Source organism: Flavobacterium psychroterrae (assembly GCF_018380615.1).
In the GTDB taxonomy this organism is placed as follows: Bacteria; Bacteroidota; Bacteroidia; order Flavobacteriales; family Flavobacteriaceae; genus Flavobacterium; species Flavobacterium psychroterrae.
Genome location: NZ_JAGYVZ010000030.1, coordinates 1 through 48794 on the forward strand (window position 1 = coordinate 1; position 48794 = coordinate 48794).

39 protein-coding genes are annotated in these 48794 nt (G+C 32.7%); 11 read left to right on the forward strand and 28 right to left on the reverse strand.

What is annotated here, in order from left to right; all coding sequences use genetic code 11:
* Positions 1-53: 53 nt before the first annotated feature.
* From KHA90_RS21800 to thrA, 5 genes are all read right to left on the reverse strand, one after another.
* Positions 54-839 carry a hypothetical protein gene (locus tag KHA90_RS21800; protein ID WP_213306588.1) on the reverse strand — a complete coding sequence of 262 codons (786 nt, stop codon included), beginning with the start codon at positions 837-839 and terminating at the stop codon, positions 54-56.
* A gap of 5 nt (positions 840-844) precedes the next feature.
* Complete coding sequence (locus KHA90_RS21805) at positions 845-2077, reverse strand: hypothetical protein (protein WP_213306591.1); 1233 nt, start codon at positions 2075-2077, stop codon at positions 845-847.
* A gap of 168 nt (positions 2078-2245) precedes the next feature.
* Positions 2246-3535 (reverse strand): threonine synthase, encoded by a 1290-nt coding sequence (gene thrC / locus KHA90_RS21810; protein WP_213306594.1) that lies wholly within the window; start codon positions 3533-3535, stop codon positions 2246-2248.
* Positions 3536-3895: 360 nt separating this feature from the next.
* Entirely contained in the window at positions 3896-4831 is a 936-nt protein-coding gene (locus KHA90_RS21815) for a homoserine kinase (protein WP_213306597.1), read from the reverse strand.
* 147 nt (positions 4832-4978) lie between these two features.
* Positions 4979-7426 (reverse strand): bifunctional aspartate kinase/homoserine dehydrogenase I, encoded by a 2448-nt coding sequence (gene thrA / locus KHA90_RS21820; protein ID WP_213306600.1) that lies wholly within the window; start codon positions 7424-7426, stop codon positions 4979-4981.
* Positions 7427-8152: 726 nt separating this feature from the next.
* Between thrA and hutH the strand changes: the two genes are divergently transcribed.
* From hutH to KHA90_RS21840, 4 genes are all read left to right on the forward strand, one after another.
* Positions 8153-9667 carry a histidine ammonia-lyase gene (gene hutH / locus KHA90_RS21825; RefSeq protein WP_213306603.1) on the forward strand — a complete coding sequence of 505 codons (1515 nt, stop codon included), beginning with the start codon at positions 8153-8155 and terminating at the stop codon, positions 9665-9667.
* A 48-nt stretch (positions 9668-9715) separates the two neighbouring features.
* Positions 9716-10360, forward strand: coding sequence for a DUF47 domain-containing protein (locus tag KHA90_RS21830; RefSeq protein WP_007810732.1), 645 nt, complete (start codon positions 9716-9718; stop codon positions 10358-10360).
* Between the two features lie 32 nt (positions 10361-10392).
* Complete coding sequence (locus tag KHA90_RS21835; RefSeq protein ID WP_213306606.1) at positions 10393-11730, forward strand: inorganic phosphate transporter; 1338 nt, start codon at positions 10393-10395, stop codon at positions 11728-11730.
* A 164-nt stretch (positions 11731-11894) separates the two neighbouring features.
* Complete coding sequence (locus tag KHA90_RS21840) at positions 11895-13286, forward strand: SMI1/KNR4 family protein (RefSeq protein WP_213306609.1); 1392 nt, start codon at positions 11895-11897, stop codon at positions 13284-13286.
* A gap of 53 nt (positions 13287-13339) precedes the next feature.
* On the opposite strand, the gene KHA90_RS21845 is transcribed toward KHA90_RS21840, so the two are convergent.
* The 6 genes from KHA90_RS21845 to KHA90_RS21870 form a co-directional block, all read right to left on the reverse strand.
* On the reverse strand, positions 13340-14659 hold the full coding sequence (locus KHA90_RS21845) for a serine hydrolase domain-containing protein (RefSeq protein WP_213306612.1): 1320 nt from the start codon (positions 14657-14659) through the stop codon (positions 13340-13342).
* Positions 14656-15273 carry a DUF1700 domain-containing protein gene (locus KHA90_RS21850; protein ID WP_213306614.1) on the reverse strand — a complete coding sequence of 206 codons (618 nt, stop codon included), beginning with the start codon at positions 15271-15273 and terminating at the stop codon, positions 14656-14658. The genes KHA90_RS21845 and KHA90_RS21850 overlap by 4 nt, the downstream gene beginning before the upstream one ends.
* Positions 15270-15605, reverse strand: a complete 336-nt coding sequence (locus tag KHA90_RS21855; protein WP_213306617.1) for a PadR family transcriptional regulator — start codon at positions 15603-15605, stop codon at positions 15270-15272. The genes KHA90_RS21850 and KHA90_RS21855 overlap by 4 nt, the downstream gene beginning before the upstream one ends.
* 106 nt (positions 15606-15711) lie before the next feature.
* On the reverse strand, positions 15712-16227 hold the full coding sequence (locus KHA90_RS21860; RefSeq protein ID WP_213306619.1) for a DUF421 domain-containing protein: 516 nt from the start codon (positions 16225-16227) through the stop codon (positions 15712-15714).
* Between the two features lie 111 nt (positions 16228-16338).
* Entirely contained in the window at positions 16339-17709 is a 1371-nt protein-coding gene (gene rimK, locus KHA90_RS21865; protein WP_213306621.1) for a 30S ribosomal protein S6--L-glutamate ligase, read from the reverse strand.
* Positions 17710-17850: 141 nt separating this feature from the next.
* Entirely contained in the window at positions 17851-20400 is a 2550-nt protein-coding gene (locus tag KHA90_RS21870) for an ATP-dependent Clp protease ATP-binding subunit (protein ID WP_213306623.1), read from the reverse strand.
* A 258-nt stretch (positions 20401-20658) separates the two neighbouring features.
* On the opposite strand from KHA90_RS21870, the gene gyrA reads away from it, so the two are divergent.
* Complete coding sequence (gene gyrA / locus KHA90_RS21875; protein WP_213306625.1) at positions 20659-23301, forward strand: DNA gyrase subunit A; 2643 nt, start codon at positions 20659-20661, stop codon at positions 23299-23301.
* 42 nt (positions 23302-23343) lie between these two features.
* Positions 23344-24612, forward strand: coding sequence for a tetratricopeptide repeat protein (locus KHA90_RS21880; protein WP_213306627.1), 1269 nt, complete (start codon positions 23344-23346; stop codon positions 24610-24612).
* A gap of 72 nt (positions 24613-24684) precedes the next feature.
* Here KHA90_RS21880 and KHA90_RS21885 read toward each other — a convergent pair whose 3' ends face one another.
* The 8 genes from KHA90_RS21885 to KHA90_RS21920 all read right to left on the reverse strand — a co-directional run bounded on the left by KHA90_RS21885 (position 24685) and on the right by KHA90_RS21920 (position 35239).
* On the reverse strand, positions 24685-25104 hold the full coding sequence (locus KHA90_RS21885; protein WP_213306629.1) for an OsmC family protein: 420 nt from the start codon (positions 25102-25104) through the stop codon (positions 24685-24687).
* Between the two features lie 553 nt (positions 25105-25657).
* Positions 25658-27649, reverse strand: coding sequence for a DUF349 domain-containing protein (locus tag KHA90_RS21890; protein WP_213306631.1), 1992 nt, complete (start codon positions 27647-27649; stop codon positions 25658-25660).
* A 246-nt stretch (positions 27650-27895) separates the two neighbouring features.
* Positions 27896-28645: a lipid A phosphoethanolamine transferase gene (locus KHA90_RS21895; protein ID WP_213306634.1), complete on the reverse strand. Its 750-nt coding sequence runs from the start codon at positions 28643-28645 to the stop codon at positions 27896-27898.
* A 161-nt stretch (positions 28646-28806) separates the two neighbouring features.
* A complete protein-coding gene (locus KHA90_RS21900) occupies positions 28807-29556 on the reverse strand; it encodes a lipid A phosphoethanolamine transferase (RefSeq protein WP_213306637.1) in 750 nt (249 codons plus the stop codon).
* 66 nt (positions 29557-29622) lie between these two features.
* Positions 29623-30372 carry a shikimate dehydrogenase family protein gene (locus tag KHA90_RS21905; RefSeq protein ID WP_213306639.1) on the reverse strand — a complete coding sequence of 250 codons (750 nt, stop codon included), beginning with the start codon at positions 30370-30372 and terminating at the stop codon, positions 29623-29625.
* Positions 30372-31769 (reverse strand): tetratricopeptide repeat protein, encoded by a 1398-nt coding sequence (locus KHA90_RS21910; protein WP_213306641.1) that lies wholly within the window; start codon positions 31767-31769, stop codon positions 30372-30374. The genes KHA90_RS21905 and KHA90_RS21910 overlap by 1 nt, the downstream gene beginning before the upstream one ends.
* 326 nt (positions 31770-32095) lie before the next feature.
* Entirely contained in the window at positions 32096-33292 is a 1197-nt protein-coding gene (locus tag KHA90_RS21915; protein ID WP_213306644.1) for an aspartate aminotransferase family protein, read from the reverse strand.
* 270 nt (positions 33293-33562) lie between these two features.
* On the reverse strand, positions 33563-35239 hold the full coding sequence (locus KHA90_RS21920; RefSeq protein WP_379785572.1) for an OstA-like protein: 1677 nt from the start codon (positions 35237-35239) through the stop codon (positions 33563-33565).
* Between the two features lie 444 nt (positions 35240-35683).
* On the opposite strand from KHA90_RS21920, the gene KHA90_RS21925 reads away from it, so the two are divergent.
* Entirely contained in the window at positions 35684-37555 is a 1872-nt protein-coding gene (locus KHA90_RS21925; RefSeq protein ID WP_213306646.1) for an alpha-amylase family protein, read from the forward strand.
* Between the two features lie 125 nt (positions 37556-37680).
* On the opposite strand, the gene KHA90_RS21930 is transcribed toward KHA90_RS21925, so the two are convergent.
* The 7 genes from KHA90_RS21930 to rsfS form a co-directional block, all read right to left on the reverse strand.
* Positions 37681-38463 (reverse strand): superoxide dismutase, encoded by a 783-nt coding sequence (locus tag KHA90_RS21930; protein ID WP_213306649.1) that lies wholly within the window; start codon positions 38461-38463, stop codon positions 37681-37683.
* Between the two features lie 8 nt (positions 38464-38471).
* On the reverse strand, positions 38472-38741 hold the full coding sequence (locus KHA90_RS21935; RefSeq protein WP_213306652.1) for an acyl-CoA-binding protein: 270 nt from the start codon (positions 38739-38741) through the stop codon (positions 38472-38474).
* A complete protein-coding gene (locus tag KHA90_RS21940; protein WP_213306655.1) occupies positions 38741-39394 on the reverse strand; it encodes a phosphatidylserine decarboxylase family protein in 654 nt (217 codons plus the stop codon). The genes KHA90_RS21935 and KHA90_RS21940 overlap by 1 nt, the downstream gene beginning before the upstream one ends.
* Positions 39384-40271, reverse strand: coding sequence for a phosphatidate cytidylyltransferase (locus KHA90_RS21945; protein WP_213306658.1), 888 nt, complete (start codon positions 40269-40271; stop codon positions 39384-39386). The genes KHA90_RS21940 and KHA90_RS21945 overlap by 11 nt, the downstream gene beginning before the upstream one ends.
* Position 40272: 1 nt before the next feature.
* Positions 40273-40878 carry a lactate utilization protein B/C gene (locus KHA90_RS21950; protein WP_213306661.1) on the reverse strand — a complete coding sequence of 202 codons (606 nt, stop codon included), beginning with the start codon at positions 40876-40878 and terminating at the stop codon, positions 40273-40275.
* Between the two features lie 113 nt (positions 40879-40991).
* Positions 40992-42917 carry an ATP-dependent zinc metalloprotease FtsH gene (ftsH, locus tag KHA90_RS21955; RefSeq protein WP_213306664.1) on the reverse strand — a complete coding sequence of 642 codons (1926 nt, stop codon included), beginning with the start codon at positions 42915-42917 and terminating at the stop codon, positions 40992-40994.
* A gap of 15 nt (positions 42918-42932) precedes the next feature.
* Positions 42933-43304, reverse strand: coding sequence for a ribosome silencing factor (gene rsfS / locus KHA90_RS21960; protein ID WP_213306667.1), 372 nt, complete (start codon positions 43302-43304; stop codon positions 42933-42935).
* Between the two features lie 93 nt (positions 43305-43397).
* Between rsfS and KHA90_RS21965 the strand changes: the two genes are divergently transcribed.
* Positions 43398-44126: a biotin--[acetyl-CoA-carboxylase] ligase gene (locus KHA90_RS21965; protein ID WP_213306669.1), complete on the forward strand. Its 729-nt coding sequence runs from the start codon at positions 43398-43400 to the stop codon at positions 44124-44126.
* 230 nt (positions 44127-44356) lie between these two features.
* Here KHA90_RS21965 and KHA90_RS21970 read toward each other — a convergent pair whose 3' ends face one another.
* Complete coding sequence (locus KHA90_RS21970) at positions 44357-44749, reverse strand: SRPBCC family protein (protein ID WP_213306672.1); 393 nt, start codon at positions 44747-44749, stop codon at positions 44357-44359.
* A 64-nt stretch (positions 44750-44813) separates the two neighbouring features.
* Complete coding sequence (pyrE, locus tag KHA90_RS21975) at positions 44814-45464, reverse strand: orotate phosphoribosyltransferase (protein WP_213306676.1); 651 nt, start codon at positions 45462-45464, stop codon at positions 44814-44816.
* Positions 45465-45471: 7 nt separating this feature from the next.
* On the opposite strand from pyrE, the gene KHA90_RS21980 reads away from it, so the two are divergent.
* The 3 genes from KHA90_RS21980 (at position 45472) to KHA90_RS21990 (ending at position 48164) form a co-directional block, all read left to right on the forward strand.
* Positions 45472-46074, forward strand: a complete 603-nt coding sequence (locus KHA90_RS21980) for an NUDIX hydrolase (protein ID WP_213306678.1) — start codon at positions 45472-45474, stop codon at positions 46072-46074.
* Positions 46075-46331: 257 nt separating this feature from the next.
* A complete protein-coding gene (locus tag KHA90_RS21985) occupies positions 46332-46967 on the forward strand; it encodes a methyltransferase domain-containing protein (protein ID WP_244860518.1) in 636 nt (211 codons plus the stop codon).
* Between the two features lie 777 nt (positions 46968-47744).
* The gene (locus KHA90_RS21990; protein WP_213306681.1) at positions 47745-48164 is read left to right on the forward strand and encodes a helix-turn-helix domain-containing protein; all 420 of its coding nucleotides are present in this window, start codon (positions 47745-47747) and stop codon (positions 48162-48164) included.
* Positions 48165-48794 lie beyond the last annotated feature (630 nt).

A 48794-nucleotide genomic window follows, 5' to 3' on the forward strand; every position in this document is an offset into this window, starting at 1 on the left:
AAAATGTTCTACTAAAAAATCAGGAAGCATAAATTTTAAAAGATCTATAGGAGTCATATCAAATTCTTAGATTGCAAATTTCTGATTTTATTTTGACATTCCTCCCCAGGTTTTGTTCTTGATCCAATTAAAATATCTAATTGTAAAAGAGTTGAGAGAATAGAAACAATATAAGAACTGTTCATACTTTGACAAACTAAAATTGGGTCTTCTTGTAATTCATCAAACCATTCAGATTTAATTTTCAAAGCAAGTTTATAAATTGCAAAAAGTGAAAAATCCTTGTGATAGGAAATGAATTTTTTTAAATCGACATATGAATTTATGTAAACATAGGAAGAGGTGTGTGGCTTTGCGTATTCTGTAATATGAACTTTTAATAAATTTTTAAATTTGATTTTGAAAATTTCTGAAACACTTATTTTTAAATCGGTTAATTTATTTGTTTCTTCAAATAAATAATATTTTTCAAAAAAATCATAATCAGTGTTTTTTAAATTAAGTTTATTTTGAATAGCATCAAATCCTAATTCATTTACTATCTGAGAGAGAATATTTATACAACAAATAACAAATCCGGATGACCTTAAGTCCACAAATTTTGATTTTAAATTTGGTTGACAAAAACGAATATTATTAAAATCAAGTATGATATTTTTAATAATATTTTTTTCAATATTATCATCTAGATTATCTTTTATTTTAAGGATAGTTGAAAGACTAAGTTTGTCCTCATAGATTCCAGAGAAATTATTCTCTAAATAATTAGAATTTACAATTTGTTCAGCATGTAAATTAAAATAAATATAATCGTCTGTAATGATTTTTGATATTACCATATATTCTATTTATTTGGAATTTCTACTTCAATATGGACTCCTTTAAATTTTACAGGATAGAATCTTACTGATGAAAACTTAATATCTTTATTGTATTTATTAATAGTATCTAAATAAAATTCTTTAAATAGTTCTAATGATTTGAATGAATATTTTATGATCAATTCTTCGTGCTCAGATTTATTAATCTTTCCATAAATAAATCTATTATGAACTTCGGAAATTAATTCACGTAGAGAATTTAAATTGATCAAATTCTCCAACATTCTATTAGAAATTATTATTTGAGAATTTTCCGTATGTAGTCTAAAATAGCCTTTACATGTTAAAACAACAGTACACATTAAATCAAATAGCCCGGCTCGATCTTTTAGCATTGAATAATATAATGCTTCAAATATAGAATGGAAATTATTGATAATTTCAATTGGAAATTTTAATAAAGAATTATGTTTGGATAATTCTACTGATAATTTCATTGTACTATAATAAGATGTTGGAGTTTTAGTCTTTAATGATTTTTCTAATCCAATCCCATTATCTGATATGGAAAATTTAGTTTTATATCTGTCAACAAACATTAAAGCATATGTGTCTGATTGAGAATGTAAAACACCATTTGTTATTAATTCTGAAAGTATATCAATAAATAAATTATGCTGATTAAATGTAAGTTCGTTGTCGACTAAAAGTTCTGAAAAGTGGTCTTTAACTTTATAGATATAATATTCAACCAAAAAATCTCTTTTATCTTCTTCATTAGAAAATCCGTTTAATTCATTAATTAAATTATCATCCTGTAATGAATATGATCTTACTTTATGATCTTCACGTTGATTGTTTCCCCTAAAATTACCGAGATAGGCTTCATTAAAATTAAAAATATTTTTTCCAATCGGAAAAGTTGGATTTGTGTTTTTACCACTTATTTTGAAGAAGTTACACTTATCAAGGAATTCTAGTAAATTGATTGTACCAGAGTTGTTTGTAAGGTTAAGTTTAAGTGGTTTTTTGTGGAATTTTTTTAATTGTTCTGCAATACTTAGTAATAATGGTATGGTAATAGGATCAATATGATATTTACCAAATAAAGAGTCAAAGTCATTATCATTAATTAAATCAAATTCTATAGGATCTACTTGACCACTTTTATAATAGCTAGCAAGATCGACTAGGAAATCATTATAGAAATTATGAGGTGTTAAGGAGATATTATTCTTAATAATTGGGATTCCCATATAATTTATTTAATTTATGCTTTTATAATTATGTCTAAGAATAATTAATCAAACATAATAATTTTACTTACAAAAAACTAATTCAAAATAAAATTTTAAAACCACAAATTACATCAAAATAAATTCATGTAATCTGTGGTTGAATTTTTTTTACTAAATAGATAATTATTATCCCAAAAAATTCTTCAATTCCTCATAAGTTTTAATCTTCACACTAACTTTCTCCTCATTAATAACACTTTCAATTTGTTCCGGAATAGGAAGTGTAATTGCCAAAGCAGGTTCTACAACATCCAGAAACTTAATAGGATGTGCCGTTTCTAAGAAAACACCAATCGCATTTTCATGTTTTTGAAGTTCTTTTTTCAGACCTAAATATCCAACAGCACCGTGAGGTTCTGCGATATAACCATTTTTGCTATAAATATTTTTTAGAGCTTCAAGAGTTTCTTCGTCAGTATAACTATAAGAAGAGAAATCTTTTTCGAAAGATTTTAAGTCGTTGTTGTACAATTCCTGAATCCTGATAAAGTTACTTGGGTTTCCAACGTCCATTGCGTTAGAGATTGTTGCTTTTGAAGGTTTTGGGTCGTATTTTCCGTTTTCTAGAAATCTTGGTACCGTATCGTTTACGTTTGTAGACGCTACAAAATGCTCAATTGGCAAACCTAATTTCTTAGCCATAATTCCCGCACAGATATTCCCGAAATTTCCACTTGGACAAGAAAAAATCAACGGTTTGTTTTGGCTTTTCAACGCTTTGTAGGCAAAGAAAAAATAGAACATTTGCGGCAACCAACGCGCAATATTAATAGAATTTGCCGAAGTCAGGTTTTTATGCGCTAAACTTTCATCTAAAAACGCTTTTTTTACCATATCCTGGCAATCATCAAAAACGCCATCAACTTCCAGAGCTTTAATGTTTTTTCCTAAAGTTGTCAATTGTTTTTCCTGAATGTCGCTCACTTTTCCTGACGGATATAAAATCACGACATCAACACCGTCAACGCCAAGAAATCCGCTTGCAACAGCTCCGCCCGTATCTCCCGAAGTCGCTACTAAAACAGTATTTTTACTGTCTTTTTTGTCTTTGTTAAAATACGCCAGACAACGTGACATAAATCGCGCTCCAACATCTTTAAAAGCCATTGTTGGTCCGTGGAATAATTCTAACGAATAAATGCCGTTTTCAACTTCCACAACCGGAAAATCAAAAGATAAAGTTTCGGCTATGATTTCTCTTAAATAATCCTCCGGAATATCATCGCCTACAAATTGCTGAATCACATCAAAAGCAATATTGTGATGCGTTAGATTTTCGATTACATTAAAAAATGCAGGATTTAAAGGCGTAATATTTTGCGGAAAATACAATCCTTTATCACTCGCTAATCCTTGAATTACGGCTTCTTTAAAAGAAACTTCGGGTGCATTATGGTTTAAGCTATAGTATTTCATTTCTAATTTTAGATTTTAGATTTTAGATTTTAGAAAAAAGAGAATAGAGTATAGAAAATAGACTTTCTGTATTATCAAATTCCAATTTTTCAAATTCCAAATTCCAATAATTATTTGGTTTTCAAGTCTCGTTTTGTCATTTCGACGGAGGAGAAATCGCATCCAGAGAGCAACGTTCTGTGTGGTTACGTTATGTGATTTCTCGTTCCTCGAAATGACAAACTGTGTGTTTATGCTTTGCGTGCCATACTTTGCGGGACTTCGACTTCGCTCAGTCTGACAATTTGCGACGTATAAATTCGTTTAATTAATTTTTTATCTATTCCACAAACCAATTTGTGTAAATTCGTGAAATTAGTGTTATATAATTCTTACGCCATCCGGATTAATTTTCGAAACGTGAATTTCATATGGCAAATTCATGTTTTCGTAAACATGGCTCATGGCTTTGGCAATTTTATCAGCGGTTTCTTTTCCTCTGCTTAAAGCAAAAATCGACGGACCAGAACCGGAGATTCCAGAACCTAACGCACCGTTTTCAAGAGCGGTTTGTTTGATTAAATCGAAACCCGGAATCAAAACGCTTCTTAATGGTTCTACGATTTCGTCATGAAGTGATCTTCCTATCAAATCGTAATCTTTTGTGTATAATCCGGCAATTAATCCGCCCACATTTCCCCATTGCATGATCGCACTTTTTAGGGAAACGGTTTGTTTTAATACCGAACGCGCATCCGAGGTTTTCAACTCAATTTGAGGATGAACTACCGTTGCGAATAATTCTTCCGGACTATCAATTCTGATAATATCAAGCGGAGCATAACTTCTTACCAAAGTAAAACCGCCTAAAAGGGCAGGAGCAACGTTGTCAGCATGAGCGTTTCCGCTGGCTAATTTCTCGCCTTGCATTGCAAATTGCACCAAATCTTTGCGGGAATATGGTTTTCCTAATAATTCATTAATCCCGAAAACTGCCCCGGCAGAACTTGCGGCGCTGCTTCCTATTCCGCTTCCAGCTTTTATGTGTTTGTAGATTTCGATTTCGAAACCAAAATTTATCGGTTCAAAATCTAGTTCGTAAGCTTCAAGCATCGCTAAACCTGCCACGCCCGCAACATTTTTCTCGGTTTCTAAAGGTAAATCAGCACCCACAATTTTAGTAATGCGAATTCCTTTTTGATCTGTTTTTCGAACAATCATTTCATCACCCGCATTGTCTAAGCAAAGTCCAAGTACGTCAAATCCGCACGAAAGATTCGCGATAGTTGCCGGGCAAAAGAGTTTTATTTGTGTCATTTTTTTTAAGGTTCAGAGTGGCAAAGGCTCAAAGGTTCAGAGGTTTTGCTACTCGATATTTTTATTTTAGGTTCAAAGTGGCAAAGGTTCATAGGTTGAAAGGTTTTTAACTTTGTCCCTTTGCACCTTTGAGCCTTTGTACCTTCTTTAATTATTTCCAATCCTAATTACATCCGCAAAAATCCCTGATGCAGTTACCGCAGCTCCGGCACCGGCGCCTTTGATCAATAAAGGCTGATCTACGTAACGATCTGTGTAGAACAATACGATATTATCTTTTCCTTCAAGGTTATAAAAAGGATGATCTTTTGGGATGAATTGTAATCCGACGCTTGCTTTTCCGTCTTCGAATTTTGCTACATATTTCAATCTTGAATCTTTGGCTAAAGCTTCTTCATATATTTTTTCGAAATGAGCAGCATGTTTTGTTAATGATGCAAAAAAGTCTTCGTTGTTTGTTGTTGCTAAACAATCGGCTGGCAGGAACGATTCGTTGGCGATGGCGTCAATATCCATTTCGTAACCGCTTTCACGAATTAGGATTAAGATTTTACGCGCAACGTCAATTCCGCTTAAGTCAATTTTAGGATCCGGTTCTGTAAATCCTTGTACTCCGGCTTCTTTTACAACATCATGAAAAGAATTGTCTTTATCAAAATTATTGAAAATAAAGTTTAAACTTCCTGATAAAACGGCCTGAATTTTATGCACTTTATCGCCCGAAGCAATTAGGTTTTTTACCGTATCAATAATTGGCAATCCCGCGCCAACATTAGTTTCAAATAAAAACGGAGCGTTGTATTGACGTGATAAACTTTTTAGTTTTTTATAATTATCGTAAGCAGATGAACAAGCAATTTTATTACAAGTTACAACCGCAATACTTTCTTTTAAGAATTTTTCATAAGTTTCAGCAACGCTCGAATTTGCTGTAATATCCACAAAAATGCTGTTACGTAAATTCAGTTCTTTGGCACGAGCAATAAATTCTGTCGGAATAGCGTGTTCGCCTTTATCTAAAGTCGCTTTCCAGTCTTTTAGAGAAATTCCGTCCTCGTCAAAAAGCATTTTTCTGGAGTTTGATAAAGCGATAACACGAACATTTATCTTTAAATTATCTTTTAAGAATTTCTTCTGATTGTGGATTTGCTCGATGAATTTTTCACCCACATTTCCAACTCCCATTACGAATAAATTCAGCTGTTTAGTATTTTCTTCAAAGAAGTTTTCGTGCAAAGTATTCAATGCTTTTTTAACGTCTCTTTCGTTAATTACAGTCGAGATATTACGTTCAGATGCACCTTGCGCAATGGCACGGATGTTTACATTGTTTTTTCCTAAAGTGCTAAACATTCTTCCGCTTAAACCCTGGTGATTTTTCATGTTTTCTCCAACAAGAGCGATAATGCAAAGATCTTTTTCTACAATGGCAGGATCGATTTTGTTTTGAAGAATCTCAACTTCAAAAGCTTTGTTGATCGCAGCTTCGGCATTTTCAGCATCCGAATTTAAAATTCCGATGCAAATAGAATGCTCAGAAGAAGCCTGAGTGATAAAAATAACATTGATTTTTTCCTGAGATAATACTTCAAACAAACGTTTTGATGAACCCGAAACTCCAATCATTCCAGGACCTTCAAGAGTTATCAACGAAATATTATCGATATGACTAATACCTTTTACAACCGTATCTTTTGAGGAAACCTGATTAGAAATTAAAGTTCCTACAGCTTCCGGCTCAAAAGTATTTTTGATTAAAATTGGAATATTTTTTCTTAAAACTGGCTGAATTGTTGGCGGATATAACACTTTTGCTCCAAAATGCGACAATTCCATCGCTTCCTGATAAGAGATGTCTGCAATTGGCTGCGCTTGTTTAACAATTTTTGGGTTTGCAGTAAACATTCCGTTTACGTCAGTCCAGATTTCAAGTTGTTCAGCTTCAAGAGCTCCGGCTATAATTGCAGCGGTATAATCAGACCCGCCACGACCTAAAGTAGTAGTGATTCCGTCCAGAGTTTGAGAAATGAATCCCGGTAAAATATTTATTTTCGATTGATCTTCGGCAAAATATTCCTGAATCAATTGATTTGAAACTTCAAAATTTACAACTGCTTTACCAAAATTATTATTGGTTTTTATCAGTTCGCGGCTGTCTTTATACACGACACTTTTATCAATTTGCTGATATGCCTGCGCAATAATATAGGATGAAAGTAATTCGCCAAAACTTAAAATTGTATCAGAAGTTCTTGGAGATAATTCGCCTAATAAAAAACAGCCGTCTAACAAAGTTTCAAGATGATTAATGATTCTTTTTACGTGACTTAATAAGCCGCTTTGTTCGCTTACAGGAATTAATTCTTTAAGTGTATCAAGGTGTTTTTTTTCAATTTCGGCAACGATATCTCTAAAACTTTCGTCGTTTGCTGCTGCTTTTGCTGCTGCTAATTGCAATAAATCGGTCACTTTGCTTAACGCCGAAACAACAACAACTAATTTATCCTGTTGAGATTTTTTGTTTATAATTTCTAGAACGTGTTTTATATTTTGAGCATTGGCAACCGAAGTTCCGCCAAATTTTAATACTTTCATTTTTGTGTTTTTTAATAAGGTGCAAAGATTTTGAGTGACAAAGGTTCAAAGGTTATCAACTGTGAACTGAAACTGAAAACTGCGACTATTTTTTTTTATTTGTAAATGTTTTTTATGTATCCAAAACCTTTCTTCTTTCGGGAAAAAAATATAGATAACCAGGATTATATGTAAAAATGTATACCCCTAAGGGGTAGTAGTTGTTGTAGTAGAAATTGTTGCAGCAGTAATTGCAACTCTGGTTGGAGTTGATATCGAAGATTGATATTTTGCGCTGTTACTTTTCATTTTGGTTTTTCAAAAGTACAGTTTTTTATAAAAGGTAAAAACTCTAATTTTCTTTTTGCGAATATTTTAATAATTCAATTCCCACCAAAGCAATATTGAGTATTTATTAAATTTAAATCGGTAAAGATGACTTATTCATATATTTAGGACTTTTTATCGAGACATTGAAATTGTGTCAATGATGATTTCGGTAAAAAAATGACTCAGAAACATACTGATTTTATCCTATATGATAAATAGGAAATGTTTTTTGAATTATAATCTTTAAAAATTTATAATTCAATTCTTATAAATTTAAAGAGCTGATTTTTTGTCTGATAAGGATTATGAAATAGATAAAAGTCAGGAATCGGAATTGTCTAATTTTTAATTATTATGAACAAATGTTGCTTTTTAATATTGATTTGCTGATTTTTGATGTCTTAAAATACAAACACCATGAGAGAAATCCATTATATAAGTACTGAAACCTTAAGTTTAGAAGCCTTACAAGAAATAATAGTGAATCAAAAAACACTTGAATTATCAGAGGAAGCAAAAGTAAATGTTCAGAAATGCCGAGATTATTTAGATAAAAAAATGGCTTCACATTCTGAACCTATTTATGGTATCAATACAGGATTTGGATCGCTTTGTAATGTGAAAATCTCGAATGAAAATTTATCACAACTTCAGGAAAACTTAGTAAAGTCGCATGCTTGCGGAACAGGTGAAGAAGTTCCGTCTGAAATTGTAAAACTAATGTTGTTGCTTAAAATTCAATCGTTAAGCTACGGACATTCAGGAATTCAATTGCAAACTGTAGATCGTTTAGTTGATTTTTATAACAATGATATTTTACCTGTTATTTATACTCAGGGTTCTTTAGGAGCTTCTGGAGATTTAGCACCATTGGCACATTTATCTTTACCATTATTAGGAGAAGGCGAAGTTTGGTTTGAAGGAAAAAAAGTAGCTTCGCGAGAAGTTTTAAAGCATTTTAACTGGCAACCAATTGTTCTACAGTCAAAAGAAGGTTTGGCTTTATTGAACGGAACTCAATTTATGAGTGCTTACGGAGCGCATATTTTGATAAAAGCGTACAAGTATTCCTATTTGGCTGATTTAATCGGGACAATTTCATTAGAAGGTTTTGACGGCAGAAGTGAGCCTTTTAACGAATTGATACATTATATACGTCCGCATAAAGGACAAATTATTACCGCACAACGCATTAATGAATTTCTGGAAGGAAGCGAAATTATTGCTCAGGAGAAAAAACACGTTCAGGATCCGTATTCTTTCCGTTGTATGCCACAAGTTCATGGAGCGTCAAAAGATGCGATTGATTATGTTCGAAAAGTATTCAAGACCGAAATTAATTCGGTTACCGATAATCCAAATATATTCATTGAAGCTGATCAGATTATTTCAGGAGGAAATTTCCACGGGCAGCCTTTGGCTTTAGCCTTAGATTTTATGGCAATAGCTTTGGCTGAATTAGGTAGTATTTCTGAAAGAAGAACTTATCAGTTGATTTCAGGATTGCGTAATCTTCCGGCATTTTTAGTTGATAATCCCGGATTGAATTCAGGATTAATGATTCCGCAATATACTGCGGCAAGTATTGCAAGTCAAAATAAACAATTGGCAACTCCGGCAAGTGTAGATAGTATTGTATCAAGTAACGGGCAGGAAGATCACGTAAGTATGGGCGCAAACGGAGCTACAAAAGCGTTGCGTGTTTTACATAATTTAGAGCGTATTTTAGCGATCGAATTGTTGAATGCTTCACAGGCAATTGCCTACAGAGAACCTTTAAAATCAAGTGATTTTATTGAGATGTTTTTGAGCAGTTACAGAGAAGTTGTGCCACTTGTTAAGGAAGATAGAATCTTACATTATGACATTGAAAACACGGTTTCATTCCTTGATAGTTTCCAAATTGAAAACGATTTGTTAACAATGGCTTAACATTGCAAAACATTAATGAAGTAATTTTGCACTATCAAAAATATAAAAATGTCAATAAACAGTATTTTCCAATTTTTAGTGCCGAAAGACAAGAAATTCTTTCCACTTTTTGAAGAAGCTTCAAGCAATTTAATTGAATTAGCTTCTAATTTACACGAAGCTGTAAATCTTCCGTTGAAAGAAAGAGAAGTTCTTTTTCAAAAAATTGACGAATTAGAGCAAAAAGGAGAAGACATTACACGTCAAACCAATCTTGAATTGAGTAGAAATTTCATTACTCCGTTTGACAGAGAGGATATTCACACATTGATTACTTCTATTGATAACGTTGCAGATTATTTGCACGGAGCAGCAAGCAGAATGAGATTGTATCAGGTTGATAAGATTACAAAATCTATCAGAAAAATGACCGAAATCAATCTTGAAGCTTGTCAAAACATTGATAGTGCAGTAAAAGAATTGAGAAACTTAAAGAATTTTAAAGTTATTAAAGACGCTTGTGCGAGAATTAATAAATTAGAAAACAAGTCAGATAACGTTTATAACAAAGCAGTTTTTGAAATTTTTGAAAACGAAACAGACGCTAAAAATATTATTAAATATAAAGAGGTGTTATCTGTTTTAGAATCAGCAACAGATAAATGTAAGAGTGTTGCAAACATACTGGAATCTATTTCTGTAAAACATTCTTAAATTCAATTTATTTCATTCTGAAGTTATAATTTATGACGCTACTTATAATTATTATAGTATTAGCCTTAATTTTTGATTACATCAATGGTTTTCATGATGCGGCAAATGCTATTGCAACAGTTGTTGCTACAAAGGTTCTAACGCCTTTTCAGGCGGTTCTTTGGGCAGCATTTTTTAACTTTTTGGCATATTGGGTTTTCGGATTTGGTGTTGCAGATACCGTTGCAAAAACAGCGCACACTATGGAGATTAACCTTGTTGTTATTCTTGCTGGTGTGATTGCAGCTATTTGTTGGAATTTATTAACCTGGTGGTTAGGGATTCCTTCAAGTTCATCACATACTTTAATTGGTGGTTTTGCAGGAGCAGCAGTTGCTCATGCTATAGCTGTACACGGTTTTTCAGGTTATGTTGGAGAAGATGGAACAACACATTATTGGTACGAAATTGTAAGCTGGTACAAATCAGGAAAAGATGGAGGAATGCCTTCAGGAGTTCTTATTATTATTGCTTTTATTGTTTTAGCACCTTTATTAGGAGCTTTAGCTTCATACTTAATTTCGATCTGGTTATTGAACGCATCTCGTAAAGTTATTGGACCAAAAATTTTCACAGTAGCTTTAATGATTGGTACTATTTGGTTAGTTAGCAGTTTAATGGTTCCTTATGCAGAGATTGATAAGCCTAGATTTGATTCCCATTTTTGGAGTGTAGCTTTTGATCCGCATAATATTAAATGGTTTTTAGTAGCTTTTATCATTTTGACAGTAAGTGCTTTTTGTTTGATATTCAGTAGTTTGAATTTACATCAGGCTGATGCTGCTTTGAAAAAAATGCAATTATTATCTTCTGCTGCTTTCAGTTTAGGACATGGTGGAAATGATTCTCAAAAAGTAATGGGTATTATTGCTGCTGCCGTAGCGGTGTTTATTCATACAAGCCCTCCGGGAACGCATCTGACTTCATGGTTAGATGTAGTTTTGCCAAATGATGATTTAGGTATAAAAGGAGTAATGCCGGGATGGATTCCTTTAGCGTGTTATTCTGCTATTGCTGCGGGAACTTTGAGTGGTGGTTGGAAAATTGTGAAAACAATGGGTTCTAAAATCACAAAAGTGACTTCATTTGAAGGTGTTGCTGCTGAAACTGCTGGTGCTTTGACACTTTACTTTACAGAGCATTTAAAAATTCCGGTAAGTACAACACATACAATTACAGGTTCTATCATTGGGGTTGGATTAACAAAACGTGTTTCTGCCGTTCGTTGGGGAGTTACTGTAAGTTTGATTTGGGCTTGGATATTAACGATTCCTATTTCAGCTCTTTTAGCAGGTATTGTTTATTTTCTTTTAAGTGTTTTTATTAAATAGTAAAATGATATTTGTACAATGTGAGAATTAAAATTACATTTTAAAACATAAAAAAAAAGCCGGTTTCTTTATTGAAACTGGCTTTTTTGTTGCATGATATTTATTGTTTTAAAATGATAATGTATTTATATTTACATTGAAATAATGAAGAGATCAAGCTTATAATGGAGGAAATAAATCAAATAGCGAGAATTAAAAAGAAGTTAATCCTTGCAAAAAATAATGATAAAGATTTACAGGTATTTGGCGCAGAAAGTCACCAATATATTTTAGGAGAACCAGTAAATAAAGATCAAATTTTAGAATTTGAAAAAGAATACAATTTAGAACTTCCGGAATGTTATAAAGTATTTTTACTTGATATAGGCAATGGTGGAATTTCATTCGGAAATTCTGCCGCTGGACCTTCTTATGGAATTTATCCTTTGGGTAAAAATGTAGATGAATTTATTGCTGAAAATACAAAAGAATATCTAAAACGAGATTGCAGTTTCCATCCAAAAATGACAAATGAGTTTTGGGCAGCATTAACGAAAAATATTGAAGATAATGACGATATTTCTGATGAGGATTTTGATCTTGAATTAGGAAAAATATTTTCAGGATTATTGCCAATCGGTACTCAGGGTTGTACTTACTTTTATGCACTTGTTTTAAATGGTGAATTTAAGGGAAGAGTCGTAAATGTTGATATTGACAGACAGAAACCATATTTTGCTTTTGAAGCCAACTTTTTAGATTGGTATGAAAGATGGCTGGATGAAATTATTCCAGAAAACGTAATGATGCTTGAGCCTGATTTGTTCCAATATACATTAGGAGGAACGTCAGGTTATATTTTAGAAGTATATTTTTCTACCAATGAAAATAATACTAAAATAGAATGTTTGAATGGAATTTTAAAAAAAGAGCAACTTGATTTAGAAACTCTGGATATTCTGGAGAAACAATATAAATTAAGTGTTGGTGAATTTCAAAAAATACTGCTTCAAACACTGACTAAGTTTGATTATGAAAGAGCTTTTCCTTATTTAATTGATTTTACGCAAAAGAGTTTTTTGACAGTTTTTCAGTTTGTGTTTTGGTATGCAAAAGACAAAAGCTCAGATTGGCTGGATTTTATTAAGTCGAATGTTGAAAGAATAGGTGATATTGAAACTTTTCGATTTTGCACTTATTTGCTAAAAGAAATGAATATTGATTACGGTGATATTATTATCCCTTATACTCTAAAAGATAATGAAGAAATAAGAGTGAATGCTTATTACTCGCTTGGTCAATTAGAGAATAAAAGTAATTATATAGATACATTTATTATCGGGTTGCGAGATAATTCAAACAGAGTTATTCACACCGTATTGCAAGCCTTAGATGGAGTAGCAGATCAAAAACTTTTAGAACATTATAAGTTTATAGCCGAAAAATTTCCAAAAGAACAGGATTACATTCTTGTAAATCTAAATCATAGACTAAAATCTTTTGGGTTGAATAATCAAACCGTTAAAGAAATGAATACTGGTTATAAAAATAGAAAATGGTATCAGTTTTGGAAATAAAAAAAGCCAGTTTCTTTATTGAAACTGGCTTTATGTTTGATTTATTTCTGAATTTATTCTTTAGTAAACGAATAATTTTTTCCGCCTTGTTTTAGAATCATTTCTTTTTTGTCATTATTAAATTCAAGTACAACTCCGGCAGCGTCAAATTTAAAAATATTAACAGCAGTAGCTTCTAAAGGAAAAGATGGTTGTCCTGTTGCTTGTGCGGTCATTATATTATTCTTTTGAGAAATAGTTACTTTTATTGGGATTTCTGTACTTGCATATATTCCGGAATAAGAATCTAAGGTTGCCGGAGCAACAACAAAATCAATAAAAGTTGGCATTGTAAAAGGCTTGTTAAAATAAGAACTTAAAGCACACAATAAAATGTTGTTGTTGTCATAACCCATCGCTCCGTTTGAAGTAATAGCGACTGCTAGTTTTTCTGTAGGGAAATAGTTTACAATAGATCTAAAGCCATCAATTGTGCCACCGTGCCCATAGCTGATTTTTTCGAAATATGGAATCTCAACAATTCCCATTCCGTATTTGTCTTTTATGCTTTTCATTTGATTTAAATGTTCAATCGAAATAATTTTTCCTGCAAAAAGGCTTTCAATAAAAATATTTAAATCTGTTGGGTTAGAAACTATAGCTCCTGCACCAATTGGAATTGACATGTCAGTCTCTTTTTCTTTTTGCCATTTTCCGGTTAAATTATAGGAATAACTTTCGTTTTTATCTAAAGTAGTTTTCCCTCCTAAATAGGTGTTTTTCAAATTTAAAGGTTTGATAATTTGTTGGTTGAGAATGTCTCCGTACGATTTTTTATAGACATCTTCCAGAATGTATGATAATAAAATGTAATTCGAATTGCAGTATTGACCTTTTGTGTCAGGTTCAAAACTTGTAGGTCCGGCAGCAATTCTTTCAATCATTTTGGCTCTTGATTGATATTCAGTGTTCCAATTCAAATAATCAGGATCATTGGTAAAATCATGAACGCCGCTTCTGTGGTTTAATAAGTTGCTAATTGTAATTGTTTTTGCGTTTTTTATTGTTGGAAAATATTTGTCAATAGTTTGGTTTAAGTTGATTTTTTTGTCTTGTACAGCTTTAAAAATCAAAGCAGCAGTAAAGGTTTTAGAAATAGAACCAATCCTATATTTTGTATTTATACTTGATTTTTTTGAAGTTGTAATGTCATCGAAACCAATTGATTTAGTGTAAATAGTTTTTCCGTTTTCAGATATGGCGATGCTTCCCATGAATTTATTGTTCTTTTCTAAAAGAAGAAATAAACTGTCTAATCTTTGTGGATTGAAATTTTGGCTGAACCCGCTCGCGGTGATAAGAGCAAATAAACTGGCAATAATAATTTTTTTCATGATAAGGTTTTTTGGTTGATTGATTTTTTGAGTTTTAGTAATAAGGTTATTAGGAAATAAAATAATACGATTGAAAGTAACATCACAGGAATGAACCAGTTGCCAAGAACTTCTATAGTTTGTTTTTTTAAGTCACTTTCAGGATTCACTATCCCCAATATAAAAACAGAATAAGAATCGGGTTTGATATGCAATCCAACAAGTGACGGATAGAATATTTTGGCAAAAATCAGGAAGACAAAACCAAAAAGGAAAAGATATAAAACAAAGAAAAAGATATATGAAACGCCATTGGTAAAGTTCAATATCAGTGCTTTGAATACATGAACAGGATTAAAGGTTTTTGTTGCCTGTTCCAATTTTTTATCTGCGATAAGTGGTTTTAAAACTTCCTCAGGAATTCCTAACTTTTCGATAATGTCTAAAAGCGAATCTATTTCGTTTGTCTTGTTTTTATGCTGAATAGATTCATAAATATGGCTATTGAATTCCATATAAATATCATCCTGATTGATTTTTGATAACGAAGAAGTTGCTTTTTTAATGCGCTTCATATAATCGTTATAAATTCTCTGTGAAGCTTTTTGTTCAAATTTGATGTCTTCTATTTTCATTGGATGATTTTTTTGATTGATTTTTCCAGATTCTCCCAGTAGATATTCATCTGACTTAAAGTTTCAATTCCGGCTTCGGTTAATGAATAATATTTTCTTGGAATTCCGGTTTCTTGTTCGACCCATTTTGAATCAACTAGTTCTTCAGTTTTCAACCGGTTCATTAAAGGATAAAGAGTTCCTTCGGCGATTTCTATTTCGGTATGTTTCCTTATTTGTTCTATAAGTTCATAACCATAGTACTCACTATTTTTGAGCACGTTCAGGATAATGAAAGTTAGCGTGCCTTTCTTTACCTGTGATTTCCAATTTGTTACAAATGTTTCATTCATTTTGTAAATGTATAACAAAATACATAGTATAACAAAGTATATAGCTATAATTTTTTATTAAAAACAATTTAATTGCAGATTATCAGTGTTTTAGCTGTGGTTTAATTTATTTTCTAAAATTTTTATGATTGTGTTTTCGCGTGTAATGCGTTTGTTTGAGATGTTTTTTATCTTCAGAAATAACACTTATAGTACCGTCAATTTCTAACATACAAAGCTTTACATCTGTAAAATGTTCTAAACCATGTTCACGCATCGCTTCTTTTAATTCGTCGTGCGAAATGTCTAATTTGCTCAGAGCGTCAAAATCCAGTTTTCCGTCGTGAATTAAAATTTCAGGTTTGTCTAACAGTAAGTCGTTAAGGATTTTGTATTTATGCGTTAGCTTTTTGATTATAAAGTTGATTACAAATAAAACCAAAGCAGCAACCAAACCTCCCCAAAGACTTGTGTCAGGTCCAACCATTGCATTTTGTACCGAATTACTAATCAGTAAAATCAGAATAATATCGGCAGTATTTAATTGCGAAAGTTCTTTTTTACCAAAAATTCGCAGTGCAATTGTCATGAAAAAATAAACTGCCGCACTTCTTAAAATAATATCTAAATAAGGAAACACCATATTTTTCAGGGTTTAGATTTAAAAAAGCTTTGTCAAAGTTTTAAAACTTTGACAAAGCTGCTAAATTAATTGTCAGACATTAAGTCTAAATGAATATTATGGAATGAGAAATTAAGACAGCTTAAAATTCTTCTCGATTGCTCTGATCATTTCTCCTGCAATATCTTTATTTGTTGCGCCTTCAATTCCTTCAAGACCTGGCGAAGAGTTTACTTCAAGTAATAAGGGACCTTTTGAAGAACGGATAATATCAACACCGGCTACTTTTAAGTCCATTGCTTTTGCTGCTTTTATTGCGATCTTTTTTTCTTCGGCAGTTACTTTTATCACAGAAGCTGTTCCTCCAAGATGAATGTTTGCTCTGAATTCTCCAGGCATTGCTTCGCGCTGAATTGCCGCAACCACTTTTCCGTCGATTACAAAACAACGAATATCTTTTCCGTTCGCTTCTTTAATAAATTCCTGAACCAGAATGTTTGCATTTAAACTTTTAAACGCATTGATAACACTTTCTGCAGCTTTTTTGGTTTCAGCTAAAACAACACCTTTTCCTTGTGTTCCTTCCAATAATTTTACAATTAAAGGTGAACCTCCAACCATTTTAATTAAATTGTCAGTATCCAGAGGAGAGTTGGCAAAACCGGTTGTTGGAATATCAATTCCGCTATTCAAAAGCAATTGTAATGAATATAATTTATCCCGCGATTGTGTTATGGCAGAAGCCGAATTTAAAACGAAAACTTTCAAAGCCTCAAATTGACGCGTTAGGGCACACCCGTAAAAAGTAATGCTTGGTCTAATTCTAGGGATAATCGCATCAAATTGATTTAGGATTTTTCCACCGCGATAATGAATTTCCGGTGTTTTTGCATCCAGTTTCATGTAGCATTCTTTGATATTCAAAAAGTGCATTTCATGACCGCGCATTTCACCCGCTTCCATGATTCTTTTGTTGCTGTATAATTCAGGATTACTGGCTAAAAGTCCAATTCGCAAACCAGAAGTCGCTTTTTCTGAATTTTGGTACAATTCTTTTAATGCTTCAGGAGAGGGTTGTCCTAACATGTATTTTTCTTCAGGATCAACTAATACACGTCCGCTCATTGCTTCACGTCCTAAAAGCATTCTGAAACCCATTGAATCCCTATTGGTCAATGTCATTTCAATAGGCCATTTTACATCGCCAAGTTTTATGCTGGTTTGAATCACATAACGATGTTCTCTAAAACCGCTCGAACTTTTTACAATTCTTTTATCAACCAACGGAGCTTCGCAATGAATGATGGTTTTAATATTATTCTGAATTGGATTAATATCAAATTTCACCCAATTGGCATCATTTTTTATAAAAGGAGCTATGTTTATAGCGTGCATTGCCGAAGTTTTAGCACCAGAATCAACACGAGCTTTGATTGTTGGAATTCCTAGTTCTGGAAATGCGCACCATTCTTCACTACCTAAAATGACTTTGTTTTGAAGCATACGTTATTATTTTTTTATAGAATTTAATAGCCAAAAATAGCTATTTGCTTTTACTAAAGATAGTAATTTATCTAAAAAAAATACCCGTTATGTTATGAAAACGTAACGGGTAAATTAAATTTGTTATAAACTTTAACTAATTTATTGATTTGTTGGTTCTTCGGCTTTGTGTATTTCTACAGAAAGTTCTTGAGAATCATCGTCTTTTAAATCCATTAAGATTTCATCACCTGAATGTATTTTTGAAGTTATGATTTCTTCTGCCAATAAATCTTCAACATATTTTTGAATTGCTCTTTTTAGAGGTCTTGCTCCAAATTGTCTGTCGAAACCTTTCTCTGCAATAAACGCTTTTGCTTTATCAGTAAGGTTTAATTTGTATCCTAATTCTGAAACGCGGGAATATAGTTTTGCAAGTTCAATTTCGATAATCAAATCAATATCATGTTTCTCTAATGCGTTGAATACGATTACATCATCAATTCTGTTTAAGAATTCAGGAGCAAAAGTTTTTTTCAATGCATTTTCGATAATGCTTTTAGAGTTTTCATCGGCCTGAGCTACTTTCGCAGCAGTTCCAAATCCTACACCTTGACCAAAATCTTTTAACTGACGCGCTCCAACATTTGATGTCATGATAATAATAGTATTTTTAAAGTCGATTTTGCGACCTAAACTATCTGTTAAATATCCATCATCAAGAACCTGAAGCATCATATTAAATACATCCGGATGCGCTTTTTCGATCTCATCTAAAAGTACCACACAATATGGTTTTCTACGAACTTTTTCAGTCAATTGTCCGCCTTCTTCATATCCTACATATCCCGGAGGCGCTCCAACTAAACGAGAGATCGCAAATTTCTCCATGTATTCACTCATGTCAATACGTACTAACGCATCTTCAGAATCGAATAATTCTTTTGCTAAAACTTTCGCTAATTGTGTTTTACCAACTCCTGTCTGACCTAAGAAGATAAACGAACCAATAGGTTTGTTAGGATCTTTAAGTCCGGCTCTGTTACGTTGAATAGAACGTGCAATTTTTAAAACTGCTTCGTTTTGACCAATTACTTTGTTCTGAATTAATTCAGGTAATTTGGCTAATTTATTACTTTCTGTTTGTGCAATTCTGTTAACGGGAATTCCGGTCATCATAGAAACAACATCGGCTACATTATCTTCTGTAACTTCAATTCTGTTATTTTTAGAATCTTCTTCCCATTGTTCTTGCGCAACAGCTAGATCTTTTTCGATACGTTTTTCGTCATCACGAAGTTTGGCAGCCTCTTCATATTTCTGTTTTTTGACTACCATGTTTTTGTTTTCACGCACTTCTTCTAACTGACGTTCTAAATCAAGAATTTGTTTCGGAACATCAATGTTAGTAATGTGTACGCGAGAACCTGCTTCGTCAAGAGCATCAATAGCTTTGTCCGGTAAAAAACGCTCAGACATATATCTGTTTGTTAATTTAACACAAGCTTCAATTGCTTCCTGGGTATAAGTTACATTGTGGTGATCTTCGTATTTGTCTTTAATATTGTTCAAAATTGCAATAGTTTCCTCAACAGATGTTGGTTCAACAATTACTTTTTGGAAACGTCTTTCAAGAGCACCATCTTTCTCAATATATTGTCTGTATTCATCAAGAGTTGTAGCACCAATACATTGGATTTCGCCTCTTGCTAAAGCAGGTTTGAACATATTTGAAGCGTCAAGAGAACCTGTTGCTCCGCCAGCACCTACAATAGTGTGAATTTCATCAATGAAAAGAATGATATCGTCGTTTTTTTCCAGCTCGTTCATAACGGCTTTCATTCTTTCCTCAAACTGACCGCGGTATTTTGTTCCTGCTACTAAACTGGCAAGATCCAGAGTAACCACACGTTTATTGAAAAGAATACGAGAAACTTTTTTCTGGATAATACGCAGTGCAAGTCCTTCTGCAATAGCAGATTTACCAACTCCGGGTTCTCCAATTAAAAGAGGGTTGTTCTTTTTTCTACGGCTTAGGATTTGAGAAACACGTTCAATTTCTTTTTCGCGTCCTACAACCGGATCAAGTTTTCCTTCTTCTGCCATTTCTGTTAAATCTCTCCCAAAATTATCTAAAACCGGAGTCTTGGATTTTTTGTTTGACTTATTGGCTGGATTATTGAAACTACTTTCTTTAAGACTGTCATCTTGTCCTGAATCATCATTATACGATTCGTTTCTTGGCAAGTTTTCTAAGAATTCTTCTTCGTTTGGAGTCATATTTAAATATTGTTCTTTAGCTATGTCATAATCTATTTTTAGCTTATTCAACAGCTTGGTTGTTGGATCGTTTTCGTTTCGTAAGATACATAAAAGCAGGTGTGCCGTGCTAATTGACGAGCTCTGAAATACTTTAGCTTCCAGAAAGGTTGTCTTCAGTGCTCGTTCCGCCTGTCGCGTAAGATGAAGATTTTTCTTTTCGGCATTTACTTCAACGCTTTGATTGGCCGGACTCAGTATTTCTACCTTCCTGCGTAAATGGTCTAAATCGACTGCAAGGTTATTAAGTATATGAATAGCTTTTCCGTTACCATCTCTTAAAATGCCTAGCATTAGATGTTCAGTACCAATAAAGTCGTGTCCTAAACGAAGGGCTTCTTCTTTACTGTATGTAATAACATCTTTTACTCTTGGTGAAAAATTATCATCCATAATATATAATTGGTATTGTAAATTTAGTGAATTAGTGTTTGAAAAACAAAAACCATACCCTTAAGGAACTCCTGACAGCTAAGAGACAAAAAAAATAACAATAAAAGCGTTAAAAAACGCTTAATTTATTAACTAAAAAGCAAAATAAAGTTGTTAATAAATCATTGAAATAAGTGTAAGGAAATAGCTGAAAAAATTCCAAAAAAACGTATCTTGGCACGCTTTTAAACTAATATAATTATTTAAACATAACAACTTATGTCTGAAGGAGAAAAGTTAATTCCTATTAACATTGAAGATGAAATGAAATCAGCTTACATCGATTATTCGATGTCAGTAATTGTATCAAGAGCGCTTCCTGATGTTAGAGATGGCTTGAAACCAGTGCATCGAAGAGTTCTTTACGGAATGTATGACTTAGGAGTTTTTTCAAATAAAGCTCATAAAAAATCTGCGAGAATCGTAGGAGAGGTTTTGGGTAAGTATCACCCACACGGAGATACCTCAGTTTATGACGCAATGGTGCGTATGGCCCAGGAATGGAGCATGCGTTATTTATTAGTGGATGGTCAGGGTAACTTTGGTTCTGTCGATGGTGACAGTCCGGCAGCAATGCGTTATACTGAGGCCAGAATGCGTAAGATTTCTGAAGACATCATGGCAGATATCGAAAAAGAAACAGTTGATTTTCAATTGAACTTTGATGATACTTTATATGAGCCAAAAGTAATGCCTACAAGAGTTCCTACTTTATTAATTAACGGAGCAACAGGAATCGCAGTAGGTATGGCAACAAATATGCCTCCACACAATATAACTGAAGTTATCAACGGAACACTTGCTTACCTTGATAATAACGATATTGAAATTGACGAATTAATGACCTATATCAAAGCTCCTGATTTTCCAACGGGAGGTATAATATATGGTTACGAAGGTGTTCGTGAAGCTTTTAAAACCGGTAGAGGACGTATTGTAATGCGTGCAAAAGTTGGTTTTGAAGAAGTTGACGGAAGAGAATGTATCATTGTGACAGAGATTCCTTATCAGGTAAACAAAGCCGAAATGATCAAACGTACGGCTGATTTGGTTAATGATAAAAAAATTGAAGGTATTGCCAATATTCGTGACGAGTCTGACAGAAACGGTATGCGTATCGTCTATATCCTGAAACGTGACGCTACGCCAAACGTAGTTTTGAATACCTTATATAAATATACATCGCTACAATCTTCTTTTAGTGTAAATAATATTGCACTTGTAAAAGGTCGCCCGCAAATGCTGAATCTAAAAGATATGATTCACTATTTTATCGAGCACCGTCATGATGTGGTAGTTAGAAGAACTCGTTTTGAGTTACGTAAAGCAGAAGAAAGAGCCCATATATTAGAAGGTTTAATTATTGCATCTGATAATATAGATGAAGTAATTGCTTTAATAAGAGGTTCGAAAAATACAGAAGAAGCTCGTGAGAAATTAATCGAAAGATTTAAATTATCAGATATTCAGGCTCGTGCCATTGTTGAGATGCGTTTACGTCAGTTAACAGGTCTTGAACAAGACAAGTTAAGAGCTGAATACGAAGAATTAATGAAGTTAATCGAACATTTGAAAGCTTTATTAGCAGATGTAAATTTAAGAACTAGCTTAATTAAGGAAGAACTTGAAGAAATTCGTGAGAAATACGGAGATGCCCGACGTTCTCAAATTGAATATTCTGGTGGAGATGTAAGTATCGAAGATTTAATTGCCGATGAAAATGTTGTAATTACAATTTCGCACGCAGGTTATATTAAACGTACAAACCTAACCGAATACAAAACTCAAAATAGAGGAGGAGTTGGACAAAAAAGTGCAGGAACAAGAGATCAGGATTTCCTTGAGCATATGTTCGTTGCAACCAATCATCAATATATGATGTTCTTTACGCAAAAAGGAAAATGTTTCTGGATGCGTGTTTACGAAATTCCTGAAGGAAGCAAAACTGCAAAAGGTAGAGCGATTCAGAACTTAGTAAACATTGAAAGCGATGATAAAGTAAAAGCTTTCATTTGTACACAAGACTTAAAAGACAAAGATTATATCAATAGTCACAATCTTGTAATGGTAACTAAAAAAGGTCAGGTTAAGAAAACATCTTTAGAGAAATATTCTAAACCAAGAGTAAATGGTGTTGCTGCAATTACAATTAAAGAAGGTGATGAATTACTTGAGGCTAAATTAACAAACGGAGAAAGTCAAATTATTCTTGCTGTTAAATCTGGTAAATTAGTTCGTTTTGAGGAAACTAAAACACGTCCGATGGGAAGAACAGCTTCCGGAGTTCGCGGAATTACCTTAAAAGATGATACTGATGAAGTAATTGGTATGGTTACTGTTGATAAAGAAAATGTGAACGATTCGCAAATTTTAGTTGTAACTGAAAATGGATACGGTAAACGTACTAAATTAGTTGATGACGATGGTGAAGATGTTTACAGAATCACAAACCGTGGAGGTAAAGGTGTGAAAACCCTTAATATTACAGAGAAAACAGGAAAACTAATTTCTATAAACGCTGTAAGTGATGCTGATGATTTAATGATTATCAACAGATCAGGATTAACGATCAGAATGGCAATTGAAGATTTACGTGTAATGGGCCGTGCAACTCAGGGAGTTCGATTGATTAACTTAAAAGGTAAAGATTCTATCGCTGCTGTAACAAAAGTTATGAAAGATGATGTTGCTGAAGTTATCGTTGACGAAGATGGTAATGTTATCGAATCAGTAATTGAAAGAGTTAAACCTGATTTAGAAGTTCTTGAAGACGAAGGTCCGGTTGAAGACGACGACGACGACGATACTGACGAAGTAGTAGAAGACGAAGATGATACTGAAGAAGAAGAATCTGAAGAATAAAAATTAATAACCACTTATAATTAAATATACAAATTGAATACTATGAAAAGTAAATATGTAATACTTGCGTCAGCATTATTGATTTCAGTAGCTACTTTTGCTCAAAAAGATCAGATAAAAAGTGCTGAAAAAGCGTTAAAAGGAGGAGATGCTCAGGGAGCAATCACGATCCTGAACGATGCTGAAAATATGGTAGCAAATGCCAAAGATGTTGAGCAGGCTCAATTCTATTTTGTAAAAGCAAACGCTTATTTAGATTTAGCAAACAAGAAAACAGACGAAAGCAAAAATCTTTCCCTTGCTGCTGAAAACTATAAAAAGTTAATTGATGTTGAAAAAGCTTCAGGAAAATTAAAATATTCTACTCAGGCTGCGACTTCAATTACTGATATTAAAGGAAAGTTGATTAACTCGGCTATTGCAGATTCTCAGGCTAGTAAACATGCTGATGGAGCTAAAAAATTGTATGACGCTTATTTATTAGATAAAAAAGATACAATCAATTTATATTATGCAGCTTCAACAGCGGTAAACGCACAGGATTTTGATCTTGCATTGCCAATGTACGAAGAGTTGAAAAAATTAAACTATTCTGGAAAAGGAACTAATTATTTAGCAGTAAATAAAATTTCAGGGAACGAAGATAATTTCAGCAATGCAAAAGACAGAGATTTAGCTGTAAAATTAGGAACTCACGAAAAACCTAAAACTGAAGCTATTCCTTCTAAAAGAGGTGAAATTTACAAAAACTTAGCTTTAATTTTAGTTCAGAAAGGACGCAGCGAAGAAGGTAAAAAAGCAATCGCTGATGCAAGAAAAGCAAATCCGGATGATAGTTCTTTAATCTTAACTGAAGCTAACTTATATTTAGATTCTAAAGATTATGAAACATACAAAAAATTAGTTGGTGAAGCTTTGCAAAAAGATCCAAACAATGCTGATTTAGTTTTCAACTTAGGCGTTATTAGTGCAAATGCTAAAAACAATGCCGACGCTGAGAAATATTATCTGAAAGCGATTGAAATCAATCCAAACTATGCAAATGCTTATCTTAACCTTGCAGCTTTAAAATTAGAAGCTGAAAAGCCAATTATTGATGAGATGAATAAATTGGGTACTTCTGCAAAAGATATGAAACGTTACGATGTGTTGAAAGCACAGAGAGAAAACGTTTTTAAAGGAGTTATTCCTTACCTTAAAAAAGCAAATGAATTAGATCCTAAAAACGAAGATGTATCTAAAACATTATTAGGTGTTTACAAAGCGTTAGAAATGACAGCTGAAGCAAAAGCACTAAAAGCTACAATGTAATTAAGTACATTTTAGAAATAAAAAAAAACCATTCACCGAGGTGAATGGTTTTTTTATGCTTAAAAGTTATCCTTAACTAAGTAAAGTAACTGAAAGTGTAATTGTGGTATTTAAGAGTTTAGAAATCGGACAGACTTCTTTTGCTTTTGTAGCTATAGTTTCAAATTCTTCGGCTGAAATATTTGGTACTTTTCCTTTTAAGTCTAAATGAATCAAAGTAATTGTTCCATCTTCAAAAGTTACTGTTGCTTCTGTGGTTAAATCATCTGCCGTAAAATTACCTTCGTTAAGTAAAAAACTTAATTGCATGGTAAAACAGCCAGAATGTGCTGCAGCAATTAATTCTTCAGGATTTGTTCCAACTCCGTCAGCAAATCTTGTTTTAAATGACAATTGAGCATTATCTAATGTAGTACTTTGTGTACTTATGCTTCCTGTTCCTTCCATTCCGGTTCCTTTCCAGTTGGCATGTGCTTTTCTTGTAAATTTCATCTTTCGTTGTTATTAGGATTAATAATTGTATTTGTTCGTTTTATTGATTATCCGTAGAAAATGTGTTTCTCAAATATAATCAATATTTTACAAAAGTTAAATTGTAATTGTTAAGTTTAAGGTTTCATGTTTCAAGTTTAAGGTTGAAAATAGAGCTAGAAAAAAAATTACCGCAAAGACCGCACAGTTTATTTTTAAGAATGTTTAGAAAATACAATGTCCGTAAGTCTTGCTATTTACCAACTCTGCGGTTTTTTTTGTTTGTCATCTTTGTCACAATATCTGCAAAGCTTTGCGAACTCTTGCGTTTTTTTAAAAGCTATATATAAAAAAATTTGTGCACTTTGCAGTAAATTTTACATCACAATCTAGACAAAGCTTTAAGATTTTGCGTTTTTACAAACCAGGCATATAAAAAAAACTCTGTGCACTTTTTTGTAAATTTTTGCATTACAAGATTAAAAACTCTTTGAAGTAAAACTCATTCCAACAAAAAAAAGGAGCAATGAAAAAATCATTACTCCTTAATAAGTATTAGTATAGCAATTGAAGCCTATTCCTGACCTAAATTGCGCAACTGTTTCAGTTTGTCTTTCCAAAGTTCAAGGCTTTCCTTATGTATAGCAATGTTTTTGCGAACTTCAAGAACAATTGAATTCTCTTTTTTAGCATTTCTGGTATTGGCAAAAAACTGAATGTTATTCTCTAATTGGAAAATTTCATTTTGAACTTCTTCAATTTTACGCATTAAGAAAATCTTTTCATTATCTAATTTACGAGTATCGTTATTGTCAGATAAAGAATCAATTCGGTTAGAGAAACGCATCATTTCAGTTTCTTTTTTACTCAAACTAAGTTTTTCAAAAAGAGCATCTAAAATTTTATTGAATTTTCCTTCTATATGACGTCTTGAAAAAGGTACTTTTCCATAACCTTTCCAGATTTCAATATGTGCTTTAATTGCATCAAGATCCGTTTTGTGATCACCTGTTAATTGGTAAGCACGTAAAATATCTAAATAAGCTTTTTTATTGTCAAAAGAAGCAACTTCATCAACGTTTTCTTCTGATTTGTGTTCTTTTAATTTGTCAAAATAGTGGTTACAAGCGTCTTTGAATTCCTTCCAGATTTTATCTGAATATTTTTTAGGTACATGACCAATTTGCTTCCACTCATCCTGAATTTGCTTCATGATGGGCGTAGTAACTCCAAAATCAGTACTTTCTTGTAATTCTTTGGCTTTTGCAACAAGAGCCATTTTTTTATTTAAATTATCGTTTTGATCCTTTTTAATGTCTTTATAAAATGAATTTTTAAAAGAATTAAAGTTTCTAACGGCAGTTTTAAATGCAGCCCATGTTTCTTCGTTTACTTCAGATGGTACTTTTCCAGCAGCAAAAAACTCATTTCTAAGTGCTTCTACTTTCTGAATTTGTAATAACCATTGTGAGTGAGAGTTTACTTTTTCAGTTCCTAAAACTTCAATTTTACCAATGATTTCTTTTTTAACTTCAAGATTGTTTACTTCGTTTGCTCTTTGGCTTTCGAATAAAACTTCTCTTTTATCATGGATTTTTTTAGTCAGTTCACTAAATTTATTCCAGATGGCATCACGATGTTCTTTAGAAACCGGACCAATATCTTCCTTCCATATTCTGTGTAAATCCTGTAATTCGCGAAACGATTTACTAATATCAGTTTCGTTTACCAACTCCTCAACACGTGCAATAATTTTTTGTTTTTGCTCCAGATTATATTTAAAATCCAAGTCTCTTGCTTCACGATCTAAGTGTAAATAATCGTAAAAATTTTCTACGTGAAAGTGATAATTATTCCAAACGTGATTGTATTTGTCTTTTGGAATTGATCCTGCATTTTTCCATCTTTCTCTTAAGTCATTAAAATGCTTAAGTGTGTCTTTGATGTTTTCCTGAGGATTTATAAGTTCTTTTAGTTCTTCAACTATGGCAAGTCTGTTTTCTAAATTCGATTTTAGATTGGTTTGTAAATGCTTGAAATGTGCATTTCTGTTTTCTCTAAAAACATTATAGTATTCGTCAAATTTAGATTTTAATGGAGAATGATATTCGAATTCCTCATTTGGATCTTGTTTAGAAGCATTAAATTCTTCTTTTTTCTCCTCAATAAGGTGATTGTATTGTAATAAAAACGACTTTTTAATTTCTTCAATATGATCTTTTACAGACATTACTTTGTCTGTGCTTATCAATTTTTTAAGTTCATCAACAAGTTCATCTAAAGAAAAGGTATCATAATCCTGCATAGGAATGTCATGACGCTCTTTTAGCGTTTCATCTTCACTTTCTTCAGCGTTCGAATTTGTTATGGCATCTAATGCAGTTTGATGGTCAGTTTCTGTTTCTTCGGCTCTATTTTCTACTTCAGTTTCAGTTTCTAAAGTTGAAGTTTCAGCAGTCGTATCAGGCTCCGTTGTTTCAATTGCATTATCTTGTGTAGAATCGCTATTTTCGATTTCTAATTTTCCGTCTGCCTCTTGCAGGTTATCATTCTTTTCTTCTAACATTTTAAATGTATAAGGTTTTTATTTTAAACAGAGCGAAAGATAGTAAAGGTGTTTCTAAATACAAAATAAATCGTTTGTTTATAGCTATTTTAAGATGAAATTCTTATTTATTGAAGTAATTTGAGATTATGATCTTGGTTTTTTTATTGATTTTTTGAAGTTAATTTAAATTCTAAATTAATAGAATTTTTAGAAAAATGAAATTAAAATAGTATCTCAAAGCTTTTATTATTGTTTTATTTTTAACTAGAACAAGATAAAAATTCCAATTTCAAATCCATAATTATATGATTTTTCACCTCCAAATGCAACGCTTGGATGAATATAAACCATATTCGATGGTGTTAGCTTTCTTCCGTATTCGATAAAAGCAGTATTTTGAAAACCGTCAACAACAGTATTATATCTAAAATTCACATCTCCGGCAATCCAGTTTTTTCCAAAATAACGAAATACAATATTTTCATATGATGTTATGTTAATTTGATTTCGGTTATTAGATCCCGCAAAACTAGTTTGATTTTCAATTATGGATATCCAAAGATAATTTCTTGTTGAACCAATATATTGTCCGTATAACAGAGCAGGTAAAACAACCCATTTTCCTGTTCCAAAATTTGGATCATCAGATGAGTTTGTGATGATGCGTGTTCTTAAGGCAATTCCTTTTTTTGTATCGATATAAGGAATATACGTTGCCCCAAACGAAAAGTCGCCCAAACCTGTCTTATTAATCTGGTCATTATTTTTAGATACTATAGGTATGTCTGCCCTCAAATTCCAGTGTTTACTGCCAATGGGTAAAATCAATCTAATATTAGTTGTATTATAGGAACCATTATTAAGATCGAGATATTCATTTGTCACCAATACCGTATGTTTAAAATAGTTGACCCGTGCCCCGGTAAATGGATTTTTTTTGGTCTCATCAATTTGTGCAGATGCGGTAAAAGAAATGGAAACATTGAATAAAATAAGGGCTAATAAAGTTTTCATAGATTTGAGTTTAAGAACCAAATCTAAATAAAAAAAAGCTGGCAAAATATCATTTTTATAAATAAAGTATTACAAATAGATACATTTGTTAAGATATGTTATAATCATATTAATTTATATTATAATATAGTGTTGTTGAAAATAGAATATATTCTATTTGTTTAAAATAAAATCAGAATACCAACTTCAATACCATAATTATACGATTTATGATTTCCAAAAGCAAAACTTGGATGAATATATCCCATGTTGTTAGAAGTGATTTTACGCCCAAATTCTATAAAAGCATTATTAGGATAACCTTTGTTAGTGGCATTGTATCGAAAAGCAACATCAGCTGCAATCCAGTTTTTCCCGATAATATACATGAAATAATTTTCGAATGATGTTGTATTTATATCATTCCTATTGTTTGAACCGGCAAAACTCATTTGGTTTTCTAATGATGCAATCCAGAGTAATTTTTTTTCTCTTATATAAGCACCATAGAATACTGCAGGTGCAAAGACCCATTTTCCAGTTCCTAAAGCCGGATCTGAAGCTGAATTTGAAATAATTCTGGCTCTAAAAGCAATTCCTTTACTATGATCTAGATACGGAATATAACTTATGCCAACGCCAATATCTCCAATTCCGGTTTTATTGACTGATGAAGTATTGGTTGAGATTAAAGGCAAATCTACCCGTAAATTCCAGGCTTTATTTGCAATAGGATGTAAAAATCTGAGTTGGGTAGTATTAAATGATCCTGATTCAGTATCTAGATATTCATTAAAAAACAAAATTGTTTTTAAGTAATAATGAAAGCGTGCCTCAGTAAAAGGATTTTTTTTAGTCTGTAAAGTATCCTGGGCTTTCGCCGAAATTGTAACTATAAAACTTAGAATGTAAAATAGCTGTAATTTTTTCATAACTACTTATAAATGAGTAGTCTAATTTACAAAAAATACGTTACTATTTTATTTATGATAAATTTTTTATTTATTCCAGATTTTCCATGCCTTTTCTGCCTGAAGTATAAGCATGTCATGACCGTTTTTTATTACTGCACCTTTTTCTTTAGCATTTTTTAAAAACTGAGTTTCTGCAGGATTATAAATTAAATCGTAGGCAATATGTTTCTCAGTAAAAAACTCATAAGGTAAATCTGGACAAGCTTCGATATTAGGACTTGTACCAACTGGTGTACAATTAATTATAATTTGAAAGTTATCAAATGTAGTAGCATTAATCAAGTTATAATCGATAATGTTTTCTTTAGCCTCTCTGGAAACAAAAGTATAGGGAATACCAAGTTCGTCAAGTGCAAAAGCAACTCCTTTTGATGCGCCGCCGGTTCCTAAAATAAGGGCTTTTTTGTGATGTGGCTCTAATAATGGTTGTAGTGATTTTTTAAAACCATAGTAATCAGTGTTGTAACCTTTTAATTTTCCGTTTTTGGTAAATTTAATTGTGTTTACAGCACCAATTAAGGCGGCTTTTCTTGAAAGTTTATCTAAGAATGGAATGACTTGTTCTTTGTAAGGAATTGTAACATTTAAACCTTTTAAATCAGGATTGTTTTTTACTAATTCAGTGAAATAATTAATTTCAGAGATATCAAAATTTTCGTAGCTGTTACCGGCAAAAACTTCATCACTAAATTTTTCTGTAAAATATCCTTTTGAAAATGAGTAACTAATATTACGGCCTAACAAGCCAAAACGTCTTCTTAAAGTATCAATCATTATTCTTTTCTATGTTTTTCAATATAATTTTTAACCATTTTTTTTGACCAGACTACCGGAAATAAATCTTCGATTAAAATGTAATTATCAAAGTTTAAACGTAAACCATTGCTCAAATGAAATTTTGCTTTGGTGTTTTCCTGTACCATAAAATACAATCCTGCTAAACGATATTCAACTTCGTTTTCTTCAGGAAAATATTCTGACGCTTGTAATAAAGTTTGAATAGCGCTTTCAAATTCACCTAAAAACTGAAGAATATCAACCCAGAATAACCACGTATCTAAAGCGTAATCTCCAAATTCTACTGCTTTTCTATAACCAAATTCCGCTTCTTCAAAAAAGTTCATTTGTTTGTTGATCGTTGCATAACGTTTCCAATACAAGCGATTTTGATTGTCGATTGCTAATGCTTTATTGACAAAAAATAGTGCTTTTTGAAAGTTTTTTTGACGAACATGAAAATCAGTAATCGCGATCCAGCCTTTGTCTAAAAGAGGATCTTCGTGTACAGTTTGATTGTAATATTGTAGGGCTTTCGCCGAATTTCCTAATTTTTCGTAGCATTTCCCTATACGCAATAGCGCATAAGAAGTGGCATCGTCTAATTCGATAGTTCGGTTATAGCTTTCAATAGCTTCGCTGTATTTTTTAAGACGCTCATATGCTTTTGCTTTTTCCATGAAAGCACCTAAAAACTCATCGTCAATAAGGGTTGCATAATCAAAAGCACGAATCGCATTTTCGTATTCTTTTACGCCATAATGCAAGCGACCAAGCTGATGCCAGGCGATTTCGCTATAGGGGTTTTTATTGATGTATTCGTTGAGATATACAATGGCTTCCTGATTTTGATCTAAAAATTCAAAACAATACACCACGTTATACAACGCAGACTGATCTTCTAAATCTTCTTCAAGACATTTGATAAAACTTTCTTTTGCCAACTCAAGATTATCCATAAAAAGATATTCCATTCCAATCAAGTTGTACACATCAGCGTAATCATCTGTAAATTGCAGGGCAATTTTAAGCAATTCTACCGCTTTTTCGTGTTGATCTCTTTTAGAACAAATATTTGCTTTCTGGATGTAAATTTCCTCGTTGTTAGGTTCGATTGCATATAACTCATTTAAGAGTTTCTCGGCGATTTCTAATTTGTCGTCGTAAACCAACATTTCTACTTGTACTAATTTTAAGCCCGTAGATTTTGGGTGCTGGTCTAATGCAAGTTTCAAGGCCTTTTTTGCTAAATTAGCCTTGCCTATATCTAAATAATGAAGAATAATTTCTTCAAATTCTTCAGAGTCAAAAAAGAGTACTTTGTTAGTTTTTAACATTGACTCAAATTTGGATAAGGATAGGTTATAATCTTCTTCTTCGTTGCTTAATTGCATACTGTCTTTATTTGAAATTAGCCTGTTATAAATTTAGGCAACCATATTATTGTTGTAAGGAATAGGAATTAATTGTTGTGAACAATTTAATTAACAATATGGACAGAATTTCTTTTCTGTTTTGATTTATAATCTTTTGATATTTAAAAGATTAAATTTACTTATTATTTTTGAACTTTATTTTTAACCAAGAATTCCAGCCCAGATAGAAGTTAAAATCCTTTTATACAGCTTCTTTAGCGGGATAAAGATTACTTCACTTGATACTTATTTTCAGCAGAGTTCAGTGAACTTCGTTGTAACTAATAGCTGGAAATAGCTTCTGATTAAACTTCTTGTTGTTTTTTCAGTATTTCATCCATAACGTTTAATATTATGGAACAACCTTCTTTAATTTCTTGTTCAGAAATGGTTAATGGGGGTGTTATTCGTATTGCGCATCCTTCAAACAGCAACCAAAATAAAATGAGCCCTTTGTCCTGACAATTTAAAATAACTTCGTTTGTTATTTCGGCAGTTTCGGTCATTGCGGCTAGCATTAATCCTTTTCCTCTAACTTCCTTTATCAAAGGATGTACCAAAAGCGATCTGAAGAGTTTTTCCTTATCAAGAGCTTCTTGCATTAAATTAGTTTCAGTTAATTCCTGCAAAGTAGCCAAACAAGCTGACGCAATGACAGGGTGACCTCCAAATGTGGTAATATGCCCAAGTTTAGGGTTTTCGGTCAGCAGATCCATTTTTTCTGCCGATGCCGTAAAAGCACCTACAGGCATTCCGCCGCCCATTCCTTTTCCCATAACGACAATATCTGGAACTACGTCATAGTTCTGGAAACCAAATAGTTTACCTGTTCGTCCAAAACCAGGCTGAATTTCATCGACGATCATCATAGCGCCAACTTCGTCGCAACGCTTGCGGACTTTTTGCAGATAATCATTCTCTGGCTGAATAAATCCTGCGCCTCCCTGAATGGTCTCTAAAAGTATTGCAGCTGTTCGGGTTGTTATTTTTTGTAAATCTTCTTCGTTATTAAAGGTAATAAAATCTACATCAGGAAGCAAGGGGCGAAAAGCTCGTTTGCGCTCTTCAAATCCCATGACGCTCATTGATCCCATTGTATTGCCGTGATAGGCGTTGTGACAAGAAATTAGCTGACTGCGACCTGTAGTTCGTTTGGCTAATTTTAGTGCGCCTTCGATAGCTTCTGTACCTGAATTGACTAAATAGGTTTTATTTAGTGATTCCGGTAGGAGTGAAGCCAATAGTTTGCAATATTGAACAGCTGGACTTTGTGAATATTCGCCATAAACCATAACATGCGAATATTTATCTAGCTGATCTTTAATAGCTTGATTGACTCTCGGGTGTTGATGTCCTAGCGTGCAGGCAGAAACACCAGCAACAAAATCTAAATATTTTTTGTCGTTAGTGTCGTAAATATAAGAGCCAATGGCGTGCGAAACTTCCATTCCTAGTGGATATGGAGATGTTTGTGCCTGGTATTTTATAAAATCTGGATTCATTTTTTTAAGGTTCTGGTTTAGTCAGAGTCTCAGTCTCAGTCTCAGTTTTCAGTTTTCGTTAGAACTGAAAACTGTGACTGCAAACTGCGACTGAATTTTACAGCAAAGATCGCAAAGTTTTACGCAAAGTCCGCTAAGTTGCGAATCAAGTTTATATTATTAAAATGAAAAGTTACAAAGCTTTGTAAGCTGAAAAACTGCCGCTAATTTATTATAAAGAACTGAAAACTGAAAACTGAAAACTGTGACTGAAAACTGAAAACTGAAAACTTACTTCTTACTCTTCGTACTAGTTTTAGGAGCAGCTTTCACAGCGGGTTTCTTTTTGTCGTAATCTAAGGTTTCTTTCCTGACTTTCATCGGGGTATTTTTGTCGTTAGTTTCCTGATCTTTTCCTTCTTGTACTAATTTATCATTGAGTTCATTGTCTTCCGCGGTGAAAATATCATCTTTAGATTTTATTCGTTCATCGCCTCGCCAGCGCAAGCCTTTTAGTTTACGCGCATTTTCTGGTAAATCGGCCTCAGGATAAATATCACCGTCTACTTTATTGAAAAAAGTGATCGTCTGGATATCATTATTTTCTAAAATAAGATTGATTTTACTGCTTACATTTTTATTGATTCCGATGAGTTCGTTCGCGTCATTTCGCATATAATAAACAACTTCGGTATTTTTGATAACATCAACATCATGTAGTTTTCCATCTAAGAATTTTCCAAATAAATTGAGTCCTTTTACCTGATTGTAACCGGTGCCGAGTGTATCCCGCGAGACTATAAAAGTATTATTGAGGACTTTTAAGGAATCTAATTTTTTAGTTGTATTATCGCCAATTAAGTGCATAATATCTCCGGTAATCTGGCTTTCACCATTCCATAAAATCGGATTTCCAATTAGTTTTGTCAAAGCCGTTTTAGAGTTTGAATGTATTGAATCACATTTTCCGCTCATGTCGATTTTAAAGAAACGAACATTTTTATAAGCTCTTAAAATTCTTTCGCCTTCTTTTCCGGTAACCATTAATTTTTGTCCGTGAATGTAAACAGAATCTTTTTCAACAAGATTTATTGCCACCGCTCTTTTAGTCACAAACATCGAATCTTTCAGTTTGTAAATTTCAGCATAATGTCCCTTTACGATTCCGCGATTGATAGAATCCGTAATTTTTACATTTCGCGTTGCCGATGCAAATTCTATATTTCGATTATAATACAAGCTGTCACCTTCTATGCGTCGATCATCGTATTTTATGTATGATTTTCTTAAAAAATGTGCAAGGTTTTTCTTCGTGTCATAAAATCCTTTTTCGGTATAAATATAATTGGATTTACTTGTAATGGTCGAAGGTCCAAATAAATAAGTATGTCCGGAATTACTATAATAATCTAAATGATTGGATTTTATAACATATTTAGGATTTGTGATGGTAACTTCTGTCAGGAATTGAAACTTCTTTTCGGTAACAAAATATCTTCCTGATTTACTTACTAAAGTATTGTCTTTATTAACGATTGTACCTTTTGTATTGTAAAAAACCTGCTGGATATTTCTATCAAAATTAATAGTATCAGTTGATAAAGTCGCATCTGGAGAACTCATAACCGCATCACCGGTAGCAAAAGCTTTTTTCTCATTTCCGCTATATTCTGCATATTTGCTATTTAAAAATAAAGTATCACCTTGTACTAATTGTACATTTCCGAAGGCTTTAAGGTAGTTTTCTTTTTGAAAAAAGTAGGCTTTATTACAAGTCAAAACAACACCATCATGGTTTACTTTTACATTTCCGGTAAGCAAAACTCCATCAGGCACAAGGGCTTGATTCACTTCTACAAGATCTGAATTTTCAATATTAATTGTTTTTGTCTTTGTTGCTTGTGCAAAAATGAATTGTGCGCTTAACAATAGCAAACAATAAGGTATGAAAAATAGTAATTTCTTCAATTGATTAAATTTTTGTCAAATTTATGAAAAAGGTTACAACCTTTACGGATATTGTGATTAATTTAATTGTTTCTTTTTAGCAGTAAATGTTCAGAGTTATAAAGGCTGAGGATGTCAAAGGGACAGAAGGAACAAAGGGGCAAAGTAACAAAGGAAAAAAGGTTCGGAGGACAAAGAAAGGATCAAAGGCTGAGTGCGTTTTCTTTTCTTTTTTAAAATCATTCAAAAATCTTTAAATCTTTGCCGCTCTGAAACTTTACCCTTTTTTTAAATTATCAACAAAACTGAGTACTGTTTCGTTGTAGTTAAGTTATTTAAAGTGAAATCGACACAAAATTAAGTTTTGTTTCTTTTGGGTTTTAAAAATTAGTCTAAATTTAGAAAATGGTTTTTAAATTATTGATTTTATCGTAATTGAGAAACGAATTAGTCTATAAAATGAATATGATACCTAAAAAAGTTTTTGTTGCGGGATTGGCTGCAACCATGCTGTTTTCTGCATGTAAAACCAAAGATTTAAAAATGAATATATCAAAAGAAGAAGTTACTGCTGATAGGAAAATTGTAGTCTATCAGGTTTTTACACGTTTATTTGGCAATAAAAAAACAAACAATAAACCCTGGGGAACAATTGAAGAAAATGGAGTGGGGAAGTTCAATGATTTTACAGATAAAGCACTTCATGAAATTAAAGATTTAGGGGTTACTTATATTTGGTATACAGGAGTTCCGCATCACGCTTTGGTTCGTGATTATAAAGCTTTTGGGATTTCTAATGACGATCCTGAAGTCGTAAAAGGACGTGCAGGATCTCCTTATGCCGTGAAAGATTATTATAATGTAAATCCTGATTTGGCGGTAAATCCGGCAAACAGATTGCAGGAATTCGAAGATTTAATTGCCCGCATACATAAAGCAGGTTTAAAATTGATTATTGATATTGTACCCAATCATATTGCCCGAAAATACGAAGGAAAAAGTAATCCCGAAGGTGTTCAGGATTTTGGTGCCAATGATGATGTAAATGTGGAATATAAAAGGGATAATAATTTTTATTACATCCCAAATAATCATTTTGAAATTCCGGATAATGATGTTCCGTTAAACGGAGAAAAAAATCCGCTTGTTGATGGTTTTTTTGATGAAAATCCTGCAAAATGGACAGGAAATGGTTCGCGTAAAGTAAAACCGGATCAAAATGACTGGTATGAAACGGTAAAAGTAAATTACGGAATTCGTCCTGATGGTTCTAAGGATTTTCCTGAACTTCCTGCTGGTTTTGATCAGAAATCATATCAGGAACATTTTGCTTTTTGGCAAAATAAAGATGTTCCGGATTCCTGGAAAAAATTCAAATCAATTGCTTTATACTGGACCGCAAAAGGTGTTGACGGTTTTAGATATGATATGGCAGAAATGGTTCCGTATGAGTTTTGGAGTTATATGAATTCAGCCATAAAAATAAAAAATCCAAATGCTTTTTTATTGGCAGAAGTGTATAACCCAAATGAATATCGCAATTATATTCGTTTAGGAAAAATGGATTATCTCTATGATAAAGTCGAAACTTATGATAAGCTGAAAGATATTATTCGCGGAAAATCTTCGCCTGATGGTTTATCAGATATTCAAAAAGGAATGTCAGATATTGAACATCATATGCTTCACTTTTTAGACAATCATGACGAACAGCGTTTAGCAAGCTCAGAATTTGCAGGAACTCCGGAACGCGGAAAACCTTTAATGGTGGTTTCTACAACTATTAGTACGTCGCCAACTATGATTTATTTTGGGCAGGAAGTAGGAGAAGCAGGAAATGAAAATGCTGGATTTGGAAAACCGACCAGAACTTCTATTTTCGATTATATTGGAGTTCCAAATCATCAGCGTTGGATGAATGACGGAAAATTTGATGGCGGACAACTTTCTTCTTCTGAGAAAAACCTGCGTGATTTTTACAAGAGATTGTTGAATTTCTCTATTACTAGTACTGCTTTAATGGGAAGTTATCAGGAAATACAAACTGTAAATCGTCAAAATAATTCAGGCTATGATGAATTAATCTATTCTTATGTGCGTTGGTCAAAGAATCAAAAGTTGGTTGTTGTTACTAATTTTTCATCTGAAAAAACAAGTGAATTTGATTTGGTAATTCCTGCTGATATTATTACAAAGTGGAATTTAAAAGATGGTGAATATTCACTTACCGATCAATTGTATTTAAAAAATGAAATACAACTAAATGTAATTAATGGTGAAGGAAAAGCTAAAGTAAAGATAGCGCCGTCAGAATCGTTTATTTATCAAGTGAAATAGTTTGATTTAAATTTTGTCAGTTTGCAATTGTCATTTTTGAGTTTCCTCTTGCAAACCGGAGAAAACTTGTGGTTTTGCTTATATAACAAAAAAAAGCTGATACTTTGTTTGTATCAGCTTTTCGTTTAATATACTTTTTTGACTTTCTTTAAAGCTTCTATGTAATTTTCGTTTACTTTTTCCCAATTAACATGTTCATAAAAGGCATCAATATAACTTCCTTTTCTGTTTTGATAATCGAGGTAGTAGGCGTGTTCCCATAAGTCAATTCCCATAATTGGTGTTCCGGGTATCAAAGCATTTTTCATTAAAGGATTGTCTTGATTATCAGTTGTTGTAACTTGGAGTTTTCCATATCTGTCCACCACTAACCAAACCCAGCCAGAACCAAATTGTTTTGTTGCCTGACCTTTAAATTGATTTGTAAGATTGGCAAAAGAGCCAAATTCTTTATTAATAGAACCAGCCAGAGTATCTTTCGGAGTTGTCTCCTTTGGCGTCAAAATATTGAAATACAAAGTATGATTATAATAACCACCGGCATTTTGACGAAGCTTAGCATTGCTGAGATCCATTTTTTTTAAGATATCTTCAATAGGTGAATTCTCAAATTCGGTATTTATAATTTCCTTATTAAAATTATTTGTGTACGTTAAATAGTGTTTAGAATAATGCGTTTCTAGAGTAAGCGTTCTTATTGCAGGAGCTAAACCATCATACGCATACGGTAACTTTGTCATTTCAAAAGAACCAGGATCTGCTTTTATATCATTTGGCGATCCTATAGTTATTTTTTCCTCTTTAGTTGGTAAAGGAACTTCTACAACTTCAGTCAGCTTATTATCATTACAAGAAAATAATAGAAAAAATGAAGCTAAAATGCTGAAACGAACAATGTTTTTCTTCATAATGTTAGTTATTTTAATGTTAGTGAATTAATGATTTCAATATAATTTTCCTTAGCCTCATCGATCGATATATGGCTAATTTGCATCCATGCATTTGTTTTGAAAGCATCTCTTAAATCAAAATTTTCAGATTGATTGTAGACTGCAGTTCCAAAAGTTGCCTGTTTGTAATATGCATAAAGTCTTAGCTGCACATCTTGTGGCAGAGAGGCCTGAGTCATTTTTAAAGCAACTTCAACAGCCTCTAAAAAACGAGTATCTAAATCTTTTTTGATCATTAAGCTTTTGTAGCAATTATGGTTTTTCCACCAATTGCTTTTTGGTTTAATACTACATTAATAGGAGTACCTAAAGGTAAAAATAAATCTACTCTTGAACCAAACTTAATAAAACCGGCATCTGTACCCTGAACGACTTGCATTCCTTCCTGAGCATAATTTACGATTCTACGAGCTAAAGCCCCTGCAATTTGTCTGTATAATATTTGTCCGAAACTATCGTTTTCTATTACTACTGTAGTTCTTTCATTTTCTTCACTTGCTTTTGGATGCCAGGCAACTAGAAATTTTCCTGGATGGTATTTACTGAATTTTATAATTCCGTCCATAGCATAACGGGTTACATGTACGTTTATTGGTGACATAAAGATAGAAACCTGTAGACGTTTGTCTTTAAAAAATTCACCTTCGTAAACTTCTTCAATAACCACAACTTTTCCATCAACTGGAGCAAGAATCTGATCAATACTTCTAATTGCAATTCTTTTAGGATTTCTAAAAAATTGTAAAATGATAATCAAAACTACTACACCGGCAATTTGCACAAGCATTCTTAGCCATGTAATATCAATGAATTTGTCAGCAATTAAAAGTACAGCTACTGCAAATACAGTACCTAGTAAAATGGATGGGCCTCCTTCTTTATGAAACATAATATAAAATTTGATAAAATAAAAATATAATTGGTGCTACAAATATAACACTATCTAATCGATCTAGTACGCCTCCATGGCCAGGCATTATTGCGCCACTGTCTTTTACACCCGCAACTCTTTTAAATTTAGATTCTATCAAATCTCCAATTGTTCCAAAAATGCTTACAATCAAAGCAATTATAGTCCATATTAAAATTGATTTACTGCTAAATTCAGGATTTGGCTGAATGTAAAATTTTGAAATTAAAAAGCCTGCTAAAGCAGCAAAAACTACTCCGCCAAGAAATCCTTCTATGGTTTTTTTAGGAGAAATGCGTTCAAATAATTTATGTTTTCCAATGGATTTCCCCACGAGATAAGCAAAAGTATCGTTTGTCCAGATTAGAATGAATAATCCAATGATAATTTTTGGGTTATAATCTTTTATTCCAAAAGAAATTTTAACGATAAAAAGGAACGGCAACATAATGTATCCAATCAAGTAAATAATTTTGGATACTTTGCTTATGTTTTGAGTATCATCAAATAAAAAGACGATACATTTTATAGATATTATTAAAGTAATTAAAAGCAATACAGAAAATAATTTATCTGTATCGACTGTAATTATAGTGTTCTCTTTTAATATTTTACTAATATAATTTTCGGTTTCACCTTCATAAAAGCTGATTAAAGATACTGTGGAATAAAAAACAGAAACAAATAAAATAGAAATGACTTTATTAAGCTTCACCAAGTTGCAGAACTCATAGGTCGCAATAATTAGAAAAAGGCCAAAAAGGATGATAAAGCTTTCGGTAGAAAACAAAATTGAAGTCAATAGTAAAGCGATATAGACAGCACCAGAAATGGCTCTCTTAAGTGTTTCGTTCATCTTAAAGATCTTCTAAGAGCAGTAAATACAAATTCTTGGCAACACTTCCGTATTGAGTAAAATCTTCTTCTTTTGCTTTTTCGAAATATTTTATTGTGGTAATATTAGTAGGGTAGTCCCTTTCGTACTTTCTCTTGATAGCGCTTAAGCCATCACTTTTAATCAATTGCAACTGACTTGTAGTTGCTATAATTACAATATTTGGAGGTAATTCGTTTGGCTTGTCCTGTCTGATTTGTTTTGATGAAAATAAAATAGAACCTTCATCTGCGATTAAATTTTCGCATGTTGCCAGTAAGAATTTAGGATTTCTGGGAGAAATATAAATTAATTTATTTTCTTCCAGTAAACTAAAAAGTGCCGGTTCATAACATAAAACTTCATTTTCAAACCAGTCATTTTCTTCTAAGATGTTTTCAAACTGCTCAGCAACTTCTTGTTTGTTTTCACAATACAAAAATTTACCACCATTTTTCTTGAAATTAAAAATGAATCTCTCATCTATAGATAAATGACTATCCGGAGAATGATTTCCTCCATACTCGCTTTCATTTTCTTCATCAGAAGAGGTGTCGCTGGAACCAAATATTTTTTTGAAAAAATTCATTTTATATGAAAAACTTTACATGTTAATTGAAAACGTTCAAAGATAAAAAAATCTTAATTCAAAAGGCTATTTTGAATTAAGATTTTAAAAAATATTACATATTTATTGAATATTTACGAAACCACTTCTTCTAAATTTTTATCAAAAGTACGTTTTCCGAAAATTGTTTCTAAGTCATCTTTAAAAATAACTTCTTTTTCAATTAATATATCAGCTAATTGATTTAGCTTGTCTTTGTTTTCTTCAAGAATATGAATTGCTCTTTGATATTGACCTTCAATTAATTCCGAAATTTCTTTGTCAATTACTTTAGCCGTTTCGTCAGAATATGGTTTTGAGAAATTATATTCACTCTGACCAGTTGAGTCATAATAAGTAACATTTCCTATTTTTTCATTCAAACCATAAATAGTTACCATAGCACGAGCCTGACGTGTAACTTTTTCTAAATCGCTTAATGCACCTGTCGAAATTCTGTCAAAAGTTACCTTTTCTGCAGCTCTTCCGCCCATAGTAGCACACATTTCGTCTAACATTTGATCTGTTCTTACGATTTGTCTCTCTTCCGGAAGGTACCACGCAGCCCCTAAACTTTGTCCACGAGGAACAATAGTTACTTTAATAAGTGGTGCAGCATGCTCAAGCATCCAGCTTACAGTTGCGTGACCAGCTTCGTGAATTGCAATTGCTCTTTTCTCTTCTGGAGTGATAATTTTATTTTTCTTTTCAAGACCACCTATGATTCTGTCTACAGCATCAAGGAAATCTTGTCTGTCAACTGCAGTTTTGTTGTTACGGGCAGCAATTAATGCAGCTTCGTTACAAACGTTTGCAATATCAGCACCAGAGAATCCCGGAGTTTGTTTTGCTAAGAAATCAAGATCAAGACCTTCAACTTTTTTGATAGGAGCTAAGTGAACTTTAAAGATTTCAGCTCTTTCGCGAATGTCCGGTAAGTCAACAAAAATTTGTCTGTCAAAACGACCTGCACGCATTAACGCTTTATCAAGAACGTCAGCTCTGTTTGTTGCAGCCAGAACAATTACGTTAGAGTTTGTACCAAAACCATCCATTTCTGTCAGTAATTGGTTCAATGTATTTTCTCTTTCGTCATTTCCGCCTGACATATTGCTTTTTCCTCTTGCTCTACCAACAGCATCAATTTCGTCAATGAATATGATAGCAGGAGATTTTTCTTTTGCTTGTTTAAATAAGTCACGAACACGTGAAGCACCAACACCTACAAACATCTCTACAAAATCAGAACCTGATAACGAGAAGAAAGGTACCTGAGCTTCTCCCGCAACTGCTTTTGCAAGTAACGTCTTACCAGTTCCCGGAGGTCCTACAAGTAAGGCTCCTTTAGGGATTTTACCTCCCAGATTAGTATATTTTTCAGGGTTTTTAAGGAATTCTACAATTTCTTGTATTTCCTCTTTAGCACCTTCTAAACCGGCAACATCTTTAAAAGTTGTTTTGATGTCTGTTTTTTCATCAAACAATTTAGCTTTCGATTTTCCAATGTTAAAAATTTGTCCGCCACCGCCACCAGCGCCACCTGACATTTTACGCATAATAAAAATCCATACACCAATAATGATGATAATAGGAAGTAAGCTGATAAGGATATCGCTCCAATTGTTTTTCTGTAAGAAATTAAAATCTTTCAGTTTGCCTTCGCCAACTGCTTTTTCTAATTTAGTTTGAAAAATTTGGTCGTTACCAATTTCTAAAGTATAGTGAGGACCTTTATTAGGTCTGTCAAAAATATCTTTAGCTACTTTTTTATTAGCTGCATCTTTGAGAGCAGCAGCATTTAAATAAACCTCAGCTTCAGCTTTATTGTAAACAATAACTTTTTCAATCTGACCTTTTTCTAATAATACATTGAATTTAGAAGAGGTTAATTGAGCTGGTTCGCTTAAGTTAGATCCTCCGGTTGCAAAACTTATAAATAAAAAAACCAGAAGTATTGCGGTATATATTAACCAAGGACTTATTTTAAATTTACTCGGATTTGGATTATTATCTTTAGCCATTAGAGAAAGTTTCTTTTAGTATTTGTTTTCGATTGTAGTTATTTTGGCGTCACCCCAAAGGCTTTCGATATTATAATATTCACGAATGTGTTTCTGGAAAACGTGTACAACAATGTGCACATAATCCATAAGAACCCATTCAGCATTATCGGTTCCTTCTACGTGCCAAGGTTTATCTTTTAAGTCTTTAGATACTGTTTTTTGAATTGAGCTTACAATGGCGTTAACTTGGGTATTTGAATTTCCGTTGCAAATGACAAAATAGTCACAAACAGCCGTATCTATATCTCTTAAGTCAAGAATACTGATGTCATTTCCTTTTACTTCTTCAATCCCTTTGATTATGTTCGCCAATAGAACATCATTATTAATCGTCTTTTTCGCCATGAATTATTTTATATGATTTTGTAAAGTTACCAAATTTTGTGATTATTTTTGAACCTTAACAAAATATTAAATTAAGTTAATTAAATTCCTTTAATGAAACTAATCAAACTCGATGCCATAGATTCTACAAATGATTTCCTGAAATCATTGGCAAGCAAAGATGAACTGGATAATTTTACCGTAGTAACTGCTGAAAATCAGACAAAAGGTAAGGGGCAAATGGGAGCGATATGGCAATCAGAATCAGGTAAAAACTTAATTATGAGTGTTTTGGTAAAGGATTTTCTTTTTGATACTGAGCATTTTTTTAACTTAAGTGTTATAGTATCATTAAGTGTAATCGATGCCTTAAAAACATTGAATATTCCTGATTTATGTATAAAATGGCCAAACGACATTATGTCATACAATAAAAAAGTTGGTGGCATACTTATCGAAAACACCATCAAAAGTGATGGCAGGATCGTGTCAGTTGTCGGGATAGGACTAAATGTCAATCAAACTAATTTCGAAAATTTGCCACACGCTTCGTCATTAGCAGTGATTTGTAAAACCGAATTTGACAAAAATGCTCTCGTACTTTTAATAATCGAAAAAATACAGCAGAAGATCAAATTTTGGGAAACCAATTCGGCTGATTTATGGAAAGTATATTTCAATTCCCTATTTAAAAAAGGAGTTCCAATGCCGTTTAAAAATCCCTCAGGACAAAATTTCATGGGAATTATCCAAGGAGTTTCTCCCATTGGACAAATACAAATTTTACTTGAAGATGATTCAGTTTCAGAATTTGAGATTAAAGAAATTCAGATGTTGTACTAAGGTTCTGAGTTACTAAGATTCTCAGTTTTTTTTGCTTTATAATTTTCGTTTAGCTAAAAAATGAATCAGCGTAAAACCCGTTTAATCCGTTAAATCAGTGGGTAATTTTATAAGAAATCATTTTAATCCTTTTAATCTGTGGCAAATAAAAAAGCCCAATCATAAGATCAGGCTTTCCATTTTATAATAAGTAGAGAATTAATAATTAACAATTTACCATTAATAATTAATTAAAGCTTCGTCATATTACTTGCAAGTGTTTCAATGAATTTGCTAATTGGTCCTTTGATCATCATAGCCATCATTGCATTAAATTCGCCTTCAAATTGAAGTTGAACAGCGCTTTCAGCATCAGAAATACTTTCGATATTCGAAACTAAAGTAAACGGAAGTTTATCACTTGCAGCACCCAAAGTAATTTTATTTGGTGCCACTTTATCCTTCATTTTTAGTTTTATTTCCGGCATACCTTTTAATCCAAAAATAAAAGAATCTTCGCCTGTAACTTCGAATTTGGCGATATTATCCGGCATTAATTTTTCATAATTTCGAACATCAGTCAATAAATCAAATAAATCTTGAGCTGATTTCTGAACAGTAACTTTTGGACTTTCTAAGTTCATATATTTTTATTATTTATTGTTTTACAGCAATCTTAATCTAAATTCTAAAATCTAAAATCTAAAATTATTCCTGTTCCTGTCCCCAAGTCGATGGACTTTCGTTCCATTCCAGTAAAGTCGATTGTTGGTCTTCAGTAATGTATTGTTTCTGAACCGCCAAGTCTAGTAAGTTTTCGTAATTACTTAACGTGTATAAATCGATATTAGCGTTTTTAAAGTTCTCTTCGGCAACATTAAAACCGTACGTAAAAATCGCTGCCATTCCTTTAATGTTCGCGCCTTCGTTACGTAAAGCCTCTACAGCCATCAAACTGCTGTTTCCTGTGCTAATTAAATCTTCGACAACCACAACATTTTGACCTTTTTGTAAAAAACCTTCAACTTGGTTTTGTCTTCCGTGTTTTTTCGCTTCCGGACGCACATAAACAAACGGTAATCCAAGGCTTTCAGCAACAAGAATCCCTATTCCAATGGCTCCAGTGGCAACACCGGCAATTACATCTGGTTTCCCAAATTGTTTCTCAATATTTTTCGCAAATTCATCACGAACATAGTTTCGGATGCTCGGAAATGAAAGAATTAACCTATTATCGCAATAAATAGGAGATTTCCAACCAGAAGCCCATGTAAAAGGATTTTCGGGATTCAATTTAATTGCATTTATTTGCAAAAGCAATTCGGCTGTTTTTTCGGCAGTATCTTTATTAAAAATCATACTACAAATGTATAAAGTTTTTGTGAACGACAAACCACTTTTTTTGACAAATGAAATCTCAAAAGAGACCGATTTTCAATTATTCTTGTTAGAGAGTATTGATATCGAGCATCTTATCGTCAAAATGTTTCAAAATAAAATTCAAAAGGCTTATTTGTATCATCCTGACGAAAAGGAAATTATGAAGACCTTAAAGGCTAAAATTCCCGTTAATAAAGCGGGCGGAGGTCTTGTTTACAATAAAAAAGGCGAAGTTCTCTTCATTTTCAGAAACGGAAAATGGGACTTACCAAAGGGCGGAATAGAAAAAGGGGAAGAAATTGAAGACACCGCAATGCGCGAAGTCGAAGAAGAAACCGGCGTAGGCAAACTCCGAATCACAAATAAACTCGAAAAAACCTATCACGTTTTTAAACGCAACGGAAAATACAAACTCAAAGTCACACATTGGTTCGAAATGCAATCTGATTTTGAGGGAACGCCACAAGGTCAAATCGAAGAAGGAATCGAAAAAGTCGCCTGGTTAAACCCGGAAGAAATCAAAGAAGCCTTAAAAAACTCCTACGAAAACATAAAATTGCTATTTGAAGAAGAAAATCAATTTCAATAACAATATCAAAAATCAAATTCCAATTTTTAAATTCCAAATTCCAATTCACAGTTCAGATTGAAATTTGGAATTTAAAATTTTGGATTTATTTAAATCTTCTGAAAGAGCGAAGCTACTATTTGCGTATAAAGTAAAAAAATAATTTATTACTTTAAAATTGTAAAAGTAGGCAACTAAGACTATATTGCAAGAAAATACTGTAATTGTAAATTCTTATCCTATAACATTTGAAAGATTTACAGTTAAGAAACATAATTATGTTTTTTATCAAATTCAGCATACAAGCAATTTATCAAATGATTTTTAAAAACTTAAAACAAAATATAGATATAGAGGATAGTGCTTTTAATAAGTTGTACTCTACACGAATAAGAAGACTCGCAGAACGCCATTGGACACCGGTTGCAATTGCAAAAATTGCAGCAGATTATCTGGTTGATAAACCCAACAAAAAAGTGCTGGATATTGGCGCCGGTGTTGGCAAGTTTTGTTTAGTGGGAGCAGCTTCAACAAAAGGCATTTTTTACGGAGTCGAACAAAGAGCATCACTTATAAAACTATCAAAAAAAATAGCCGAAAAGCATAACGTTGAGAACGTTGAATTTATTCATTCTAATATCACCGATATTTCTTTTTCGGATTATGATGCATTTTACTTTTACAATTCTTTTTTCGAAAATGTAGATACTTCCTGTCCTATCGATAAAATTGTGGTTCCTAATAATGAATTGTTTCAATCTTATTCTAATTACGTTCGGGAACAGCTCAATAAAACGCCCAAATACACAAGACTTGTTACCTATTGGAGCACTTGGGAAGAAATACCCGAAAGTTTTAACTTAGAACATTCAGAACTCAATGGAGTATTAAATTTTTGGAGAAAAATGTCATAATGTAGTTGTAATTAAATTTTGTTAGTAGGGCGTGCCACCATTAAAAAAAGACCTAATCAACTTTGCGTTCATTAGGTCTTTTTTTAATGCTGTCGGGCTATACGCGCTACTTCGGTAGCCAGCTTCTATCCCTCACGCGGAGCTACAGTTTGAGAGAAAATTTTGTTTCAGGTTTCAGGTTTTTCCAGAACGTGCACAATGTTATAATTTAAGCTTTTTAATTTTGACTAATTCAACCTAGGTCGAAATGTGCCGTTAGGCACTAAATATCGGTAGTTAAATCAAATCTGTTTTTATCCGCGTTTTTACGAAGTAAATCTGTTTTATCCGCGTCAAAATTAGACGCTGATTTTACCGATTCGCTAAAGCGAAAACGCTGATAAAAATGGATTTTTCTAATTACTTTCTTCATTAAACTGTTAAGTAATTTTATAGATTTTCCCTTAACTTAATGACATTGGCTCTATCCCTCACGCAGAGCTACACTTTGTCTTTAGGTTGTTTCAAGTTTCAAGTTTCAGGTTTGCTTTCGCAAGTTCGGCTTTGTAAAGTTTCTAAAATTTAACAACGATTGCAATTGAATTTTGACATTACTTTTTGATATTGATTTTTGATATTGATTTTTTTAACTATTTCATGTCTCAAAAATCGTACTTTTGTTTAGCGTACAATAAGCAATAGATTGTACTTTAAAAATCATTTTTGATTGTATCGTACAAGACAAAATTTGTTTTTTAAATATTGCCTGTTATTACCCTTTAATATTATCTTTGAATTATGAGCACACTTACAAAATCAAACCATATAGGGCGAAAAATTAGCCGAATTCGTGAACTTCGTGACATGAAACAAGAAGCTTTGGCACAAGCTTTAGGAACTAGCCAACAGACTATCTCGGCTCTTGAAAACAGTGAAACTATAGATGATGATAGACTTGCCGAAGTAGCAAAAGCTTTGGGCGTAAGTGTTGAAGCCCTTAAAAACTTTTCAGACGAAGCCGCAATTAATTTTTTTAATAATTTCTACGATAATAGTGGAAGTCATGGTACTAATTTCGGAACCAATAATACCTGCAATTTTAATCCGCTCGATAAGTTAGTTGAAGCTTATGATGAAAATAAAAAACTTTACGAACGTTTAGTTCAGGCTGAAAAAGACAAAGTTGAATTTTTACAAAATATATTAAAGGATAAATAGTCTTTTATACTTTATACAATTTAAAAAGCCTAATTTATTTTTTTTATTAGGCTTTTATATTTTGCAGTTTCCGCTAGCGCGAGCGTCCCGCTCGTGACTATTTTCGATTTTTATTGCGTTCACGAGCTGGACGCTCGCGCTAGCGGTGTGATTGTCTCGTGCTGAAAAAAGTTTACATGTTTATTTACAGGTCAATATGGCGGTTTTAATTTTCGTTCCATGTCCAAGCTTGCTAAGTATATCTTATCAATATTTGGCCAGGCTACATAATATTTCCAATTCTTTCCATCCCTTGTGCAAGCAATTATATATTCTCCATTTTCTATCTCTTTTATGTGATACTCACCACAACCTGTAATACTGTTTTTTACCATTAGTTTACTAATTGTAAATAGCTCATTATTTGTTGCTTGTCTCCAACTTGATTCATAGCTTCTCTTGTCGGTAATTATAGTATTATTTTCTTCACTACATTTTCCTATTATCCAGAAGAAACCAATTAATATTAACCCGTTGGGTGTAATTATTTCAAGTAAAAAATACGGACTAGATATTGTTCAAGATACTGAAATTCAGTATCTTGATGTCGCCAAACAAAACAATATCTATGTCAAATATAATAAAAAATTA

What these genes read in the sequence shown, in the direction of transcription:
- KHA90_RS21945 (WP_213306658.1), bottom strand. Translation starts at nt 40,271, where the DNA reads ATGAACGAAACACTTAAGAGAGCCATTTCTGGTGCTGTCTATATCGCT.
- pyrE (WP_213306676.1), bottom strand. Translation starts at nt 45,464, where the DNA reads ATGATTTTTAATAAAGATACTGCCGAAAAAACAGCCGAATTGCTTTTG.
- KHA90_RS21830 (WP_007810732.1), top strand. Translation starts at nt 9,716, where the DNA reads ATGTCAATAAACAGTATTTTCCAATTTTTAGTGCCGAAAGACAAGAAA.
- KHA90_RS21910 (WP_213306641.1), bottom strand. Translation starts at nt 31,769, where the DNA reads ATGCAATTAAGCAACGAAGAAGAAGATTATAACCTATCCTTATCCAAA.
- KHA90_RS21890 (WP_213306631.1), bottom strand. Translation starts at nt 27,649, where the DNA reads ATGTTAGAAGAAAAGAATGATAACCTGCAAGAGGCAGACGGAAAATTA.
- KHA90_RS21805 (WP_213306591.1), bottom strand. Translation starts at nt 2,077, where the DNA reads ATGGGAATCCCAATTATTAAGAATAATATCTCCTTAACACCTCATAAT.
- KHA90_RS21970 (WP_213306672.1), bottom strand. Translation starts at nt 44,749, where the DNA reads ATGAACTTAGAAAGTCCAAAAGTTACTGTTCAGAAATCAGCTCAAGAT.
- KHA90_RS21845 (WP_213306612.1), bottom strand. Translation starts at nt 14,659, where the DNA reads ATGAAAAAAATTATTATTGCCAGTTTATTTGCTCTTATCACCGCGAGC.
- KHA90_RS21930 (WP_213306649.1), bottom strand. Translation starts at nt 38,463, where the DNA reads ATGAAGAAAAACATTGTTCGTTTCAGCATTTTAGCTTCATTTTTTCTA.
- KHA90_RS21990 (WP_213306681.1), top strand. Translation starts at nt 47,745, where the DNA reads ATGAGCACACTTACAAAATCAAACCATATAGGGCGAAAAATTAGCCGA.
- KHA90_RS21885 (WP_213306629.1), bottom strand. Translation starts at nt 25,104, where the DNA reads ATGAAATTTACAAGAAAAGCACATGCCAACTGGAAAGGAACCGGAATG.
- rimK (WP_213306621.1), bottom strand. Translation starts at nt 17,709, where the DNA reads ATGCTTCAAAACAAAGTCATTTTAGGTAGTGAAGAATGGTGCGCATTT.
- KHA90_RS21905 (WP_213306639.1), bottom strand. Translation starts at nt 30,372, where the DNA reads ATGATTGATACTTTAAGAAGACGTTTTGGCTTGTTAGGCCGTAATATT.
- thrC (WP_213306594.1), bottom strand. Translation starts at nt 3,535, where the DNA reads ATGAAATACTATAGCTTAAACCATAATGCACCCGAAGTTTCTTTTAAA.
- KHA90_RS21835 (WP_213306606.1), top strand. Translation starts at nt 10,393, where the DNA reads ATGACGCTACTTATAATTATTATAGTATTAGCCTTAATTTTTGATTAC.
- KHA90_RS21855 (WP_213306617.1), bottom strand. Translation starts at nt 15,605, where the DNA reads ATGAATGAAACATTTGTAACAAATTGGAAATCACAGGTAAAGAAAGGC.
- KHA90_RS21850 (WP_213306614.1), bottom strand. Translation starts at nt 15,273, where the DNA reads ATGAAAATAGAAGACATCAAATTTGAACAAAAAGCTTCACAGAGAATT.
- KHA90_RS21870 (WP_213306623.1), bottom strand. Translation starts at nt 20,400, where the DNA reads ATGGATGATAATTTTTCACCAAGAGTAAAAGATGTTATTACATACAGT.
- KHA90_RS21900 (WP_213306637.1), bottom strand. Translation starts at nt 29,556, where the DNA reads ATGAAAAAATTACAGCTATTTTACATTCTAAGTTTTATAGTTACAATT.
- KHA90_RS21840 (WP_213306609.1), top strand. Translation starts at nt 11,895, where the DNA reads ATGGAGGAAATAAATCAAATAGCGAGAATTAAAAAGAAGTTAATCCTT.
- KHA90_RS21915 (WP_213306644.1), bottom strand. Translation starts at nt 33,292, where the DNA reads ATGAATCCAGATTTTATAAAATACCAGGCACAAACATCTCCATATCCA.
- KHA90_RS21950 (WP_213306661.1), bottom strand. Translation starts at nt 40,878, where the DNA reads ATGAATTTTTTCAAAAAAATATTTGGTTCCAGCGACACCTCTTCTGAT.
- KHA90_RS21800 (WP_213306588.1), bottom strand. Translation starts at nt 839, where the DNA reads ATGGTAATATCAAAAATCATTACAGACGATTATATTTATTTTAATTTA.
- KHA90_RS21880 (WP_213306627.1), top strand. Translation starts at nt 23,344, where the DNA reads ATGAAAAGTAAATATGTAATACTTGCGTCAGCATTATTGATTTCAGTA.
- KHA90_RS21925 (WP_213306646.1), top strand. Translation starts at nt 35,684, where the DNA reads ATGATACCTAAAAAAGTTTTTGTTGCGGGATTGGCTGCAACCATGCTG.
- thrA (WP_213306600.1), bottom strand. Translation starts at nt 7,426, where the DNA reads ATGAAAGTATTAAAATTTGGCGGAACTTCGGTTGCCAATGCTCAAAAT.
- KHA90_RS21980 (WP_213306678.1), top strand. Translation starts at nt 45,472, where the DNA reads ATGTATAAAGTTTTTGTGAACGACAAACCACTTTTTTTGACAAATGAA.
- KHA90_RS21860 (WP_213306619.1), bottom strand. Translation starts at nt 16,227, where the DNA reads ATGGTGTTTCCTTATTTAGATATTATTTTAAGAAGTGCGGCAGTTTAT.
- rsfS (WP_213306667.1), bottom strand. Translation starts at nt 43,304, where the DNA reads ATGGCGAAAAAGACGATTAATAATGATGTTCTATTGGCGAACATAATC.
- KHA90_RS21940 (WP_213306655.1), bottom strand. Translation starts at nt 39,394, where the DNA reads ATGTTTCATAAAGAAGGAGGCCCATCCATTTTACTAGGTACTGTATTT.
- KHA90_RS21965 (WP_213306669.1), top strand. Translation starts at nt 43,398, where the DNA reads ATGAAACTAATCAAACTCGATGCCATAGATTCTACAAATGATTTCCTG.
- KHA90_RS21985 (WP_244860518.1), top strand. Translation starts at nt 46,332, where the DNA reads ATGTTTTTTATCAAATTCAGCATACAAGCAATTTATCAAATGATTTTT.
- ftsH (WP_213306664.1), bottom strand. Translation starts at nt 42,917, where the DNA reads ATGGCTAAAGATAATAATCCAAATCCGAGTAAATTTAAAATAAGTCCT.
- hutH (WP_213306603.1), top strand. Translation starts at nt 8,153, where the DNA reads ATGAGAGAAATCCATTATATAAGTACTGAAACCTTAAGTTTAGAAGCC.
- gyrA (WP_213306625.1), top strand. Translation starts at nt 20,659, where the DNA reads ATGTCTGAAGGAGAAAAGTTAATTCCTATTAACATTGAAGATGAAATG.
- KHA90_RS21895 (WP_213306634.1), bottom strand. Translation starts at nt 28,645, where the DNA reads ATGAAAACTTTATTAGCCCTTATTTTATTCAATGTTTCCATTTCTTTT.
- KHA90_RS21935 (WP_213306652.1), bottom strand. Translation starts at nt 38,741, where the DNA reads ATGATCAAAAAAGATTTAGATACTCGTTTTTTAGAGGCTGTTGAAGTT.
- KHA90_RS21815 (WP_213306597.1), bottom strand. Translation starts at nt 4,831, where the DNA reads ATGACACAAATAAAACTCTTTTGCCCGGCAACTATCGCGAATCTTTCG.